Source organism: Phaeobacter sp. CECT 5382 (assembly GCF_001457775.1).
Lineage (GTDB): Bacteria > Pseudomonadota > Alphaproteobacteria > Rhodobacterales > Rhodobacteraceae > Pseudophaeobacter.
In genome coordinates this window covers 170,889-227,413 of the sequence record NZ_CYSG01000002.1, presented here as the reverse complement: position 1 = coordinate 227,413, position 56,525 = coordinate 170,889, and the positions used below count along the sequence as shown (strand labels likewise).

General features: G+C 57.9%; 54 protein-coding genes (2 of these 54 cut by a window edge). 26 read left to right on the top strand and 28 right to left on the bottom strand.

Features of this window, described 5'->3' with window-relative positions; translation table 11 throughout:
• A protein-coding gene (locus PH5382_RS03040) for a DsbA family protein (RefSeq protein WP_058332873.1) crosses the window boundary here: on the bottom strand, positions 1-503 show its 5' portion. Its footprint begins 169 nt before the window's first position; the window shows 503 of its 672 coding nt (coding positions 1-503); the start codon lies at positions 501-503; its stop codon lies off the left edge, out of view.
• Positions 500-1,027 carry a DUF721 domain-containing protein gene (locus PH5382_RS03035; protein WP_058332872.1) on the bottom strand — a complete coding sequence of 176 codons (528 nt, stop codon included), beginning with the start codon at positions 1,025-1,027 and terminating at the stop codon, positions 500-502. The genes PH5382_RS03040 and PH5382_RS03035 overlap by 4 nt, the downstream gene beginning before the upstream one ends.
• 86 nt (positions 1,028-1,113) lie before the next feature.
• Between PH5382_RS03035 and PH5382_RS03030 the strand changes: the two genes are divergently transcribed.
• Together PH5382_RS03030 and PH5382_RS03025 are read left to right on the top strand one after the other, a co-directional pair.
• Positions 1,114-2,205 carry an A/G-specific adenine glycosylase gene (locus PH5382_RS03030; RefSeq protein ID WP_058332871.1) on the top strand — a complete coding sequence of 364 codons (1,092 nt, stop codon included), beginning with the start codon at positions 1,114-1,116 and terminating at the stop codon, positions 2,203-2,205.
• A 98-nt stretch (positions 2,206-2,303) separates the two neighbouring features.
• Positions 2,304-3,437, top strand: coding sequence for an alkane 1-monooxygenase (locus PH5382_RS03025; protein ID WP_058332870.1), 1,134 nt, complete (start codon positions 2,304-2,306; stop codon positions 3,435-3,437).
• A 451-nt stretch (positions 3,438-3,888) separates the two neighbouring features.
• On the opposite strand, the gene PH5382_RS03015 is transcribed toward PH5382_RS03025, so the two are convergent.
• The 4 genes from PH5382_RS03015 to PH5382_RS03000 form a co-directional block, all read right to left on the bottom strand.
• Positions 3,889-5,289, bottom strand: a complete 1,401-nt coding sequence (locus PH5382_RS03015; protein ID WP_082645547.1) for an adenylate/guanylate cyclase domain-containing protein — start codon at positions 5,287-5,289, stop codon at positions 3,889-3,891.
• Positions 5,290-5,464: 175 nt separating this feature from the next.
• On the bottom strand, positions 5,465-6,568 hold the full coding sequence (locus PH5382_RS03010; RefSeq protein WP_058333008.1) for a site-specific DNA-methyltransferase: 1,104 nt from the start codon (positions 6,566-6,568) through the stop codon (positions 5,465-5,467).
• A 111-nt stretch (positions 6,569-6,679) separates the two neighbouring features.
• Positions 6,680-7,297 (bottom strand): ribonuclease HII, encoded by a 618-nt coding sequence (locus tag PH5382_RS03005; protein WP_058332868.1) that lies wholly within the window; start codon positions 7,295-7,297, stop codon positions 6,680-6,682.
• A 195-nt stretch (positions 7,298-7,492) separates the two neighbouring features.
• A complete protein-coding gene (locus PH5382_RS03000) occupies positions 7,493-7,999 on the bottom strand; it encodes a hypothetical protein (RefSeq protein WP_058332867.1) in 507 nt (168 codons plus the stop codon).
• A gap of 194 nt (positions 8,000-8,193) precedes the next feature.
• Here PH5382_RS03000 and PH5382_RS02995 point away from each other — a divergent pair, with 194 nt between their 5' ends.
• From PH5382_RS02995 to PH5382_RS02985, 3 genes are all read left to right on the top strand, one after another.
• A complete protein-coding gene (locus PH5382_RS02995) occupies positions 8,194-8,487 on the top strand; it encodes a hypothetical protein (RefSeq protein WP_058333007.1) in 294 nt (97 codons plus the stop codon).
• Positions 8,459-9,160 (top strand): winged helix-turn-helix domain-containing protein, encoded by a 702-nt coding sequence (locus tag PH5382_RS02990; RefSeq protein WP_058332866.1) that lies wholly within the window; start codon positions 8,459-8,461, stop codon positions 9,158-9,160. The genes PH5382_RS02995 and PH5382_RS02990 overlap by 29 nt, the downstream gene beginning before the upstream one ends.
• A 324-nt stretch (positions 9,161-9,484) precedes the next feature.
• Positions 9,485-11,140: a DUF427 domain-containing protein gene (locus PH5382_RS02985; RefSeq protein ID WP_058332865.1), complete on the top strand. Its 1,656-nt coding sequence runs from the start codon at positions 9,485-9,487 to the stop codon at positions 11,138-11,140.
• Positions 11,141-11,291: 151 nt separating this feature from the next.
• Here the strand turns inward: PH5382_RS02985 and PH5382_RS02980 are convergent, their stop codons facing one another.
• The 3 genes from PH5382_RS02980 to PH5382_RS02970 form a co-directional block, all read right to left on the bottom strand.
• The gene (locus PH5382_RS02980) at positions 11,292-12,326 is read right to left on the bottom strand and encodes an ACP S-malonyltransferase (protein ID WP_058332864.1); all 1,035 of its coding nucleotides are present in this window, start codon (positions 12,324-12,326) and stop codon (positions 11,292-11,294) included.
• Positions 12,323-14,512, bottom strand: a complete 2,190-nt coding sequence (locus PH5382_RS02975; protein ID WP_058332863.1) for a dehydrogenase E1 component subunit alpha/beta — start codon at positions 14,510-14,512, stop codon at positions 12,323-12,325. Before PH5382_RS02975 ends, PH5382_RS02980 begins: the two co-directional genes overlap by 4 nt.
• Before the next feature lie 126 nt (positions 14,513-14,638).
• Positions 14,639-15,517 (bottom strand): haloalkane dehalogenase, encoded by an 879-nt coding sequence (locus PH5382_RS02970; RefSeq protein WP_058332862.1) that lies wholly within the window; start codon positions 15,515-15,517, stop codon positions 14,639-14,641.
• Positions 15,518-15,591: 74 nt separating this feature from the next.
• Here PH5382_RS02970 and PH5382_RS02965 point away from each other — a divergent pair, with 74 nt between their 5' ends.
• Entirely contained in the window at positions 15,592-16,209 is a 618-nt protein-coding gene (locus tag PH5382_RS02965) for a TetR/AcrR family transcriptional regulator (protein WP_058332861.1), read from the top strand.
• Positions 16,210-16,213: 4 nt separating this feature from the next.
• Positions 16,214-16,825 carry a 3'-5' exonuclease gene (locus PH5382_RS02960; RefSeq protein WP_058332860.1) on the top strand — a complete coding sequence of 204 codons (612 nt, stop codon included), beginning with the start codon at positions 16,214-16,216 and terminating at the stop codon, positions 16,823-16,825.
• 208 nt (positions 16,826-17,033) lie between these two features.
• Here the strand turns inward: PH5382_RS02960 and gyrB are convergent, their stop codons facing one another.
• The 8 genes from gyrB to mutM all read right to left on the bottom strand — a co-directional run bounded on the left by gyrB (position 17,034) and on the right by mutM (position 27,034).
• The gene (gene gyrB, locus PH5382_RS02955; RefSeq protein ID WP_058332859.1) at positions 17,034-19,451 is read right to left on the bottom strand and encodes a DNA topoisomerase (ATP-hydrolyzing) subunit B; all 2,418 of its coding nucleotides are present in this window, start codon (positions 19,449-19,451) and stop codon (positions 17,034-17,036) included.
• Positions 19,452-19,595: 144 nt separating this feature from the next.
• Positions 19,596-20,216: a LysE family translocator gene (locus PH5382_RS02950; RefSeq protein WP_058332858.1), complete on the bottom strand. Its 621-nt coding sequence runs from the start codon at positions 20,214-20,216 to the stop codon at positions 19,596-19,598.
• Positions 20,213-21,310, bottom strand: a complete 1,098-nt coding sequence (gene recF / locus PH5382_RS02945) for a DNA replication/repair protein RecF (protein ID WP_058332857.1) — start codon at positions 21,308-21,310, stop codon at positions 20,213-20,215. The genes PH5382_RS02950 and recF overlap by 4 nt, the downstream gene beginning before the upstream one ends.
• A 43-nt stretch (positions 21,311-21,353) precedes the next feature.
• Positions 21,354-22,475 (bottom strand): DNA polymerase III subunit beta, encoded by a 1,122-nt coding sequence (gene dnaN, locus PH5382_RS02940; protein ID WP_058332856.1) that lies wholly within the window; start codon positions 22,473-22,475, stop codon positions 21,354-21,356.
• A 285-nt stretch (positions 22,476-22,760) separates the two neighbouring features.
• On the bottom strand, positions 22,761-24,245 hold the full coding sequence (gene dnaA, locus PH5382_RS02935; protein WP_058332855.1) for a chromosomal replication initiator protein DnaA: 1,485 nt from the start codon (positions 24,243-24,245) through the stop codon (positions 22,761-22,763).
• A gap of 576 nt (positions 24,246-24,821) precedes the next feature.
• The gene (rpsT, locus tag PH5382_RS02925; RefSeq protein WP_058332853.1) at positions 24,822-25,085 is read right to left on the bottom strand and encodes a 30S ribosomal protein S20; all 264 of its coding nucleotides are present in this window, start codon (positions 25,083-25,085) and stop codon (positions 24,822-24,824) included.
• Positions 25,086-25,341: 256 nt separating this feature from the next.
• Positions 25,342-26,118, bottom strand: coding sequence for an enoyl-CoA hydratase (locus PH5382_RS02920; protein ID WP_058332852.1), 777 nt, complete (start codon positions 26,116-26,118; stop codon positions 25,342-25,344).
• 64 nt (positions 26,119-26,182) lie between these two features.
• Positions 26,183-27,034 carry a bifunctional DNA-formamidopyrimidine glycosylase/DNA-(apurinic or apyrimidinic site) lyase gene (gene mutM, locus PH5382_RS02915; RefSeq protein ID WP_058332851.1) on the bottom strand — a complete coding sequence of 284 codons (852 nt, stop codon included), beginning with the start codon at positions 27,032-27,034 and terminating at the stop codon, positions 26,183-26,185.
• A gap of 95 nt (positions 27,035-27,129) precedes the next feature.
• Between mutM and ubiE the strand changes: the two genes are divergently transcribed.
• The gene (ubiE, locus tag PH5382_RS02910; RefSeq protein WP_058332850.1) at positions 27,130-27,882 is read left to right on the top strand and encodes a bifunctional demethylmenaquinone methyltransferase/2-methoxy-6-polyprenyl-1,4-benzoquinol methylase UbiE; all 753 of its coding nucleotides are present in this window, start codon (positions 27,130-27,132) and stop codon (positions 27,880-27,882) included.
• 3 nt (positions 27,883-27,885) lie between these two features.
• Entirely contained in the window at positions 27,886-29,412 is a 1,527-nt protein-coding gene (ubiB, locus tag PH5382_RS02905) for a 2-polyprenylphenol 6-hydroxylase (RefSeq protein WP_058332849.1), read from the top strand.
• Between the two features lie 118 nt (positions 29,413-29,530).
• On the opposite strand, the gene PH5382_RS02900 is transcribed toward ubiB, so the two are convergent.
• Entirely contained in the window at positions 29,531-30,706 is a 1,176-nt protein-coding gene (locus PH5382_RS02900) for an acetyl-CoA C-acyltransferase family protein (RefSeq protein ID WP_058332848.1), read from the bottom strand.
• 132 nt (positions 30,707-30,838) lie between these two features.
• On the opposite strand from PH5382_RS02900, the gene PH5382_RS02895 reads away from it, so the two are divergent.
• From PH5382_RS02895 to tdh, 4 genes are all read left to right on the top strand, one after another.
• Positions 30,839-31,405, top strand: coding sequence for a helix-turn-helix domain-containing protein (locus tag PH5382_RS02895; protein ID WP_058332847.1), 567 nt, complete (start codon positions 30,839-30,841; stop codon positions 31,403-31,405).
• Positions 31,406-31,494: 89 nt separating this feature from the next.
• On the top strand, positions 31,495-32,160 hold the full coding sequence (locus PH5382_RS02890) for an NYN domain-containing protein (protein ID WP_082645546.1): 666 nt from the start codon (positions 31,495-31,497) through the stop codon (positions 32,158-32,160).
• Positions 32,161-32,292: 132 nt separating this feature from the next.
• Positions 32,293-33,480: a glycine C-acetyltransferase gene (locus PH5382_RS02885; protein ID WP_058332846.1), complete on the top strand. Its 1,188-nt coding sequence runs from the start codon at positions 32,293-32,295 to the stop codon at positions 33,478-33,480.
• Entirely contained in the window at positions 33,477-34,535 is a 1,059-nt protein-coding gene (gene tdh, locus PH5382_RS02880) for an L-threonine 3-dehydrogenase (protein ID WP_058332845.1), read from the top strand. Before PH5382_RS02885 ends, tdh begins: the two co-directional genes overlap by 4 nt.
• Positions 34,536-34,755: 220 nt before the next feature.
• On the opposite strand, the gene PH5382_RS02875 is transcribed toward tdh, so the two are convergent.
• The 3 genes from PH5382_RS02875 to PH5382_RS02865 form a co-directional block, all read right to left on the bottom strand.
• Complete coding sequence (locus tag PH5382_RS02875; RefSeq protein WP_058332844.1) at positions 34,756-35,487, bottom strand: metallophosphoesterase family protein; 732 nt, start codon at positions 35,485-35,487, stop codon at positions 34,756-34,758.
• Between the two features lie 159 nt (positions 35,488-35,646).
• Positions 35,647-37,242, bottom strand: a complete 1,596-nt coding sequence (gene serA / locus PH5382_RS02870) for a phosphoglycerate dehydrogenase (RefSeq protein ID WP_058332843.1) — start codon at positions 37,240-37,242, stop codon at positions 35,647-35,649.
• A 146-nt stretch (positions 37,243-37,388) separates the two neighbouring features.
• On the bottom strand, positions 37,389-38,534 hold the full coding sequence (locus tag PH5382_RS02865) for a phosphoserine transaminase (RefSeq protein ID WP_058332842.1): 1,146 nt from the start codon (positions 38,532-38,534) through the stop codon (positions 37,389-37,391).
• Between the two features lie 254 nt (positions 38,535-38,788).
• On the opposite strand from PH5382_RS02865, the gene PH5382_RS02860 reads away from it, so the two are divergent.
• From PH5382_RS02860 to PH5382_RS02835, 6 genes are all read left to right on the top strand, one after another.
• Positions 38,789-39,832, top strand: a complete 1,044-nt coding sequence (locus PH5382_RS02860) for an AI-2E family transporter (RefSeq protein WP_058332841.1) — start codon at positions 38,789-38,791, stop codon at positions 39,830-39,832.
• A gap of 94 nt (positions 39,833-39,926) precedes the next feature.
• Positions 39,927-40,817: a phosphoserine phosphatase SerB gene (gene serB, locus PH5382_RS02855; protein ID WP_058332840.1), complete on the top strand. Its 891-nt coding sequence runs from the start codon at positions 39,927-39,929 to the stop codon at positions 40,815-40,817.
• A gap of 5 nt (positions 40,818-40,822) precedes the next feature.
• Positions 40,823-41,581, top strand: a complete 759-nt coding sequence (locus PH5382_RS02850) for a TSUP family transporter (RefSeq protein WP_058332839.1) — start codon at positions 40,823-40,825, stop codon at positions 41,579-41,581.
• Positions 41,582-41,837: 256 nt separating this feature from the next.
• Complete coding sequence (locus tag PH5382_RS02845) at positions 41,838-42,173, top strand: ArsR/SmtB family transcription factor (protein WP_058332838.1); 336 nt, start codon at positions 41,838-41,840, stop codon at positions 42,171-42,173.
• Entirely contained in the window at positions 42,170-42,610 is a 441-nt protein-coding gene (locus tag PH5382_RS02840) for an SRPBCC family protein (RefSeq protein ID WP_231751778.1), read from the top strand. The genes PH5382_RS02845 and PH5382_RS02840 overlap by 4 nt, the downstream gene beginning before the upstream one ends.
• Positions 42,611-42,638: 28 nt before the next feature.
• A complete protein-coding gene (locus PH5382_RS02835) occupies positions 42,639-42,953 on the top strand; it encodes a YciI family protein (protein WP_058332837.1) in 315 nt (104 codons plus the stop codon).
• Between the two features lie 82 nt (positions 42,954-43,035).
• Here the strand turns inward: PH5382_RS02835 and PH5382_RS02830 are convergent, their stop codons facing one another.
• Positions 43,036-44,034 (bottom strand): asparaginase, encoded by a 999-nt coding sequence (locus tag PH5382_RS02830; protein WP_058332836.1) that lies wholly within the window; start codon positions 44,032-44,034, stop codon positions 43,036-43,038.
• Positions 44,035-44,205: 171 nt separating this feature from the next.
• Between PH5382_RS02830 and PH5382_RS02825 the strand changes: the two genes are divergently transcribed.
• Both PH5382_RS02825 and rlmN read left to right on the top strand, forming a co-directional pair.
• On the top strand, positions 44,206-44,739 hold the full coding sequence (locus tag PH5382_RS02825) for an invasion associated locus B family protein (RefSeq protein ID WP_058332835.1): 534 nt from the start codon (positions 44,206-44,208) through the stop codon (positions 44,737-44,739).
• Positions 44,740-44,963: 224 nt separating this feature from the next.
• Positions 44,964-46,151, top strand: coding sequence for a dual-specificity RNA methyltransferase RlmN (gene rlmN / locus PH5382_RS02815; RefSeq protein WP_058332833.1), 1,188 nt, complete (start codon positions 44,964-44,966; stop codon positions 46,149-46,151).
• A 99-nt stretch (positions 46,152-46,250) separates the two neighbouring features.
• Here rlmN and PH5382_RS02810 read toward each other — a convergent pair whose 3' ends face one another.
• Positions 46,251-47,564: a reprolysin-like metallopeptidase gene (locus PH5382_RS02810; RefSeq protein ID WP_058332832.1), complete on the bottom strand. Its 1,314-nt coding sequence runs from the start codon at positions 47,562-47,564 to the stop codon at positions 46,251-46,253.
• A 415-nt stretch (positions 47,565-47,979) separates the two neighbouring features.
• On the opposite strand from PH5382_RS02810, the gene PH5382_RS02805 reads away from it, so the two are divergent.
• On the top strand, positions 47,980-48,201 hold the full coding sequence (locus PH5382_RS02805) for a hypothetical protein (RefSeq protein WP_058332831.1): 222 nt from the start codon (positions 47,980-47,982) through the stop codon (positions 48,199-48,201).
• Between the two features lie 57 nt (positions 48,202-48,258).
• Here PH5382_RS02805 and PH5382_RS02800 read toward each other — a convergent pair whose 3' ends face one another.
• Positions 48,259-49,107 (bottom strand): LOG family protein, encoded by an 849-nt coding sequence (locus PH5382_RS02800; protein WP_058332830.1) that lies wholly within the window; start codon positions 49,105-49,107, stop codon positions 48,259-48,261.
• 185 nt (positions 49,108-49,292) lie between these two features.
• Here PH5382_RS02800 and PH5382_RS02795 point away from each other — a divergent pair, with 185 nt between their 5' ends.
• The 3 genes from PH5382_RS02795 to dapD all read left to right on the top strand — a co-directional run bounded on the left by PH5382_RS02795 (position 49,293) and on the right by dapD (position 51,804).
• Entirely contained in the window at positions 49,293-50,213 is a 921-nt protein-coding gene (locus PH5382_RS02795; protein WP_058332829.1) for a threonine/serine dehydratase, read from the top strand.
• A 38-nt stretch (positions 50,214-50,251) separates the two neighbouring features.
• Positions 50,252-50,851 carry a GntR family transcriptional regulator gene (locus tag PH5382_RS02790; RefSeq protein WP_082645554.1) on the top strand — a complete coding sequence of 200 codons (600 nt, stop codon included), beginning with the start codon at positions 50,252-50,254 and terminating at the stop codon, positions 50,849-50,851.
• Between the two features lie 125 nt (positions 50,852-50,976).
• Positions 50,977-51,804, top strand: coding sequence for a 2,3,4,5-tetrahydropyridine-2,6-dicarboxylate N-succinyltransferase (gene dapD, locus PH5382_RS02785; RefSeq protein ID WP_058332827.1), 828 nt, complete (start codon positions 50,977-50,979; stop codon positions 51,802-51,804).
• Positions 51,805-51,865: 61 nt separating this feature from the next.
• On the opposite strand, the gene PH5382_RS02780 is transcribed toward dapD, so the two are convergent.
• Together PH5382_RS02780 and PH5382_RS02775 are read right to left on the bottom strand one after the other, a co-directional pair.
• Positions 51,866-52,444: a HutD/Ves family protein gene (locus tag PH5382_RS02780; protein ID WP_058332826.1), complete on the bottom strand. Its 579-nt coding sequence runs from the start codon at positions 52,442-52,444 to the stop codon at positions 51,866-51,868.
• Between the two features lie 120 nt (positions 52,445-52,564).
• On the bottom strand, positions 52,565-54,157 hold the full coding sequence (locus PH5382_RS02775; RefSeq protein ID WP_058332825.1) for a choice-of-anchor L domain-containing protein: 1,593 nt from the start codon (positions 54,155-54,157) through the stop codon (positions 52,565-52,567).
• A 236-nt stretch (positions 54,158-54,393) separates the two neighbouring features.
• On the opposite strand from PH5382_RS02775, the gene PH5382_RS02770 reads away from it, so the two are divergent.
• Positions 54,394-54,741, top strand: coding sequence for a hypothetical protein (locus PH5382_RS02770; protein WP_058332824.1), 348 nt, complete (start codon positions 54,394-54,396; stop codon positions 54,739-54,741).
• 113 nt (positions 54,742-54,854) lie between these two features.
• On the opposite strand, the gene PH5382_RS02765 is transcribed toward PH5382_RS02770, so the two are convergent.
• Together PH5382_RS02765 and PH5382_RS02760 are read right to left on the bottom strand one after the other, a co-directional pair.
• Positions 54,855-55,934: a transporter substrate-binding domain-containing protein gene (locus PH5382_RS02765; RefSeq protein ID WP_058332823.1), complete on the bottom strand. Its 1,080-nt coding sequence runs from the start codon at positions 55,932-55,934 to the stop codon at positions 54,855-54,857.
• A 53-nt stretch (positions 55,935-55,987) separates the two neighbouring features.
• On the bottom strand, positions 55,988-56,525 hold the end of the coding sequence (locus PH5382_RS02760) for a Hint domain-containing protein (protein ID WP_058332822.1). Its footprint extends 557 nt past the window's final position; the window shows 538 of its 1,095 coding nt (coding positions 558-1,095); its start codon lies off the right edge, out of view — the gene reads right to left on this strand; it ends in the stop codon at positions 55,988-55,990.

The following is a 56,525-nucleotide window of genomic DNA, read 5'->3' as shown; positions in this document are numbered from 1 at the left end:
GCCTCGAGCGTGTCGTTCTCCAGTCCAGCGAGACGGCCAATTTTGCGCAACTCATCGGTGATCTCGGAGGCACCACCGGCACGGGCCCATTCGGATTGCCCCTTGAAGATCAAATCATTGATTCCAAAAAATTTCTCCGGGCCTGCACAACGTGCAATCATCGAAGCCCAAAGGCCGTAGCGGTCAAAATAGACCTCACGGTAGATGAATTTCACCTTGCCGGTATCGATGTAGTCTTCTTTCAACTGCTTGAAGACACCGTTATGGAACGTGGCGCAATGCGGGCAGGTATAGGATGCGTATTCGATCATTGTGACCGGCGCATCCTCGGCGCCCATGACCATTTCGGTGATGGTCGAGGTGTCCACTTCGGCCTCTTGGGCGAAGGCAGCACCGATCAGCGGATTTTCGGGCAGACGGCTTTGGCTGTTATAGCCAGTGACGGCATAGGCCCCGGCAGCAAGCGCCACCGCAGCAAAAACACCAGACATGAGACGGGTCATTCATACCCCTTTCGTTGAGTTTTTTGTTTTGTCAGCACATTGCGCCCCAACCGCTCAAGCGCGGCGCGCAGATCTTCGTTTTCAACCCCTTCGGCGGCCTGCGCCGCCTCGGCCTGATCTTTGGGATCAGCCTGCAGTGGCTTTTGCACCTTGGGGGCGTATTTGAATTCTACCTGGCCGTCGGAAAATCCCGTCGGAGCAGTCTGGGTGATCCAAACTTTGGAAATGGCATTATAGCCATAGACCGCATTCACCTTGGCGCGCAGCTGTTCCTTTTGCATCTCCAGCATCGGGGCATGAGCGCCGGTCGTCAGCACCGTCAACGTGGCCCCAAAGGCGCTGCGCCCATAGCCGACCTTTACCGGCCGCGCGATAGCAGCAATATCAGTACCGGCGATTTCCTCCCAATGGGTCAGCAGACGCGACACCGCAAAGCCACGGCTTTCACCGGCCTTGCGAATTTGCTCATTGAGCAGACGGGAGGTTCGTGCGAACCCGCGTGTGGTGCTGCGTCTGAATGCCATGACTGTGGTTTTGCGTGACTACCCGCCCTATTGTAAAGAGCCGGAATACCTTGGCCAGCAAAACCACCACGTCAGAGGGGTAAAGAATGCGTGACCTGAACAGCGACGACGCGGATTTGAACCAGCAGCTTTTGGCCTGGTATGATCACAATGCCCGCGCCATGCCCTGGCGGGTTTCCCCCGCAGATCGCGCCGCAGGCGTGGTGCCCGATCCTTATCGGATCTGGCTGAGCGAAGTGATGCTGCAACAGACCACCGTTGCCGCCGTGACCGACTATTTCCAGCGTTTCACCCGCCGCTGGCCCACTGTGGCAGACCTTGCCGCCGCCGAAGATGCCGATGTGATGGGGGAATGGGCCGGGCTTGGCTATTACGCCCGCGCCCGTAACCTGCTGAAATGCGCCCGCGTGGTGGCCAACGATCTCGAGGGCGTGTTTCCTGGCAGCTACGAGGCGCTGCTCAAACTTCCCGGTATCGGCCCCTATACCGCGGCCGCCGTGGCCTCGATCGCCTTTGATCAGGTCGAGACCGTGCTGGATGGCAATGTCGAACGGGTGATGGCAAGGCTACATGACGTTCACGCACCGCTTCCTGGTGTCAAATCGGAACTCAAAGCCCATGCCGCCGCCCTGACCCCGACGCAGCGCCCGGGCGACTATGCCCAGGCGGTGATGGATCTGGGAGCCACGCTTTGCACCCCCAAGAACCCAGCCTGTGGCATCTGCCCCTGGCGCGCGCCCTGTCTGGCCCGTGTTGCGGGCACCGCCACGGAGCTGCCAAAGAAAACCCCGAAGCAGCCAAAACCAACCCGGCTGGGCATTGTCTATCTTGCCCGCAGCGCCAGTGGCGACTGGCTGCTGGAGCGCCGCCCCGACAAAGGGCTATTGGGTGGCATGCTCGGCTGGCCCGGATCCGACTGGAACGAAGCCCCAAGCCCCAAAGCCCCGTTTGAAGCCGACTGGCAGGACTTGGGCGCTGAGGTGCGCCACACCTTTACCCATTTCCACCTGATTCTGCGTGTCATGCTGGCAGAGCTACCCCCTGAATTCACTGCACAGGAGGGCCAGGAAATTCTGCCACGGCATGACTTTCGCCCAACGGATCTGCCCACCGTCATGCGCAAGGCCTTTGATCTGTGGAAGGGGCAGACGGATCTGCTCACTGCGTCACAGCAATAGCTGTTTGCGGCACTTGGGTTTCGCATTCAACGGGCCTATCCTAACTTGGGAATCCTATCGAGGCCCACCTCTGCTGCCTCACCTTTTGGAGGTGCATTATGATTGCTTCTGAAACTCTGTCGCGCTGGCAATCTGCGCTGCCGTTCTGGATGTCCTTTCTGCTGCTGCCACTGGTGTGGATCGCGGCCATTTGGGGCGGCTGGACGATTCTGCTGCCGCCTTCGGTGACCTGGTATCTCTTTGCCGTTCTTGATGGTGTCTTTGGTCTGAATCTGGAAAACGCGGACACGCAAACACCTGACGAAGATCTGTTCTGGTATCGCTGGCTGACCTCTGCCTGGGTGCCCTTGCAATTTCTGACCCTGTTTGGCCTGCTCGCCTATGTCAGCCCCGCAGAGCATTTGAACGGCTGGGAGAAATTCGGGGTCTTCTTTGGGGTTGGTGTTGTCACCGGAACTGTCGGCATCAATTACAGCCACGAGCTGATGCATCAAAAGAGCCGACTGGAGCGATGGCTCGCGGATATTCTGCTGGCCATGGTGCTTTATTCACATTTCCGGTCCGAGCATCTGCTGGTGCATCACCGCTATGTCGGCACCCCCCGTGATCCGGTCACGGCCCGCTACAACGAAGGCTTTCACCGGTTCTATCCCCGCGTGTTACGGCAGTGCTGGCACTCTGCCTTTCGCGCCGAACAGGAAAAACTGGCCAAAAGGAACCTGATCTGGACGGATAGGACGAACCCCTTCTTTCGCTACTGGATCCTACAAGCCACCATGCTGTTGCTCGCGCTGCTGCTGGGTGGGTTTTCCGGGGTCCTGCTGTTTTTGGTGCAGGCCGGGGTCGCTATCTGGCAGCTGGAGCTGGTGAACTATGTCGAACACTACGGGCTGACACGCAAACATCTGGGTGGGGGCAAATACGAACATGTGCGACCCCATCATTCCTGGAATGCATCGCACAAGGCATCAAACTGGTTGCTCATCAACCTGCAGCGTCACTCGGACCACCACTATCGCCCCGACCGGCGTTTTCCCTTGCTGCAGACTTATACTGCAACGGAAGCGCCGCAACTGCCCTATGGCTATCCGGTGATGACGGTGGCTGCGATGTTTCCACCGTTGTGGCGCCGGATCATGAATCCGAAGGTTCGGCGATGGCGGCAGATGTACTATCCGGAAATCTCCGATTGGAGCGCCTACAACAAGGCGCGAAACCCGCCAACTGGATAACCCTGCACACCCCAGTCAAAGACTGCGGCAAAAGGCACAACAGAGGGAAAGGCAAAAGTGAAAAGAACCCTGGATGCCCCCTCAAGAACAGAGCCAGGGTTCTTTTCGGGCCAGCCCTAAGGCGACCCAATGATGGGCTGTACGTGGTAATGTCTTGGACGGACCCTACCCCGTCTCAGCACACCATATTACGTCAGCTGACCAGAAACACGGCCTGTCATGATTTTAAAACGCCTTACCATGGCGTCGCCCCTATACGCCTGATCTTGGCCACCCGGGATGCCGAAATGGCCCGTCAGGTGGTCATGATCATCTCCCACCGGCTGGTTGGTTTGCGCCAAGATAGCCGTGCTTCGGGGGATAACCCGGCATCCCGAAAGGACGCAAGGTGATCTCAAAATGAGACCCTCTTTAGGTTGCATATCGAACAAAGCTTGGCAACCCAAGAATTTCAGTGTTTGGCCCAAACTTTCATTGGATCGTCCAGGCCACGCACTGCCTGGTCCGGATGGCACTCAAACCCTTTTGTCAGATCGCCATCTGCCTCTTCCCGCAGGGCTTGCAGGCGCAGATCATCGCTCATGACAATTGCGGCTTGAAGCTCACGCGTCATTTCCTCAAGGCGGGCAGCAACATTCACGGCTGTCCCGATCACGGCATACTCCAACCGGTTGGCCCCGATATCACCCAGCAGGGTTTCGCCATAGTGTATGCCGATGCCGACCTTGATCTCCGCCTCGCCTAGGCGCCGACGGTCCCGGTTCCAGTTGTTCAGTGATTGCTGCATTGCCCGAGCACAGTCCAATGCGTTGCTGGCATCACGCTCACCGGCTGTGGGTGTGCCAAAAGTCGCCATCAACCCGTCGCCAAGATATTTGTCCAGCGTGCCATTGTGGCGAAAGACTTCGCGCTCCATGCGGCCATGGAACTCCCGCAGCAGAGCAATCACCTCATGAGGGTCGCGTCCTGCAGCCATGCGGGTAAAGCCAACGATATCGATAAACAGGATTGCAACATTTTCGATCCGCACCTGTTTCAGAGGCTCATCATTTTGCGACAGCTGCGCCACCACATTTGGCGAAAAGTATCGTGACAGATTGGCACGCTCACGCTCCAGCCCCGCATTGTCCAACAACAACCGGCTGGTCCGGCGCACGGAAACACCAAGCGTGATGGCAACGATGAGAAAGACTATGACCTCCTGCACCCGCAGCTGAACCATAAAGTCATTGGGATCCAGAAACTTGAAAAGATCTGAGCTCGCACCAAAGGCGTCTGCTGCGGCCTCCGTCAGGCCCGGTGTCGGCGTCGTAAACCACCACAAGAGCGCCAGGGCCGTCATCCACATGACCAGTGTCCAGACCCCGATAGCAATCACCGTCCGCCACGAATAGGCCATGGTGGCAACAGAAAGAATGACAAAGAAATAGATAAAGTTTTCAAGCCGGTATTGCATCGCCAGTGGCATGGCATCAACGCTTAGCGGGTTTGGTCCCACCATGCCCACGGTCATCAAAAGAAGGTCGACAAAGATCAGCAGCAGTTCCATCCGCGACCGCCCAACACGCCCGACCCGCTGCATGAACCAGCCGTTCAGGCAAAGCAGCGCCATGATACCGATATGATAGATGACCTCGAACTGTGGATGAACCAAGGCCACGAAAACCGCAAAGATCGACATGGCGATCCAGCGGGCTCTGACCGCCAATTCCAGCCCTTCTCTTTTGTGGTTCTCCAGCGCCGCAATCACGTATTGGGTCTCCGGCGGATTTTCCCGGTCGCGGCTCAGATCGAGCTCTTGAACAAAACCACCGATCTTGGGTTTGGATGCGGGCACAGCAGTTTCGGTCATAAAGCGGTCCTTTTAGCTGACCCGTAGATAGGTCGTCACAGGGCAGCATACATCCCCAAAGCAAACACCTGTACGAAAAAAGCCCCGCCATAGGGCGGGGCAAGGTGCGTCACTTGTGACCAAGCACAAGTGACGGTGGTTTACTCTCATAGGTTTTTGGAAAGGGCAGCTAAGATCAGTTCTGCATTTCAGCCCTGATTTGCTGACGCAGCACATCGATTGGCACGGTTTTTCCATCCCGTTTAAAGCACCAATAGGTCCAGCCATTGCAAGAGGGCGCATTTTCCAAGTGGGCTCCAACCTGATGGATCGAACCTTTGATATTGTCCCCGATCAGGGTTCCATCGGCGCGGACCTTGGCCTTATGGCGCTGGTTCATCGAATAGAGCTCATCTCCGGGGCGCAACATGCCGCGCTCGACCAGCTGGCCAAAGGGCACCCGGGGTTCGGCACGTTTGCTGGCGGAAACCTGCAGGGCTTCGCGGTCGAATTTGCGCACAGATTTTATGCGCTGGGTCGCCACCTTGCGATAGCTTTCTTCCTGCTCGATGCCGATGAATTCACGGCCCAGCATCTTGGCAACTGCGCCAGTTGTGCCAGTGCCAAAGAAGGGATCAAGCACCACATCGCCAGGATTGGTCGAGCCCACGAGGATACGATGCAGCAGCGATTCCGGTTTCTGCGTCGGATGCGCCTTGTCACCGTTTTCGTCTTTCAGACGCTCATGGCCGGTGCAGATCGGCAGCACCCAGTCCGAGCGCATCTGAATGCCCTCGTTTAGCGCCTTCAGGGCTTCGTAGTTGAAGGTATATTTTCCACCTTCGGATTTAGACGCCCAGATCATCGTCTCATGGGCGTTGGTGTAGCGCTTGCCACGGAAATTCGGCATCGGGTTGGATTTGCGCCAGACCACATCATTGAGGATCCAGAACCCTTCGTCCTGCATCGCAGTGCCGACACGGAAGATGTTGTGGTAAGATCCAATTACCCAGATCGAGCCATTTGGCTTTAGGATCCGGCGGGCCTGGTGCAGCCAGCGACTGGTGAAATCATCATAGGCCGCAAAACTGGAAAACTGGTCCCAGTGATCATCAACTGCATCGACCTTGCTGTTGTCAGGGCGGTGCAGCTGGTTCTTCAATTGTAGATTATAGGGCGGATCCGCAAAAATCAGATCAACGGAATTGTCCGGTAACCCCGCCATCACGTCGATACAATCGCCGTCAAGAATCGTGTTTAAAGGGAGCGCCTCAGCGCCCTTCGTCATTGTTTTTGTCATTTGCTCTGCCTCAAAACCACTCGGCGCATTTTTGCGCTCATTTTGGTTATCCACAGGATGAGTCATCCGGGATTCGAGGTCAATTTGTTTTTTAGATCAGAGGCCTGCGGTTCACTCTTGATACAATATCTTGTGTACCGGCTTGAAGGATCGGCGATGATGTGGTGTCACCCCCAATTCGACCAGCGCCTCTCGGTGTTGCTTTGAAGGATATCCGGCGTTCTTCTCCCATCCATAACCTGGAAACTGTTGCGCCAAATCCACCATGAGGCTGTCGCGCACCTCTTTTGCCACGATTGATGCGGCTGCAATCGAGACTGATTTGCCGTCGCCTTTGACCACTGCTTCGGACGGGATTTCGAGGCCGGCTGGGATCAGATTGCCATCGATCAACAGGTAATCCGGGGGCGGATCGAGGGCGGCCACGGCGCGCTCCATCGCCAGATGCGAAGCCTTGAGTATATTAATGGAATCAATCTCTTCGACGCTGGCCTCGGCGACTGACACTTCTGCCGTTGCCCAGATCTGCTGGGCAAGACTGGCGCGCTTCTTTGCCGTGAGTTTTTTTGAATCGTTCAGCCCTTCTGGCAGGCGCGTCATATCGAGTACAACAGCGGCCGCAGTCACGGGGCCAGCCAGCGGGCCACGTCCGACCTCGTCCACTCCGGCAATTTTCAAATGACCCTTGGCTTGGGCGGCGGTCTCTAGGCTGGTATCTGGCTGTTCCATCCCCCTGTCAGAGCCAAAACCGGTGGGATTCGCAAGGGTGCGTAGGGATGGGCACGGACAAGGCAGCGAATTAGAGCAAAAAATGGGGGCCGAAGCCCCCGTGAGTCTGCTCGTATTCTGCTCGCATTGTTGCACCACAGCCACGCTTGATCCCGGCCCGGGTCAACAACAGGCTGGCAACAAACAAGTGCGGTCTTAGCGATGGACCAAGCGGTAGCCATGCTTGTTCAGGCAGCGTGGCTTGTAGCCGGTGCGGTTCTTTTGGCCATTCCAAAAGGTCACTTTACAGGCCTGTGGCAGCTTGTGCTCGAACTGGTAGTTACGCTTCAGACACCCGCGTGCCACCAGATCGCGGTTCCGGCTGTAACGGGGAAAGGTCTTGACGCATTTGGCCGGCAGATCATAGCGCCCGAAACGCGGCGGCAGCGGCTTTGGCGTCGGGTGATGCGGCCGGTGTCCGCCATGTGGACGGTGCGGACGCTGTGGATGGTGCGGTCGTGTCACCGTTTCCCGGCGGTCTCGCGTATTATGATCGTGAAGAACCGCACCAAGAATGCCCAGAACCGCCAACCCGGCGATTACCTTTCCCGCATCATTTCCGGCCTTTGCAGGCACAGCAGATGCCCCGGTCACAGCCATGGCCGCTGCGAGGACAAGAGCAATGAATTTGCGGTGCTGCTTTGGGCGAATATCCTGTGTCATGACGAAACCTTTCCAAGTTTTCGGTGTTATCCAGTTGGCGATGTGCGGTGTTTAAAAGCCGCGTCAAAATCTATGCCCTGATCTTCGCCCCGCCTCCCTCAGACAGGCAATATCATCGCCTTGTTATCGAATATCGTCCTGATCAAACCCCTGTTGTTATTGAATATCGCGCCACTTCGGCGCAGGGTATGTTGATGAAACACATGCTTGCCATACCGCTGATCTGCCTGGGGCTTCTGACGTTTGCCGCGTCGGCCCGGGCCGCCGACTGCTATGCTGATTACAAGGCCAAGCAGAACAATCCTCTGAAACTGCACTACGGTGTCATCCAGCTGCGCGGCGGCTGCTCCAAGCCTGCCGCCAAGGATGAAATACAGGCACGGATTGCACCTGCTGGCTGGACGCTGCTGAATGTCATGTCGGTTTTTGGCCCCGAAGGCTTGCAGCAAAGGAAGGCAAATGCCGGATCCTATTATCTCCGTTTCTGAGGCCCGCACCGCAGGCAGCCGCGTCATTGCCTTGGGCATTGCCCTTATCGCAGCACTGCTGGCCATTGCCGGCACCGTGCTGCTGCTGGCACTGCCGGACGCCAATGCCTTTAACGCCCGGGTCGAGCAGCTTTTTGTCGAAAACGACCTGACATCCCAAGCCGAGATCAAGCTGCTGGAAATTCTCGCCCAGTCAGGCACTGCGTTTGCCGACACATTGGCCAGCTACCGGGTTGTGATCTTTGTGCTGCTGGTCTTTGCCACTGCCATGATGATCGCCGCCCTTGTGGTACTGGCCATGCTGGTGATCCTCAACCGACGCATGGCGCAGATCGAACGGGTTGGTATTCAGGTCACCGAACTCCTGATCAGCCGCGAAGAGCATACGGTTTATCTCAACAACATGGGGTTCAAGCTGACCCCGGCTGCGATGGAAACATTGTCAGCCCTGGCCGAAGCTCGCATGGATGATGACGTGCTGTCTGGCGCCGAAATCGAATCGGTGATCTCTGGCCGACACAGCAGTGATTGCGACGAAGCCGCAGGCGCCACCCGGATCAAACGGCTGCGCGATACCCTGGGCAACCAGATGGTCAGCGAGCTATTGGTGAAAAACATTGCCAAACGCGGCTATGTGCTGGCGATCAGCAAGGATGTCATCCGCATGGTTTGACCCTCGCCTGACAAAGGCATACCACGCGCGGGCAGAAATATCTAAGGCGCAAGATCTGACGTGTCTGAGCGGCTTTGGCTGCACACATCTGTGTGACAATCTCCGATCTGAGGCGAAACGCTCGCCTAAACACATAGACTGTGCACAGATGATCCTTCCAGCCACTGGATATTTCCAGTCGCCGCCCCACATATAGGCCGAACCTGGATCCTTCGGCCGGGTGCTGCAGAAACCTTGTCACTGTCGCACCACGTCATCAGGGGCTCCGGGAGGTCAACGCCCAACAGGTAGCGCCCGCATCTGGGTGACGCGAAGGACACTCTCATGAATGTGCATGTTCCATCAGGACACTCGGGGCCAAATCGGTCCGACCCGCAAAATCGTGGCTATGGCATTCTGGTCGAACCCCTGCGCGGCGAAGTGCAGGTCCGGCGCAATGGTCTGCTGTTGGCCAAAAGCAGTCGTGCGCGGGTGATGTATGAAACCCGCCTGCCACCAACGATCTATTTCCCCAAGTCCGACCTTATGGTTGATCTGTCGAACAAGGTAGGCCTGCAGACCTTTTGCCCCTTCAAGGGGACCGCCTGCTACCATGATCTGAAGCTCAAGGATGAACGTCTGGACAATGCGGTTTGGGTCTATGAGAACACCCTGCCAGAGGCGGCGCAGATTGCCGGACACGTCGGTTTTGTCCCAGATGAAGTGACTGAATTTGACCTTGGTGACAACCGCGTCGCACCGCCGGAATATGGTAATATCTCGGGTCCACTCATCGATTGGCTGTTGCGCCAGGCAGCTTTCATCCCGACCCCGGCAGAATTCACCAAAGCGCTATCGGACAAGCTACTGGAACAGGGGGTGTATCTGTCGCGACTTTCAGTGCTGGCCTGGTCGCTGCATCCGCAGATCGCCGGCAAGAATTTCATCTGGGAACGCGCCACCGGTGAGGTGAATACCTATGCCCCCAGCTATGAAATCTACGAACACCCCGCCTATAACGCCAGCCCACTGCGCCATGTCTCCAAGGGGCTTGGCGGGGTGCGCCACCGCATAGATCAGGACCAGTCCGACGACACCTTCCCGATCCTCAGTGACCTGCGCGCAGCTGGTGCCACCGATTATGTCGCCATGCCGCTGCCCTTTTCCGACGGGCGAATCAATGTGCTCACCGTGGCCTCAGACCATCCGGACGGGTTTTCCACGGCCAACCTCGGTCTGATCTTTGAATGCTCCGCCGTCATTGCCCGCTACTACGAGGTCTTCATGCAGCGCGAAAACGCCCAGTCACTGCTGGAAACCTATGTCGGCAAACGCACCGGCGCGCGGGTTCTGGGGGGCAAGATCCGCCGCGGCGAAGGCGATGAGATCGATGCCGCCATCATGTTCTGCGATCTGCGCGGCTCCACCCTGCTCGAAGAACGTCTGGGACGGCGTGACTATATCAAGCTGCTCAATGGGTTCTTCGAGACCGCATCGACCATCGTGCATGACAATGGCGGCGAGGTGCTGAAATTCATCGGTGACGCGGTGTTGGCGGTGTTTCCAGCTGGCGCGGATGCCGATCTCGCCCGCGCTCAGGCGCTGAAATCCGCCCGCAGCATCGTACCCGCGCTGGAAGCGATTGCGACCGCGCATCAACTGGAGGATCTGCACTGCGCCAGCGGCATTTCCTACGGCACCGTCACCTATGGAAATGTCGGCTCGCGCGAGCGGCTGGATTTCACTGTCATCGGTCAGGCCGCCAATATAGCCGCCCGTCTGGGTGATTATGGCAAGACTCTGGGGCATCAGATCGTGGTCAGCAAAAACAGCCTGCCCGAAGGCAACCGGGATTCGTTATCGCTGGGGGCGCTTAAATTGCACAATGTCACAACCCCGGTCGAAAGTTTCGCCGTGCGCCCTTTTGAAACCGCGCCGCTGCCCAGGGTGCCCGAGATCGCCGATGGCCCGCCTCCTGTGCCTGTCACTATTGTCAAATAACCGCTTTGGCCTGTTGCAGACGCAGGCGCGCCGCCCGGTAGGGCGGCGCCGGGCCCAAGGGCTGTGGCTGTTTTGCAGAGCAAAACTGGTGCTGCGCGCGGGAGCTCCCCCTTGGTGCTTTCAGCGCAGCACGCCATTTGAGCACTCTATGTCAGCGCACAACAAGCTTTCTTTGGCCGTCGTCGCCCATTGAAATCAGCAGCGGATCCTTTTGCTGTCGCGTCTTAAAGGCAGCCTTGTCGCTCAAACCCTGCCAGTTCTGATGCACCAGAGACTGCGCCACGGCACCGCCCAAAGTGGTACCTGGACCCGTGACAATGAACAGATCAGGGGCAAATTCCAGTGCCGCATTCTGCACCGCCCGGGTGAAGTCATAGGGTTCAACCACTTGATGGCCGAGGGTGTAGTCCCACAGCGCAGCCAGATCCGTGGCCCCGGGTCGCCAGATCGCCCCACGCCCATCAATCAGCGCCACCTCTGGCTGCTGCAGCATCGCCGCGTTCAGGCGCGCGCGCCCCGCCGCCGCAACCGGTTCTTGCAGCCGCGTATGAAAGCCCGCGTGATTGGCCAGCCGCATCGGAAAACGGTCCTCGACCACGGGCACGGCAGCCTCAAAGGCCGAAAGCCCCGCCTCATCTCCCGCAAGTACCAGCAAGCCACCCAGATCAATCGACAGCGACAGAACATGGCCTTCGCGGGCATTGATTTCGGCTACCTTTTGCAGCAGATCAGCTTTGCGGTGCGGGTCATTCCGCCAATCGCTCCCGGTAAAGGGATAGACCAGCTGGCCGCCGATCAGATGCTCCTGCATCAGGCTGCCCATCGTGTTGACCAGATCAAACCCATGCTGTGGCGTCAGCGCGCCCGCAGCCGCCAGCGCAATATACCAGCCCATGGAATTGCCGGTCACAGCGACAACCTCGATATCCTCGGCCAGCGACTGGGCGTCGGCCACAGCACTGGCGTAGATCAGCGGCGAGGCTATATCGCCGCGAGAGTATTTCGAAACGGAAAAGCGCGTTGCCCCATCCAGCGCTGTCACTTCTTCCTGTCCCAGCGTCGCCCGGGCTGCATCAAAGCTCGCAAACAGTGCAGCTTTGTCAGCATGGTGACGGTGCAGATAGCCCAGTTCCGGCTTGTTATAGGTGCCCCGGCCGGGGCAAATCAGAACGGCTGTACGCGTCATGCCTTTGCTCCTACCAGATCAAGCGCTGCGGCCAGAATGCTGTCTTTCGAGGGCAGTGTGGCGGCATAGGCCGGGCCCGTTGCGATAAAGCAATCCCCAGCTGCTATGCGTGCTGCAGGAATGTCGCTGCGTTCGGCAAAAAGCGCCATTAGCGCCTCCGACTGGCTGCCAGTGGTGCGACATTCATCGACGATCAATACGTTTTTGCAGCCCCTTGTGGCCTCTATCAGCGCATCAGCGGGCAGTGGTGCCAGCCAGCGCAAATCAACAACCCGAGTCTTGATGCCACGTGCCTCCAGCTCTGCCTGCGCCTGAGTCGAAAGATAGCGCCCATTGCCATAGGTGACGATGGCAAGGTCTGTCCCGTCTCCATGCTGGCCGACCTCTCCCAGCGCGATACTTTGATCGGGCGCTGGATAAAGACGCATCCAGCCGCCATCCTTAGCCACATGCAGATCGCGCATCGGATAAAGCGCGATAGGTTCGACAAAGACCACGACGCGCTGTTCTTCGCGCGCCAGACGTACCGCTTCGCGCATCATCATTGCCGCCTCGGCGCCATCGGAGGGACAGGCAATCACAATCCCTGGGATATCGCGCAGCACTGCCAGCGAGTTGTCATTGTGGAAATGTCCGCCAAATCCCTTTTGATAGCCCAGGCCTGCGATGCGCAGCACCATCGGATTGGTAAATTGCCCGTTGGAGAAAAACGGCAGGGTCGCCGCCTCGCCGCGCAGCTGGTCCTCGGCGTTGTGCAGATAGGCCAGGAACTGGATTTCCGGCATTGGCACAAACCCGTTTTGCCCCATGCCAATGGCCAGCCCCAGAATGGATTGTTCATCCAACAAGGTGTCGATCATTCGATCCGACCCAAACCGCTGGTGCAGTTTCTGCGTCACACCATAGACACCGCCCTTGCGGCCAACGTCTTCGCCCATCATCACGATTTCACCGTGCTGCAGCATCAGGTCCGTCAGCGCCCAGTTAATCAGGCGCGACATCGGCTGTGGGTCTGCCATCGCGCGCATATCGCCGCCAAAGACCTTGGCGCGGGCCTCTTCACTGGGGCCATTGCTGGGTTTGCAAGTCCGTGCGGGCGGGATCAGGCTGGCGACAACATCCGCGCCTGTTTTCAGATGCGGACGCGTCACCACCTCAGCGCGGATCCGTTCCACCCGGGCGCAGGTCTCATCATAGATCTTCAACGCCGCGTCCCGCGACAGCGCACCGGCCTCTTGCAACAAGCGCACAGAATGCAGCAGCGGATCATTGGCTTCATCCGCCTCGACCTCGGCCTTGCTGAGATAGGTGGTGGGCACATCAGCGCCTGCGTGACCATACAGGCGCACCGTGCGCAGATGCAGAAAGGCGGGTTTCTTGCGGCGGCGTACATAGTCGGCGGCCTCCTGGGCCACAGCAAAGGCTTCATAAATATCGAGGCCGTCGGTCTTGAAATACTTGATCCCGGGACGCGCGCGCATCGAGGTCTCGATCCAACCCTTCGGCGTTTTGGTCGAAATCCCGATGCCGTTATCTTCGCAGACAAACAGCAGCGGCAGCGGTGTCGATTGCACCGAGGTCCAGCCCGCCGTGTTGATCGCCCCCTGCGCAGTAGAATGGTTTGCTGAGGCGTCGCCAAAGGAACACATAACAATGCCATCATCGGCCAGAATCTGGTGTTCCGGCGCATGTCGTTTGGCGGCACCTATGGAATAGGCCGCACCAACCGCCTTGGGCAGGTGACTGGCAATGGTGGAGGTCTGCGGCGGGATCATCAGCGACTTTGACCCCAGCACCTTGTGCCGCCCACCAGAGGTCGGATCCTCTGACGAGCAGGCAAAGGACAACAGCATGTCCCAGGCAATGCGCTGCCCCGGCACCTGATCGGCGCGGGCAATCTGAAAGGCCGCATCGCGGTAGTGCAAAAACGCCATATCATCCGGACGCAGGGCGCGAGCAACCGCCGCCATGCCTTCGTGCCCAGACGAGCCAATCGTGTAGAACCCCTGACCTGCCTTTTGCATCGCACGGCTGGTGATATCCAGCGCCCGACTCAACACCTGGGCGCGATAGATCGCAACGGCTGTTTCCGGAGCCAGACCGAGGCGGGGTGCCGCCCCTGTGGGCAGATCACCAGAGCCGATCCGGTCCAGGAGATTTTGATGCACGATCTGGGCGCGGTCCATTGGCTTTCCTCATCACTGTTCTGACCTTCATAATCGAGCCTTATCGGACAGAACACTCATGAGTTCCAATGAGTATGCAGGCGCAATTCATGACATTTCGATATGAATTGCGCCTGCACCAAGGCTCTACAGGGTGGAAAGCCAAGCGCTGACGGCCTGTCCGATCTCATCCGGGGAATCTTCTTGGATGAAATGCGCCCCTGCCACGGTCACCTCTGTCAGATTGGGAAAGCTGCGCACATAATCCCGCACCGGTCCCGCAATCAATGCACCCGGCTCTGCATTAACAAACAGCTTGGGCACCGGGGTTTCGCGCAGCCAAGCGGAATAGGCCGTGACGACCTCTGTCACATCTGCGGGATCTCCTGCGATCGGGATCTGGCGTGGCCAGGTCAGGGTCGGTCGCCGATCTTCGCCTGGTTCTGAGAAGGGCCGACGATATTCGGCCATTTCCTCGGCGCTTAGCTCGCGCAGGATGGATCCGGGCAGGATCGCTTCGACAAATAGGTTCTTTTGCAAAACCATTTCTTCGCCCGCCTCGGAACGCAAGCCCTGGAACATGGCACGCGGCCCTTCCGGGAAGCTTTCCCAAGTTGGCACGGGAGCGACGATCCCCTCCATAAAGGCGATGCCCTTGACCGCGTCCGAATTCATATGCGCCCAATGAAAGCCAAGGCCGGAGCCCCAGTCGTGAATGACGAAGGTCACGTTTTGGGTGACGCCTAGCTGTTCCAACAACGCAAACAAATACTTGCGGTGTTCCACATAGGTGTAGCGATCCGGGCCAGAGTTTTCGAGCTTATCTGAATCCCCCATACCGATTAGATCCGGCGCAATCACCCGCCCCTGTCCGGCCAAATGCGGCATCACGTTGCGCCACAGATAAGACGAAGTCGGATTGCCATGTAAAAACACGATAGGGTCGCCCTCTCCTTCGTCGATATAGGCCATCTGCTTGCCATGGACCGTGGCAAATTTCTTTTTGTCGCGAAAACTCGTAGACATCCTGTATCCTTCTGGGTCTTGAGACTGGCTCTCAATGATGCTAAAAGAACGATCATTCCAAAACAAGGATCAAAATGCCCCGCGCCAAATCCTCGTCTCGTACCGAACTGGTGGATAATGCCCTGAAAACGTTTTGGACTACGGGGTACCATGTTGTTTCCATGGGTGATCTGGTGCGTGAAACCGGTGTCAGCCGGGGAGGGATTTATAGCGATTTCGCGGGCAAAGAAGCTTTATTTCACGCCTGTCTGCACCGCTATCAAGACCGTGTCGTCACCCCGGTTTTTGCCCAGGTCGAGGCCGAGGGCGCCGGGCTGGAGGCCATTCGCGGCTATCTAGACCGCCTGCTCGCCCGGTTTGAGGCCAATCAGGGTTTTGGCATCGGCTGCCTTGTTCTGAACACGCTAGCGCAGATTGCCCCAGAGGATCAGCAAACCCGCGCCCTGCTGGACCAGCATATTACGCGCCTCGCCACAGGCTTTCGCAACGCCCTCACCAACGAAGCGGCGACCGCAGGTGGGTTGGACGAGAACGAATTACAGGCGCTGACAGAATTCACGCTGATCTCAATACATGGGCTTTGGAGCTTTTCCCGCACCACAGCGGATGTCACACTGTTACGCCAATATTGCGAGATCTTTCTCGATCTGTTGCAGACGCGCTTGCACAGCCCACAAGCACAGGCAAGGTAAGCCCATGCGCGCCAGGACCGCTCCCTTCACAGATTCCCCAGCTTTGCCAGTCGGCCCTTTCCGGTTCATTGCGCTGGATGTGGAAACCTCGTGTCGGGACAGTGCCAGCATCTGCCAAATCGGCCTCGCCTGTGTCCGCCCTGACAACCGGATCGTCCACTTTGCCACCTACATCAATCCGGAACAACGCTTTGATGCCTTCAACACCGATTTGCACGGCATCTCGGCCGCAGCCGTCACAGCTGCGCCGACTTTTCCCGAAGCCTGGGAATGGCTGTTTCCCTTTCTGGAATTGCATCACCTGGTGCAACACAGCAGCTTTGACAGCAAGGCTATTGCTGCGGCCTGCCGCGCCTACCGTTTGTCCAACCCGGATCTGAGTTGGAGCGACAGCGTCAAGATCGCCCGTGCTGCCTGGCCCGAATTCAAGGGCAATGGCGGCCATGGGCTGGCACATCTAAAAAAGCGCCTGGGCCTAGTGTTCCAGCACCATGATGCAGGTGAAGATGCCCGTGCAGCGGCAGAGGTCGTGCTACAGGCCGAAACCCGGCTTGATCAAAGCTTTGACCAGATTAGTCAGACGACCCGAAAAGCCCAGTTGCGCCTGCGGTTCTAAACCCGCCGCCCCGATGTCGCGCTTGAGGGGTAGCCAACGTCACGCGCGACGGTTGATGTTCTCGACAGCGCCTTTTGTCAGGGACTGGGCGGATCTCCAAACCTGATCTGCTTCCCGATCTCGGCTTTCAGGTGCGGCCAGCTCTCACACTCAAAGGTGATCGGACGTTGCGCGACAAGAGCTAGGTCACAGATGGAGGGGTACCCGATCAGAAGTCTAAGTTTTCTACGCTCAGCGCGTTCTTCTGAATGAACTCGCGCCGTGGTTCGACCACATCGCCCATCAGTTTCGTGAACAGATCATCCGCCTCGATCATGTCCTCAACCCGGACCTGCAAAAGCGTGCGGGCATCCGGATCCAGTGTGGTCTCCCACAGCTGATCCGGGTTCATCTCGCCCAGGCCTTTGTAGCGCTGCAGGGACAGACCTTTTTCGCCCTCGTCCAGAATTGCCTTCAACAGATCAAGCGGGCCATGAATGGCCTGCGAACGATCCCGACGCAACAGTTGGCCAGATGTGCTGTAGATTTCCTGCAAGCTCTTAGTAAAGCTTCCAGTTTTGCGCGCCTCTCCGGACCGCAACATGGGGCCATCCAGAGTGCGGACCTCTTCGACGCCGCGCAGAATGCGGGCCAGTCGAATGCCATGGTCCTGAGTGATCCGGCCCTGCCAGCCTTTTTCATACTCCAGCGCAATCAGGTCGAGCCGTGCTGCAACCTTATCCGCGACACCCTGTAGATCCGCATCCACCGCACCGGGCACAAAGGCACCGGCAACAGCCGCCTGTTCCAGAATGTGACGTGGGTAATGGGTCGGGAAAGCGTCCAGAACCCGCTTCAGCTGACGCGCCTCATCAACCACACGGGTGAGATCTTTGCCAACAAGTTCTTCACCACTGCCCAGTTTCAGTGTGGCACCTTCGACACCTTGATTGACCAGATAGTCATCCATTTCTGCCTGATCTTTCAGATAGACTTCGGACTTTCCGCGGGCCACTTTGTACAGTGGTGGCTGGGCAATATAGAGATACCCGCCCTCGATCAATTCCGGCATCTGGCGGAAGAAGAAGGTCAAAAGCAGGGTGCGGATATGGGCGCCATCGACATCCGCATCGGTCATGATGACGATCTTGTGGTAGCGCAGCTTTTCGATATTGAACTCTTCGCGGCCAATACCGGTTCCCAGCGCCATCACCATGTTGCCAATTTCCTGGCTCCCCAGCATACGGTCAAACCGCGCCCGCTCAACGTTCAGGATTTTACCTTTCAGTGGCAAAATCGCCTGCGTTTTCCGGTCTCGTCCTGTTTGGGCAGAGCCACCAGCGGAATCACCCTCCACGAGGAAGATTTCGGTGTTGACCGGATCCTTGTCCGAGCAGTCCTTCAGCTTGGAGCTAAGGAAGTTGAGATCCATCGGGTTTTTCCGACGGGTAAGCTCGCGCGCTTTGCGGGCGGCTTCGCGGGCCAGCGCCGCTTCGACGACTTTGCCGACAATCTGCTTGGCCTCATTGGGGTTTTCTTCAAACCATTCCGCGAGTTTTTCATTCACCAGACTTTCCACCACCGGGCGCACCTCGGAAGAGACCAGTTTGTCCTTGGTCTGGCTGGAGAACTTCGGATCCGGAACTTTGACCGACAACACGCAGGTCAGGCCTTCGCGGGCATCATCACCAGTAAAGGAGATCTTCTCTTTTTTGGCGATCCCACTGGTCTGGGCATAATTGTTGATGGTACGGGTAAGCGCGCCACGAAAGCCCGCCACATGGGTACCGCCATCGCGCTGTGGGATGTTATTGGTAAAAGGCAGAACCGACTCATGGTAGCTGTCGTTCCACCACATCGCCACTTCGACGACGATATCGTCTTTTTCGCCGATGATGTAGACTGGGCTTTCCATCACTGGGGTTTTTGAGCGGTCCAGGTATTTCACGAATTCCTTGACGCCGCCCTCGTAGAACAATTCAGTCTGGAGCCGTTCTGCCGGACGCTCATCGATCAGGATGATGCGCACGCCGGAGTTCAGGAAAGCCAATTCCCGCAGGCGCTTTTCCAAGGTCTCAAACGAGTATTCCAGATTCGAGAAAGTATCTGTCGAAGCCATGAACCGGACCTCGGTACCGGTACGGTCGCCACAGTCACCGACAACCTTCAGATGTTCGGCCGTGTCACCCCGCTCAAAGCGCGCGACGTGCTCTTTGCCCTCGCGCCAGATCCGTAGCTCCAGCCAGTCAGACAGGGCGTTCACAACCGAAACACCCACGCCGTGCAGACCGCCGGACACCTTGTAGGAATTGCTGTCGAATTTGCCGCCCGCGTGCAGCTGAGTCATGATGACCTCGGCTGCGGAAACGCCTTCTTCTTCGTGGATGCCAACCGGAATGCCGCGCCCGTTGTCGCTGACCGAAACGCTGGAATCAGCGTGAATTTTCACGGTTACCGCATCAGCATGGCCCGCCAGTGCTTCGTCGATGCCGTTGTCCACCACCTCATAAACCATGTGGTGCAGGCCAGAGCCATCATCGGTGTCACCAATGTACATGCCGGGCCGCTTTCGAACTGCTTCCAACCCTTTGAGAACCTTGATGGAATCGGCACCATATTCGGCTGGGGCTTGCTCGTTCTCGGACATTCGCAACTTCCTGTTTTTACTTTGTGATTTTATACGCAGTTTACCCCCGAATGTCACCCACAGAGCATTCATTTTATCGATTATTCAAAGGGAGTTTGCCAATATCCGCCAGCCAGTTTTATGCGCCTCGAACCGCTTGCTGATTCAGGTAAAGGGTAACAACAGACCGACCCCGATCAAAAGTGCCCCAGACGCAAGATTGAGCCGCCGCATTGCCTGCGCAGAGGAGAGCAGCGCGCGCAGCTGATGCACCAGCCCCGCCATGATCAGATTACCCAGCAGAGGCACAACAAACGACAACGACACGATCGCCAGAACGTCCCAACGCGTGACACCGGACAGATCAAAAAAGCCGGGCAAAAGCCCCATGTAGAACAGGATCGCCTTCGGGTTTCCCAAGATCACAGCCAGCCCTGCAACAAAACCCGCCCAGGTGCCGGGCCGGGTAAGAGCACTGTTTTCCTGAAGGCGGCGGTCAGCACTGCGGATGACCAGAATGCCCATGGTGATAAACATCAAACAGGCCAGCCAGCGCATAAGGATCATCACTTCGCCCAGGCTACTCGCTAGCCAAGACATGCCACCGATTGCCAGCAGCGGCCAGAAAAGATCGCCACAGGCAACCCCCAGCGCCAACGGCCAGGCGGCCTGAAACCCACCCGACATCGACCGTGCCAAAAGTGCAAGCCAGACCGGCCCAGGTGTGAGAAACAGAACAAACAGCGCCCCAGCATAGAGCAGCAGATCCCAGGGCGTCAGCGTCATGTGACTGAAATTTCCGACGCACCGCTGTGGTCTGTCACTTCAAGAATTTGCGCCCGAGCACCAAGTTCGGCAAAAAGTTCAGGACCGGTGCCGGTCATCCAAGCCTGCGCTCCCAAAGCGCAGATCTCATCATAAAGCGCCGCACGGCGTCCCGCGTCCAGATGCGCTGCCACCTCATCCAGCAGCAGGATCGGCGGCGCGCCCTCGCTGGCGGCCAGAGCGCGTGCATTGGCCAGGATCAGCGACACCAAAAGCGCCTTTTGTTCACCGGTTGAGCAATCCCTGGCGGCAATACCCTTGGCAGCATAGCTGCCAATCAGATCACTCCGATGCGGCCCTGTCAGCGACCTGCCTGCGGCCATATCCCGACCACGTCCCGCGTTCAGCGCCGTTGCAAAATCCGCTTCGCTCAGGGGCATGTCGCCATCGGATTGCACCAGCTCCAGACTGGCCGTTGGGAACTGGGTTTTGGAGGTCTCCTGTGCTGTGATCAGCCGCTGCACAGCCTGGGTTCGGGCCTGGTGAATGCGATGCCCGGCAGCAGCCATCTGCGCCTCCAAAACCCGATACCAGGCCGGATCGGTGATCTGCTCTTTCAGCAACCGGTTGCGTTCACGCATGGCTTTTTCATAGGCCAGCGTCGCCTCGGCATGGGTGGGGTCAAAACTCAGCGCGATACGATCAAGAAAACGGCGACGCCCTTCGGCGGCCTCGACCCAAAGGCGGTCCATCACCGGCACCAACCAGACCACCCGGCAAATCTGCCCCAGTGCAATCTGATTGGAGGCCTTGTTGTCGATCCGCACCTGCCGGGCCGCGCCTTCATCTGACCAGGTTTCCACCTCATAGGTCTGATCTGGCGCTTGCAACACGCCTTTCAGCTTCCAGCCCAGACTTTCGGGTCGGCGCGCCATGTCGGCAGCACTGGCACGACGCAACCCCCGCCCCGGTGAAAACAGCGAAACCGCCTCAAGGATATTGGTTTTGCCGGCGCCATTGTCGCCGCAGATGGCCACTGGGCGTCCGTCCAAATGCATTTCCGCCCGCAGATGCGAGCGGAAGTGGGACAATGTCAATTTGGTCAGGGCCAGCACGAAAGACGCGCCTTTCTATTCACGGCAACGCAGCTCTGATGCGTCAAACGCGCATCGGCATGACGACATAGACAGCGCTTTCGTCATTGCCTTCGCGCATCAGGGTCGGATCACCAGAAGAGTTGAACAGGAAAACTGCGTTCTCACGATCGACTTGATTGGCTATCTCCAGCAGATATTTGGCGTTAAAACCAATTTCCAGTCGCTCATCCCCATAGGCAACTGCCAGCTCTTCTTCGGCAGCGCCGCTGTCTGGTGCGTTGACTGACAGCGTCAGGCGGTCTTCGTCCAACTGCAGCTTCACCGCACGGGAGCGTTCAGACGATACGGTCGCCACACGGTCAACTGCGCGGGCAAATTCCGAAGCATCCACTTCAAGCCGACGAGTGTTGCCGACCGGAATAACACGGGTGTAGTCGGGAAAGGTGCCATCGATGACCTTGGAGGTCAAAGTGATATTTGGTGTTGCGAAACGCACCTTGGTTTCAGAGACCGAAACTGCGATATCCATCTCGTCATCATCAAGCAGCTTGCGCATCTCGCCCACGGTTTTACGCGGCACGATGACACCGGGCATGTCTTCGGCACCCATGGGCAGTGGCGCATCAATGCGCGCCAGACGGTGACCATCGGTGGCCACACAACGCAGCACCTTGCCGCCTTCGGCAGCATCAGAGACGTGCATGTAGACGCCGTTCAGGTAATAGCGGGTCTCTTCCGTCGAGATCGCAAATTTCGATTTGTCAAAGAGACGACGCAGCATTGCCGCATTGGCGGTAAAATTTGAGTGGTACTCTGACGAGGCCATTACCGGGAAGTCTTCGCGCGGCAGTGTGGCCAGCGAAAAGTTCGAACGCCCGGCTTCAACCGTCAGACGGCCTGTCGCCGCATCCGCCGTCAGAGTGACCAAAGCACCATCCGGCAATTTGCGCACGATCTCGTGCAGGGTCGTGGCTGCCACGGTCGTGGCCCCGGCCCGTTCGACCTGTGCAGGCGCTTTGTCGACCACTTCGATATCCAGATCGGTGGCGCGGAACTGGGCGGTGTCGCCTTCGGCCTCGATCAGAACATTGGCCAGAATCGGTATGGTATTGCGGCGCTCCACCACCGACTGGGCCTGCGCAACGGCCTTCAGGAGTGTGCCGCGTTCAATGCTGATCTTCATGTCGCTTATCCTCTTCGTCGCGCCTGTTCGCAGCCGCCAGGCCATGGCAAAGCAATGGTGGCAAAGCAATAGTCGGGACAGGCAAAGTAGCGGTTTGCCCCTCTTGCACAAGGCCTTTTATGGAGTTTTCCAAGGGAAATTCAGCAGCGTCAAGGCCCTGCAGGGTCTCGGGGTCGGAAACAGGGGCAATCGTTGCCCGACCGCACGACAAAAGCTCCGTTTAAAATGGAAACGGCCCCGGAATTACCGGAGCCGCTGGCTTATGAGAATGCCGGACTGCAGGGGCTACGATTCCAGCGCGCGGCGCAGCATTTCCACATCTTCGGCGATCTGGCCGTCTGTGGATTTCAACTCTTCGATGCGACGCACACCATGCATGACTGTGGTATGGTCGCGTCCGCCGAAACGGCGGCCGATCTCGGGCAAGCTGCGGCTGGTCAACTGCTTGCACAGATACATCGCCACCTGACGCGGACGCGCATAAGACCGCAACCGCTTAGGACCAATGATATCGGACATGCGGATGTTGTAATACTCCGAGACCTTGCGCTGGATTTCTTCAACGGTGATTTTGCGTTCCGAAGCCCGCAATACATCCGCCAGACAATCCTGTGTCAGATCCATGTCGATCTCACGCCCCACCAGCGACGCAAAAGCGAAAAGCCGGGTCAGAGCGCCCTCGAGCACCCGCACATTGGTCGAAATGCGATGCGCCAGGAATTCAAGAACCCCATCAGCGATCTGCAGGCCAGGATAGGTCAGCTGCTGATGCTGAACCTTGGTCTGCAAAATCCCGAGACGCAGCTCATAGTCGGTAGGGTGCAGATCCACCACCAGACCACATTGCAGGCGGGACTTCACCCGATCTTCGAGATCCTTGATCTCGCCGGGGGCGCGATCAGCAGAGATGATGATCTGTTTGTTCTGATCCACCAGCGCGTTGAATGTGTGGAAGAATTCTTCCTGAGTTGAATCCTTGCCCGCGATGAATTGCACATCATCCACCATCAGCACATCAACCGAGCGGAATAGATGTTTGAAATCCATCATCTTGCGCTCGCGCAGAGCCTGCACAAACCGGTACATGAACTGCTCTGCCGAAAGATACAGCACGTTCAGATCAGGGTTCTGCTCCGTCAGCTCCCAGGCGATGGCATGCATCAGGTGGGTTTTACCCAGACCGACACCGCCATAAAGCACCAGCGGATTGAAGGTCACCGGCCCACCCTCGCCCACGCGACGTGCTGCGGCATGCGCCAATTCGTTCGGTTTACCCACGACAAAGCTGTCAAAGGTAAATCGAGGATCCAGAGGCGCTGCCTGCAGAGTCTCCATAGGCTCGCGTGCAGCGGCCTTGCTCGAAAGACTATTGCCCGCTGAGTTGCCACGCGCAGACGCCGCCTCCCACCGGACCTCGTTCTGGGACTCGTCAGCAGTTGCAGCACTGCTGGCAGCCCCATTGTGGCCCTGCATTTCAGCAAAGGGTTCCGCCGGCTGTTCCGACTGGCGCACAGGGCGCGCAGGCGAATTGGCAGCAACCCGAAAGGCAAGCCGCTGAACCGGCTCACCAGAGAGATTAAATTCATGCAAAATCAGATCCGCGAAGTTCTGACTGACATAGTTGCCCATGAAATTGGTTGGCACGTGAAACACGGCCACGCCATCGTCAACTGAATTGAACTCAAGCGGTTCAATCCAAGTGGTAAAGTTGTTTTGCCCAACAGTCTTCAGAAGGCGTGTTCTGAGCTGTCCCCATTTATCTTCCGTCATGCTGCGCCTCATGCGTCCCCAAAAGCACGGCCCGTTCTTCTTTGGCCTATCGTTTCATCCTACTCCGAAACCGGAGCCGTCATCACCCACAGCACATGCATTTGCGGACAGGCAAAACCTGGCCACATCCCCTGACGGGTTAACGGGTTGTCCAATTAAAAAACCGCCCGAATTAGGGAGGTTTCAACTCGATACAAAAAACCGTTTCTGCACACAAATGGGACAAGGCCGCTGATCGGAATACCAATACAGCAGGGTGCATGAGCGGCAGAAACCAACCTGGTTTCCACTAACATCATGCGCCGTCAATAACCTTGATGCCCGTCAAGGTCACCGCGAGCAGCCTGTCCCCCCAGCGAGTGAATCGCTGTAACAGTGGTAGCAATTTGCACAGGGCAGCGGCAATGAAACTCTGATGTTGACTCCTGCTTTGCCGACAAAGAATCTCTCGCAGCTGCAGCACAGCCTGATCTAAAAGCAGGAAACGCAAAAGGCGCCGCAAAAATGCGACGCCTTCATTTTTTTGAAAATCTGACTTGCGTGAATTCCCGTTTTCAGGAAATCCCCACAGGAGAATCAACCCAGCGACTTGACCCGTGAGGCCAGACGCGAAACTTTCCGCGACGCGGTGTTCTTGTGGTAGACGCCCTTGGTCACGCCACGCATCAGTTCAGGCTGAGCAGCGCGCAGAGCGGCAGTCGCGGCTGCTTTGTCGCCGGACTCGATCGCTTCTTCAACTTTACGCAGGTAGGTGCGGATGCGCGAACGGCGGGCTTTGTTAACTTCAAAGCGCTTTTCGTTCTGACGGGCGCGTTTTTTTGCCTGAGGCGTATTTGCCATGTCTCTGTGACCTTTTATTCGGGTTCAATATGTCGATGTCGGCGCAAGCCAGCCAAACCCGGATCGGATCAACGGAGTGATTCTAGCCAAGCGGGCTGCACGCGCATGTATGGCAGCGGTCTTTATAGCGGCTCCCTGAAATATGCAAGGGAATTACCAAAGGACCGTTTGTGATCCTCACAAAAGTTGCCAAACCTCAGTGAAGACGTCAGGACCACCTATCCAAGGGCCCTGACTTAAGTACGCCCTCGTCGTCTTATTTATCGCGGAACTGTGCTTCGCGCTTTTCCAGAAAGGCAGCCATGCCCTCTTTCTGATCCTCGGTGGCAAACATCGAATGAAAGACCCGGCGCTCAAACAGCAGGCCTTCGTTCAAAGGCAGCTCATAGCTGCGGTTCACCGATTCTTTGACGGCCATAGCAGTCAGCAGGGATTTCTCGGCGATCTTCTGCGCCGCGCCCATGGCTTCTTCGATCAGCTTTTTGGCGGGAACCACGCGGGACACCAGCCCGGCGCGCTCGGCCTCTTCGGCGCCCATGAAACGACCGGTGAGGTTCATGTCCATGGATTTCGACTTACCCACAAAGCGTGTCAAACGCTGAGTGCCACCGATACCGGCAACCACGCCCAGATTGATCTCGGGCTGACCGAACTTGGCGGTCTCGGCTGCTATGACGAAATCACAAAGCATCGCCAGCTCGCAACCGCCGCCCAGCGCATAGCCTGCCACAGCGGCAACGATCGGCTTGCGGATTGCCCCGATACGGTCATTCACCTGGGCAAAAAGATCGGTTGTGTAGACGTCCGTGAAGCTCATCTCGGACATTTCTTTGATGTCGGCGCCAGCCGCAAAGGCCTTTTCCGAACCGGTCAGCACAATGCAGCGCACCTTGTCGCTGCTATCGGCTTCTTCCAGGGCCGTGCACAGTTCATTCACAAGCTCTGCATTGAGCGCGTTCAACGCCTCGGGGCGATGCAGTTTGATAAGGCAAACGTGGTCCTGCACTTCGACGTTGATCGTCTCATAGGCCATGATTTCTTGCTTTCATTGTTCCATTCAGAAACGAGTCATTACCACGAGAAATATCGCATTCAAGCTATCTTTGGCACTTGCCACAATAGAAGGAGGATCGCCCCGACTGGGTGATTCTGGCAATAGAGCCTGCACAGCCCGTGCGCCGACAGGGTTCCCCCTCGCGGCCATAAACGTCAAAGCTGTGCTGAAAATATCCAAGTTCTCCATTAGCTTGGCGGAAATCTTTTAGGGATGATCCACCCGCTGAAATGGCATCGCGGAGCACCTGTCGAATGATCGGAACCAGGGCAGAAACCCGCGCGGCAGAGAGTTGCCCTGCTTTTCGTTTTGGTGAAATTCCCGCCCGAAACAGAGCTTCGCAAACGTAGATATTGCCAAGACCAGCAATGATTCCCTGATCCAGCAGCGCCGATTTCACCGGAGAGTTCTTGCCCTTGAAGGCGGCGATCAGGTGATCTTCGTGAAAATCATTGCCCAAAGGTTCCGGCCCCAGCACCTTGAGCAATTTGTGCTCCGCCAGCCCAGAAGTGTCGATCAGATCCATCGCCCCAAAGCGGCGCGGATCATTGAAGGTGACCCGCGCGCCGTTCTTCATATCAAAGACCACGTGGTCGTGTTTTTCCGCCTGCGGGTGATCATGCACGAATTGTCCAAGGGGGTCGCCCGAAACCGTCATTCGCCCGGACATGCCCAGATGGATCAGCAGGGTCTCGCCCCGGTCCAGCTCTGCCAGGATGTATTTTGACCGCCGCCGCAGTGCTACCACCTGCGCGCCGGTCAACCGCTCGGCCATGCGCTCTGGGAAAGGCCAGCGCAGATCGGGACGATTGACGTTGGCCCTGGCGATCACCGCACCCTCCATCGACGGGCGCAATCCCTGCATCACGGTCTCGACCTCAGGCAATTCAGGCATTACATCGCTCCTAACGGTTTATGACATAAGGGCCACATTGTACCTGCCCTCCAACGTCCTATAAGTGGGGCGATCCTTAGAAAACGGCAAGCCACATGAGCGATAGATCAGACAGCACCACCCATTTTGGCTTTGAAACCGTCCCCGAACACGAAAAGGCGGGTCGGGTACAGGGTGTCTTCAATTCGGTGGCCTCAAAATATGACGTCATGAATGATGTCATGAGCATGGGTATCCACCGGGTCTGGAAAGACGCGATGATGGATTGGCTCGCACCCCGCCCCGGCCAGCGCCTTCTGGATGTGGCAGGCGGCACCGGCGATATTTCCTTCCGCTTTCTGAAACGCGCCGGACATGGCCATTCCACAGTATTGGATCTAACTGCGCCGATGTTGATCGAAGGGCGCAAACGCGCTGAGGCCGAACAGATGGCAGACAGCCTCGACTGGGTCACCGGTGACGCTATGGCCCTGCCCTTCAAGGATAATACCTTTGACGTCTATACCATCTCCTTTGGCATCCGGAACGTCACCCGCCCACAAGAAGCCCTGAACGAGGCCTATCGCGTGCTGAAACCCGGCGGCCGCCTAATGGTACTGGAGTTCTCGCAACTTCCCAATGATGGCATGCAGAAGCTCTATGATCTCTATAGCTTCAACGTGATCCCCCGTATGGGCAAGCTCATTGCCAATGACTACGACAGCTATCAGTATCTGGTGGAATCGATCCGCAACTTCCCCGATCAGGAAACCTTTTTGCAGATGGTCAAAACCGCGGGCTTTGCCAATGCCAAGTACCGCAACCTGTCACTTGGCATCGCAGCACTGCACTCTGGCTGGAAAATCTAGAGAATGCGCGGCCCACATAACATCATCCGTTTGATCCGCACTGGCGCCACGTTTGAGCGCACTGGCGCGATGAACCTGGTTCTGGATGCCTTTGAGGCCCCCAAACCGCTGCGTATCCTCGCTCATACAATGGGCTGGCCCTTCAAATGGCTAGGCTACAAGGGCGACCCCGCCATGCCGCCCGCCACCCGTGCGCTGACGGCGCTGGGGCCTGCCTATATCAAATTCGGCCAGGTACTATCGACCCGCCCCGATGTGGTTGGCGAAGAACTAGCGCAGCAGCTACGCGTGTTGCAGGATCAGCTGCCGCCCTTTTCACGCGCCGAGGCGATGCTTCAGGTCGAAAAAGAACTGGGTCGCCCGCTAAACGTTGTTTTTTCTGAGTTCAGCGAACCCATCGCCGCCGCCTCGATTGCGCAGGTGCATCGCGCTCGTTTGACGGAATCCGGTGACGATGTGGCCGTCAAGGTTCTGCGTCCCGGCATTGAACGCGCCTTTAACAAGGACGTGGACGCGTTCTATTTTGCCGCCCGCATCGTTGATCTCTTTGCCCCCGGTGCGCGCCGCCTGCGCCCCATGGAGGTGATCGAACATTTTGACGGTGTGGTGCAGGGCGAACTCGACCTACGGCTTGAAAGCTCTGCTGCTTCGGAATTTGCCGCCAACACCGTCGATGACGAAGGCTTTCAGCTGCCAAGGATCCGCTGGGAGGCCTCCGCCCGCCGGGTGATGACGCTGGATTGGGCAGATGGCGTGGCACTGGGCGATAATGCGGCACTGGATGCTGCGGGCCATGACCGGCGGGCCTTGGGCGAACAGGTCCTGTCGCTGTTCTTGCGCCATGCGCTGCGCGACGGCTATTTCCACGCCGACATGCACCAGGGCAATCTGAAGGTGGCCGCCAATGGCGATATCATCGCCTATGATTTTGGCATCATGGGGCACATTGATGAATACACCCGCCGGGTCTACGCCGAGATACTGTTTGGTTTTATCAAACGCGATTACAAACGCGTCGCCGAGGTGCATTTCGAAGCTGGCTATGTACCTGCCGACCGGGACGTCGATGAGTTTGCCCGCGCCATTCGCGCCGTCGGAGAACCAATCTTTGGCATGGATGCCAGCCATATCTCCATGGGCAGCCTGCTGAACTATCTCTTTGAGGTGACAGAGCGCTTTGGCATGGAAACCCGGACCGAGCTGATCCTACTGCAACGCACCATGGTGGTTGTCGAAGGTGTCGCCCGCTCTCTGGATCCGCATATCAATATCTGGGAAGTGGCCCACCCGGTGGTCGAGGACTACATCAAGAAAAGCATTGGCCCGCGCGCCATAGCTTCGGATCTGATGAAAACCGCCAAGGTCATGGCACGGTTCGGCCCACGCCTGCCAGCCCTTATGGAACAGGCTCTCGTCGCCCAGTCCCAGGAACCCACGTCTGATCCCGGCGCGCGCGCCTGGACAGGGGCCGCCGCCCTTGGGGCCGCAGCAGGCGCGCTCGTCACGGTGCTTCTTACCTATCTGTTCTAAACCGGATCTGAACATGCAAAAGGGCGCAGCATCCCGCTACGCCCTTTCATCTTGTTGCCAATACCTTGGGGTGAGTGACCCATAGGGTCAGAGGGGCAAAGCCCCTCCTGTCACAAGCTCAGAGACGCTCGATCGCCAGCGCAATACCCTGACCGCCGCCAATGCACATTGTGATCAGTGCTTTTGATCCGCCTGTGCGCTCCAGTTCATACAGCGCCTTCAGGGTGATGATGGCGCCCGTGGCCCCAACGGGATGGCCCAGCGCGATGGCACCGCCATTGGGGTTTACCTTGGCCGGATCCAGCCCCAGTTCCTTGTTCACCGCCAGAGCCTGCGAAGCAAAGGCCTCGTTGCTTTCGATCACATCAAAGTCGCTGGCTTTGAGGCCGGTTTTTGCCAGCAGGTTCTGCACCGCAGGCACCGGGCCGATACCCATGACTTCGGGGCGCACGCCGGCATGAGCATAGCCCAGAACCCGCGCCTTTGGTTTCAGCCCAGCCTTCTCGGCAGCGTCAGCCCGCGCCATGACCAGAGCGGCAGCCCCATCGTTAATGCCAGACGCATTGCCAGCCGTGACACGCCCGTCTTTCTGGAACACCGCCCGCAGACCGCCCAGCGCCTCCATCGAGGTGCCCTTGGGGTGCTCATCCACTTCAAAGGCCACCATGTCGCGTTTTACTTTGACCTCAACCGGGGTGATCTGGCTTTGGAAATAGCCTGCCTCGATCGCCGCGGCCGCACGGGTCTGGCTGGCGAGGGAAAATTCATCCATCTGTTCGCGGGTGATCTCGTGCTCGTCCGCTACGTTTTCCGCCGTCACCCCCATATGGCCAGTGCCGAATGGGCAGTTCAGCGCGCCCAGCATCATATCGAGCGATTTGACATCGCCCATCTTGGCGCCCCAGCGCTGCTGCTGCATGATAAAGGGGCTGCGCGACATGTTCTCGGCGCCACCGGTCAGGGCAAAATCCGCGTCATTCAGCATCAGCGACTGAATGCCCGAGACCAGCGCCTGCGCGCCAGAACCACACAGCCGGTTCACATTCATCGCCGGGGTGCCATGGGGCACACCCGCCTGCATCGCTGCCACGCGGGACAGATACATATCGCGCGGCTCAGTGTTGATCACATGACCAAAGACCACATGACCGATCTGTTCAGGTGCCACGCCAGACCGTTCCATCGCGGCCTTCGAGACCGTGGTGGCCAGATCAATGGGGGCTGTGTTGGCAAGTGCGCCGCCAAAGGTGCCAATTGCAGTGCGGGCGCCGTCCAGAATGACGATATCGGTCATGATCTCTCTCCTCATGGGTCAGTTGCGCGCATTATGCAGTCGCAGCATGGCCCTGTCTGCCCCTGTCTGGCCCCTGGGCCTGTGGACGTCCCGTCATTGACAATTTGTCTCAAGCCGCGCAGGACTTCTGCTATGACGGAAAACCCAGATGATATCCTGACACTCCTCCCCGCCCGCCTGAAAGAGGCCCGCCGCGCCCAAGGACTGTCCCTTGAAGCGGTCGCCAATCTCTCGGGTGTTTCCCGCTCAATGGTGAGCCAGATCGAGCGCGGCGAGAGCTCTCCGACCATTGCGACACTCTGGAACCTCACCCGCGCGCTGCAGGTGGATTTTGCTGGGCTGCTGGAAGCAGGAGACATGCAGGACCGGATCGAAGTGCTGCGCGCCGTGGACGTGCCCAAGATCGAAAACATCGGCGAAGGCTGTCGCATCCGCATCCTGTCGCCACCAGAAGAGGCCGGCGGCCACGAGGTGTATGACATCCGCTTTGACAAGGGGGGTGCGCTGACCAGCCAGCCCCACACCCGGGGTGCCATGGAACAGCTGACGGTGCTGGAAGGCGAGATCGAGGTCACATCCGGCAGTGCAAAAGATGTCCTGCAAGCCGGTGACACCGCCCGCTATGCCGCCGATGTCAGCCACGCGATCACCGCGCCCTCCGGCGTGGCGCGGGTGTTTCTAATTGTTAAAAATGCCTGAATAAATCAACCCAAGGCTGATCATCGCCATTTTCAGTCCGCATTCCTTCTGCACCATCGACGGATTGCAAAATCCACCAAGGTGTATTCATGACCGAAAAAATGGCTATCCTCATCGACGGAGAAAACATCAGCTTCGACACCCTGCCTGAAATTCTGGACCATTCGCGGCGCATTGGCCCCTCCTGCGTGCAGCGTGTCTATGGAAACGCAACCCGGCTGCCTGCCTGGGCGCAGGCTGCTGGCTTCAAGCTTGTGCATTCTGGGACCGGGAAGAACTCCGCCGACATGTGTCTGACCATCGAAGCGCTAGAGCTGTCTTACCAGCACGGTTTTGGAAGTTTCGTACTTGTAAGTTCAGACAGCGATTTCACTCATCTTGCACTCAAACTACGGGAACAAGGCAAATTTGTCCTTGGGTTAGGCGATCATAGGGCACCAGAAATGTTTCGCGAAGCCTGCAGCATGTTCCGGGAGCTCGGCGACAATTCGGCTAGCTCATGTGACGGGGCAACAGCACCTGTCCCCAAAACACTCGATCTCAAGATCCGTGCTGCTGTCCAGAGCCACAGCAAGAACAGCAGCGGTATAGAAATCACGACACTGGGCCAGATCATGTTTAAACAACATGGCTTTAAAATCAGCTCACTGGAGAGCAAGAACTGGCGGGGTTACTTGAGCCAAAACCCACGAAAGTATGAGCTCGACCCCAAAGGTCCCCATGCAAAAGTAAGGTTCCTTTCGACCGGGGTCTGAAAAACGCGCCTTGGTGGGCATCGACATCTAAAATCCATCTTCACGGATTTTTTTCCGAGATAGTGAAATCCCCTATTTGGGAATTACATCCGTTATGATAGATGCGATCCCACGGATAAGGAGTTTCCCGCCATGAGCACTGCATTTCTGAACGACATCTCTGAGACGCTGGCCCAGATTGAGGCCGATGGCCTGTACAAGCGGGAACGAATGATCACCTCCCCTCAAGGGGGCGAGATCACTGTTGGCGACCGCGAGGTCATCAACCTCTGTGCCAATAACTACCTTGGTCTGGCAGATCACCCCGATCTGATCAAAGCGGCGCGCAGCGTCATGGACGACAAGGGCTTTGGCATGGCTTCGGTCCGCTTCATCTGTGGCACCCAGGATATCCACCGCGAGCTGGAGCAACGTCTGGCCAAGTTTCTGGGCAAGGACGACGCCATTCTATTTGCGGCCTGTTTTGACGCCAATGGTGGGCTGTTTGAGCCGCTTTTGGGGCCACAGGATGCGATCATATCCGACAGCCTGAACCATGCGTCGATTATCGACGGGGTCCGCCTGTGCAAGGCGAAGCGCTATCGCTACCTCAACAGCGATATGAACGACCTCGAGGCCTGGTTGAAACAGGCGCGCGAAGATGGCGCCCGCCATATCATGATCGCCACCGACGGGGTGTTCTCGATGGACGGCTATCTGGCGAAACTGCCGGAGATCCGCGCTCTGGCCGATAAATACGACGCCGTGGTGATGGTGGATGACTGCCACGCCACCGGATTTATGGGGCCAAACGGGGCGGGGACGCCGGATCACTTTGGGGTGGATGTTGATATCCTCACCGGAACATTGGGCAAAGCACTGGGGGGGGCCATCGGCGGTTATATCGCCGGGCCGCAGCCAGTGATCGACCTGCTGCGGCAGCGGGCGCGGCCCTATTTGTTCTCCAATTCGCTGCCGCCTTCAATCGTTGCTGCCGGGATCGAGGCCATTCGTCTGGTCGAAGAAGGCGCAGACCTGCGCGCCCAACTGTTTGAGAACACCCGTTTCTGGCGCGCGGGGCTCGAAGCGCTCGGGTTTGATCTGTTGCCCGGTGAACATCCGATCGTGCCCGTGATGCTGGGAGAGGCGCAACTCGCACAAGACATGGCCACACGGCTGTTTGACGAAGGCGTCTATGTCTCGGGCTTTTTCTTTCCCGTGGTGCCACGCGGACAGGCGCGCATCCGCACCCAGATGAATGCCGCCCTGACACGGGCCGAACTGGAGCGCGCCCTGCAGGCCTTTGGCAAGGTTGGGCGTGATCTGGGGGTCATCTCATGACCGCCACCTCCTTTGCCAAACCAAACACCATGACCGCGCTGGAAAAAAGCCACGCCCGCGAAGGCCTTTGGAAAGTGCAGGCTCCGGTACCAGAGATCGGACCAGATGATGTTCTGATCAAAGTGAACAAGACCGGCATCTGCGGTACCGACGTGCATATCTGGAACTGGGATGCCTGGGCCCAGAAAACAGTGCCAGTGCCACTGATCACCGGGCATGAGTTTGCCGGTGAGATTGTCGAGCTGGGCCGGAATGTGACAGACCTTGCAATCGGCCAGCGGTGTTCGGGAGAGGGGCATCTGATTGGCCATCATTCGCGCCAAAGCCGCGCCGGAAAGTTCCATCTGGACCCTGAAACTCGTGGCATTGGCGTCAACGAACAGGGGGCTTTTGCACAGTACCTGCGCCTTCCCGCTTTCAACGTGGTGCCACTGCCGGATGATATTTCCGACGATATCGGTGCAATACTCGATCCGCTTGGCAATGCTGTGCATACCGCACTCAGCTTTGATCTGGTGGGCGAAGACGTATTGATTACCGGCGCCGGTCCCATTGGCATCATGGCGGCGGCAGTGGCCCGGCATGTGGGCGCGCGCCATGTGGCGATCACCGATGTAAACCCTGGACGTCTGGCGTTGGCCGCACAGGTTGCCGATGTGCGCCCCGTCAATGTCACCCAAGAAGATCTGAAAGATGTGATCGCCGAACTCGGCATGACCCAGGGCTTTGATGTCGGGCTCGAGATGTCCGGCAATCAGGCCGCAATGGACCAGATGATCGAGGCGCTTGTGATGGGGGGGCGTATCGCCCTGCTGGGCATTCCCCCCGGAAAATCGCCGGTAGACTGGAGCCGCATCGTGTTCAAGGCGCTCACCATCAAGGGGGTCTACGGGCGTGAAATCTTTGAAACCTGGTACAAGATGATTGCCATGCTGCAAAACGGTCTGAACGTCGCGCCTGTGATCACGCACCGCTTTGACATCGAAAATTTTGCTGAGGGTTTCGCCGCAATGAAATCTGGAAACAGCGGCAAGGTGGTGCTGGACTGGACTTAGCCCAGCACCAAGTACTCTGCTAAACGCCCTGCTGCCAACGAAGAAAGCAAGGCCCACTCGTTACACAGACCAACAGTACGACAGAGGGAAAAACAGCTCTCTGCTACCAAGGCAACTCGTCACCAAACTGCTCGCCTAAAGTGTAGTTTAGGCGAAATTCGTAAAACGAACACATTCAAATATTGGCAATGAGTTGTTTTTATGATCTTTTCACAGTGTGCTAGCTCGAAATGAGCGCCTTGCGACCCTCTGGGTGCAGGGTCCAGCAGCTGCGTTCTTCGAACACTGCCGCAGTTAGCTCTCGTCCAAAACCTGCCCCCGAATCAAGGTTGACGCGATTGCCATGATGTTCCGGCGTCGGAATCTGGGTGTGGCCATGCACCACCAGCCAGGGGTGCTCTGTCTGATCCCGAAGGAACTCCTGTCGGATCCACAGCTTGTCGTTTTGGCTCTGCTCTGCCAGCGACAGCCCTGGGCGAATACCTGCGTGGACAAATAGCAGGCCGGACTCTTCGTAATGATCCACGAGACCGTCCAGAAAAGTGCTGTGATTCTGCGGGACCGCCAACCGGGCCTCTGCGTGCACGTCATGAATGCGGGCGCCCTCAGGGACCGCCACACCATAGGATTCGAGCGTCTCGATCCCCCCGATACGGTCGTGCAGCCAGTGATAGCCTACCAGCAGGCGATCGTCATTGCGTGGGTAGTCTTCGATGAACATTGAAAACATCCGGTCGTGGTTACCGCGCAAGCAGACCCAATTACGCCCCCCAGCCAGCCCCTCTGCAAGCAAATCGATCACCCCGCACGAATTCGGGCCGCGATCGGTATAATCCCCCAAGAAAACCACGCGGGCATCCGGGCCGCCATCCGCCTCAATCAGCTCCAGCGCGGCTTGCAGCTTTTCCAACTGGCCGTGAATGTCGCCAATGGCATAAATCGGTTGGGTCATGAGAAATCTCCTGCGTTCTACCCAAACCTTGTGCCTGATCGCCGTAGGTCTGGGAAGCACCATCACGCCCGCATCATCATGACGCACACGAAGGGATGCAAACAAAAAGGGAGCCGCCAATGGCAACTCCCCTCAGCTTTATTTAGTTCAGCAACCGGATCAGACGACGTCGAATTCCAGTGGCTTGATCTGATTGAACAGATCGGTCTCGGCCAGCTTGGCGCGGGCATCCGCAGGCACTGGCTCATCCACATACAAGAGCGCGATGGCTTCACCACCGGCAGCGGCCCGGCCCAGAGTAAAGTTGGCGATGTTGACGCCGTGCTCACCCATGGTCTGACCCAGCGAACCAATAATGCCCGGAACGTCATTGTTGGTGGTGTAAAGCATATGCGCGCCCACTTCGGCGTCGATATTAATGCCCTTGATCTGGATGAACCGCGGCTTGCCATCCGAGAACACAGTGCCCGCAACCGAACGCTCGCGCTTTTCAGTCACGGCGGTCACCTTGATGTAGCCATCAAATGTGCCGGTCTTGTCCTGATTGGTCGTCGAGATCTGAATGCCGCGTTCCTTGGCGACCACCGGTGCGGACACCATGTTCACATCCGGGTTCACCTTTTTCATGATGCCGGCAACCACGGCGCAGTTCAGCGCGTCCAGGTTCATGTCCGCTGCGACACCATCATAGAGGATGTTGATCGCCTTGATCGGCTCATCCGTCATCTGGCCGACAAAAGCACCCAGGTGCTCGGCCAGTTTGATCCAGGGGCCCATGACCTTGGCTTCTTCGGCAGTGACGCTTGGCATGTTCAACGCGTTTTCAACGGCGCCGGTCAGCAGATAGTTCGACATCTGCTCGGCCACCTGCAGGGCAACGTTTTCCTGTGCTTCAGTGGTGGCAGCGCCCAGGTGAGGCGTACAGACCACGTTGGGCAGGTTGAACAGGGCGTTTTCCTTGGCGGGCTCTTCGCTGAACACGTCAAAGGCCGCACCGGCAACATGGCCAGATTTCAGGGCTTCGGCCAGGGCTACTTCATCCACCAGACCACCACGGGCACAGTTGATGATGCGCACGCCCTTTTTGGTCTTAGCGAGGTTTTCGCGCGACAGGATGTTGCGGGTCTGGTCGGTCAGCGGCACGTGCAGGGTGATGAAATCAGCGCGAGCCAGAAGCTCGTCCAGCTCAACCTTTTCCACGCCCATTTTGGCAGCCCGCTCTTCGCTAAGGAAGGGGTCATAGGCCACAACCTTCATCTTAAGGCCACGGGCACGGTCGCAAACGATGCCACCGATATTGCCGGCACCAATGACACCCAGCGTTTTGTTGGTCAGCTCGGTGCCCATGAATTTGGACTTTTCCCATTTGCCCGCATGGGTCGAAGCCGAGGCCTCAGGAACCTGCCGCGCCACAGCGAACATCATCGCAATTGCGTGTTCAGCGGTGGTGATCATGTTGCCAAAGGGTGTGTTCATCACGATCACACCTTTTTTCGACGCGGCTTCCTTGTCGATGTTGTCAGTGCCGATGCCGGCGCGGGCGATAACTTTGAGATTGGTCGCATTGGCGAGGATCTTGTCTGTCACCTTGGTCGCCGAGCGGATCGCCAGACCATCATACTGGCCGATCACTTCGGCCAGCTTGTCTTTGTCTTTGCCCAGGTCAGGCTGGAAATCGACATCAATGCCGCGATCGCGAAAGATCTGCACGGCGGCTTCGGAGAGTTTGTCGGAGATGAGTACCTTGGGAGCCATGTTTGTGGTCCTTTTAATCGGGGGCCTCTTGGGGCCGAAATCGAAGTAGGGGAGCGCTCGACCCTGGGTGGGTGCGAAGCGCCCTCCCGTGGGGAGGGTCGGGCGCTGCCCGGCCTGTCAGCCGGGCAATTGGATCAGCTCTTAGATCAGGCCTGTGCGGCGATCTCGGCCTCAAAGGCCCAGGCGAGCCAGGGCAGCATTGCTGTGATGTCAGCGGTTTCCACTGTGCCACCACACCAGATCCGCAGACCGGCAGGCGCGTCACGATAGGCGCCGATGTCCAACGCGATGTTCTCGGCTTCCAGTCGTTTGGCCACGGCCTTGGCAAAGGCTGCGCCATCCTGAATGCGCGCATCTGTGAACTTCAGGCAGACCGAAGTGTTGGAGCGCGTCGCGTCATCTTCCGCCAGGTTCGCGATCCACTCGTTAGCCTCGCAGAAATCAAACACGGCCTGCGCATTGGCATCAGCTCGGGCGATCAGACCTTTCAGGCCGCCAACCGAGCGGGCCCAGTCCAGCGCAAACAGATAGTCTTCAACCGCCAGCATCGAAGGCGTGTTGATGGTGGCACCGGTAAAGATACCCTCAATCAGCTTGCCGCCTTTGGTCATGCGGAAGATTTTTGGCAGGGGCCAGGCGGGGGTGTAGCTTTCCAGACGCTCAACCGCACGGGGTGACAACACGATCACACCATGGGCCGCTTCGCCACCCAGAACCTTTTGCCAAGAGAATGTTGTCACATCCAACTTGTCCCAGGGCAGGTCCATCGCAAATGCAGCGCTGGTGGCATCACAAATGGTCAGACCCTCGCGGTCATCGGCGATCCAGTCGGCATTGGGAACACGAACGCCCGCGGTGGTGCCGTTCCAGGTAAAGACCACATCGTTGTTGCAGTCGACCGAGGCCAGATCGACGATCTTACCGTAATCCTCGGTTTTCACTTCGGCGTCGATTTTCAGCTGTTTGACAACATCGGTAACCCAGCCGGCGCCAAAGCTTTCCCAGGCCAGCATCTCGACCTTGCGCTGACCCAGCAGCGACCACAGGGCCATCTCAACCGCGCCAGTGTCGGACGCGGGAACAATGCCAATACGATAGTCAGCGGGGATGCCCAAAATCTCGCGGGTGCCTTCGATGGCATCCTTCAGCTTGGCTTTGCCAACAGCTGCGCGGTGGCTGCGACCCAGGGGGGCGTCGGCCAGTTTGGACAATTCGAATGTAGGGGGTTTGGCACAGGGGCCAGAGGAAAAACGCGGGTTGGCCGGCCGCGTAGCCGGTTGCTGAGTAGCCATAGATGCTATCCTTACAGATATCTGCCCTTCGTTGGGGAAGGGTGTCCCGCCGCTAGAGCTAGGGTGACCAGCCTGGGTATACAAGCTGCAAAATTGCCATCCAGCGCCGCTTTGGGCGAATTTTGCGACACGCACCGTCGCCTAAAGGAAACTTCCTTACCATTGCCTGAAGGACTTCCAGATCCGGCCGAACCATTGCCGCGTCACCGCTCCTGTGGTTTCTGGTCCGCAGCAGGTTTGATTCGGAGCGTATTATGACTGGCAGACTGGCCCTGGTGACCTATTCCTTCGCCCTGATGCTGATGTTGGGCTGGCTTCTGGTGGCCGGACAGTCAATTCTTCTGCCAGTGTTGGTTGGGGTTATCGCCGTCTATATCCTTACCACCGCCGCCGAAGCCCTAGTGCCCGTGCCGGTCGTTGGCCGTCTGCCACGGCACTGGCGTCGGCTGTTGGTGCTTGTGCTCTGCACCTTTGGGTTTCTGATCCTTGGATCCTTTATTACCAGCAGCGCCACAACCCTTTCGGCAGCCTTGCCAACATATGCGGAAAACTTCGACGCCTTGCAAAGCAAGTTTCTGACCGGGATTGGTATCAAAGAAGAACCCAACTGGGGCAACCTTGGCGAACGCTTGCTGGATATGATAGACGCCACGACGCTTATGCCGACAGCGCTGGCCACCATCAGCAATGGGGGGTCGGTGATCCTGGCCGCTGCGCTTTATGCGGTCTTCATTCTGGCCGAGCTCGACAGCCTGCCAGACAAGACACGCCGTGCCTTTCAGGACAACGCACAGGCTGAACACACCCTGGAACTGGCCCGCGAGATCAACGAAAAGATCGGCAGCTATCTCGCCGCCAAAACGCTGGTCAATGTGATCCTGGCGCTGGTCTCCTTTGCCATTCTGAAGATCCTCGGCATTGCTCACCCAGCGTTCTGGGCCATCATCATCGGGCTGCTGAACTACATTCCCTATATCGGCTCAATCATTGCGGTGATCTTTCCCGTCACCATGAGCCTCATTCAGTTCACCTCCTTTCTGCAGGCCGGATTGGCACTGGTATTGCTAATGATCCCGCAACTGGCGGTCGGCTACTATATCGAACCAAAATTCCTTGGCCGCTCCGTCAACCTCAGCCCCTTTACCGTCCTTCTTGCTCTTGCAGTCTGGAGCACGCTTTGGGGCATGACCGGTGCCATCCTGGCGGTTCCGCTGACTGCGATGGTGATGATCATCTTGGCGGAAATTCCCAACACCCGCTGGATCGCGGTGCTTATGTCGGAAAAAGGCGACCTCTAGTCGCAATCCGGGACCAACCTGCCCATCGGGGCTGGCTCCTGCGCCGTCAGAACGCTAAGAGGGCGCAACTCAAGCACCAGATGGACCTGCCCCGATGTATATTGCCACGCTGCTTTGCAACCCTGCCAAACCCTGTGTCGAACCTGCTCTGGTCGAATCCCTGCGCAATGCCTGGGGTGGCAGCGAGGCCCTTTGGTTGGCCCCGGATGTGGCGGCAGAATTTTCGGTGACAGCCATGCCAGAAAACCAGTGGCAGGTCTGGGAGGATCTGCAGGGGCTGGGCGTGGATCTGGTCCTGCAGCCCGCTGCCAACCGGCGCAAAAAGATGCTTCTGGCTGATATGGACAGCACCATGATCCAGCAGGAATGTATCGACGAGCTGGCCGAAGAAGCTGGAGTCGGCGCCCGGGTCAAGGATATTACTGCGCGCGCCATGAATGGTGAGCTGGACTTCAACGGCGCCCTGACCGAACGCGTGAGCCTGTTGAAGGGCCTGCCGGAAACTGTCATCGGCGATGTGTTGGACAACCGTATCACCCTGATGCCTGGTGGCCCTGCACTGCTTTCCACAATGAAGGCAGATGGCGCCTATGCGGCGCTGGTTTCTGGTGGCTTCACCGCCTTTACCGCCCGCGTTGCCGCAACGCTTGGCTTTGACGAAAACCGGGCCAACACGCTTCTGGTGGCAGATGGCAAGCTGACGGGCGAAGCCGCCCGCCCAATTCTGGGCCGCGAGGCCAAGGTCGAAGCACTGGAACAGATCAGCGCCCGTCTCGGCATCTCTGAGGCGGACGTGATTGCCGTGGGTGATGGTGCAAATGATCTTGGCATGCTGCTGCGGGCGGGGGCAGGCGTGGCGCTACATGCAAAACCTGCGGTCGCAGCACAATGCGAGATCCGTATCAATCACGGCGACCTGACTGCGCTGCTCTATATTCAGGGCTATGCCCAGGACGATTTCTCTCAAAACAATTCCAAGGATTAATCCGCATGCTCGAAGTGGGTATCGAGACTCTGCTGCTGTTGATGGCAGCAGGGTTTGCCGCCGGGTTCATCGATGCCCTGGCCGGTGGCGGTGGCTTGATCACCGTGCCGGTTCTATTACTGGCTGGGGCCAATCCGGTCACAGCACTGGCCACTAACAAGATCCAGGGCCTGTTTGGTGCTGCCACTGCGGCCCATGCCTATGCCAAAGGCGGCCATGTCGATCTGCGTGCGCAGGCGGGGTCTGCTTTGATCGCCTTTGCTGCCTCGATTGTTGGTGCGCTGCTGATCACCGTGTTGCCGACCGATTGGATCCGGGTATTCCTCCCGGTGCTGCTGATCGGCATCGCGATCTTTTTTGCCACCAAAAAAGGGTTGGGGGATCTGGATCGGGCACGCAGGCTGTCACCAGCACTGTTTGCCGCCACCATGGTGCCACTTTGCGGCGTCTATGATGGCCTACTGGGGCCGGGAGCGGGCAGCTTTTACATGCTCGCCTTCGTTTCGCTTGCCGGATACGGCGTGCTCAGGGCCACCGCCCATACCAAACTGCTAAACTTTGCCTCCAATGCCGGAGCCCTCTGTGCCTTTGCCCTGGTCGCCACCCCCTGGTGGTTCACTGGGCTCGCGATGGGTGTAGCGCAGATTGCCGGCGCACGTGTTGGGGCAACGCTCGCCCTGAACAAAGGCGCACGCCTGATCAAGCCTCTGCTGGTGCTGACCTCGCTCATTCTGGCGCTAAAGCTGATCTGGGATCTGGTCTAGGCTATTTGGCCAGACCCTTTTTAGCCCCCCCCCACTTCCGAATCGCCGGTCCAGTGCTGGACCTTGTGCGGGGACATCAGCGCAGTGTCGGCTCAGCTCGGGAAGATCAACGCGGGAAGAGAGGTACCTCTGATTGCTTTGACACGTACGTGAAATCCATAACAATTTGCTGCCAATCCAATGCCTTAACTAGATAATTTGCACATTTCCCAATTTAACACTTTCATTAATTAACCCATGAGTTAATTATTAGCCCATGAAACCCCTGTTAAAAACGCTTTCCGCACTCGCTGACGGCACCCGAATGGCCATCGTTGAACAACTGATAGACCACGGCGAACTTGCCGCTGGGGATCTGGTGCCTGGGGCCAGCATCACCGCCCCGGCGATTTCACGTCACCTCAAAGTCCTGCGCGAGGCCGGGCTCATTACTCAGCGGGCCGAGGGCACCAAACGCCTTTATTCTGCCCGCCCCGAGAGCCTGCAACTGATTGCCGACTGGACCCAGTCGCGGCGCGCCTTCTGGGACAGCAGCTTGGATCGGCTTGAGGTCGCGCTACGTGAAGATATGAACCCGGAGGATTTTAAATGAGCGATGTTTTGACTGCTGTGCAATTGGACCGCGTCTTTCCAGTCAGCCCCGAACGTCTGTTCGCCTGGATCACCCAGGCTGACAAGCTGCTGCAATGGTGGGGCCCCGAAGGCATCGATGTCTATGACCATGCGCTCGATCTTACCCGCACCGGCGCCTATTTCGCCAAGATGCGCGGCGCAGAAGGGCAACAATACCATGTGTCTGGTCATGTCACCCATGTGACCCCGCCGCGCTCGGTCGGCTTCACCTGGGCCTGGCACGACGAAAGCGGCGCTCGCGGCCCAGAAAGCCATGTCAACTTTACCATCGAACCCGACGGGACCGGGGCCAGGCTGCGGATCAATCACCAGGATCTGCCGACGCCAGAACTGGCCGAAAGCCACGCTAAAGGCTGGACCTCCACGCTCAACAAACTAGCCAGCAAGATCGACTGAAAACCCAACCACCAGCAAGGAGATCGAGATGCCACAGTTCATTTTTGCCTATCATGGCGGCAAGACCCCCGAGAACGCCGAAGACGGCGCGGCCGTCATGGAAGCCTGGAAATCCTGGCTGGGCTCCATGGGAGACGCGCTAGTAGTGCCAGGCAACCCCGTTGGCCTGTCCAAAACGGTCAGCACAGGCGGCATCACGGATGATGGCGGCGCCAACCCGCTGTCGGGATATTCGGTGGTAGAGGCCAGCGATCAGGCCGCAGCCTGCAAGATGGCCACGGGCTGCCCCATGGTGGTCAGCGGCCATGGCACCGTCGAGGTCGCAGAACTGGTCGCAATGTAGCAGCGCGACGCAATCCAGAACGAAAAAACGCCTGCCTCTGTTCAGAGCGCGGGCGTTTTGATCCTACATTGATCGGAACCGATCAGAACAGCATCTCGGCGCTTGGACGCAGGGATCCGCAATCAATGCCCCGGCGATTGATCAGAGGCGCGTTAAAATACTTACGTGTCTCAGGGTGGTCCGCATCCAAAACGCCCAAGCCCACCAGAATTGCCGCGATGGCACATTCGCTGGCGCGGGTGGCCCCATCGGTGATTTTCAGCGCCACACCCAGCTTTTTCTCTGGGATAATGGCGATAAAGACTGCTTCGGCCCCGGTTTTCACCGCGACCTTGCCGCCCATGGCACGCATCAGATTTGTACAGGCACGGGTTTCGCCCGCCACCAGTTCAGGATGTGTCGCCATCGCTGAGACCAGCTGTGCAGCCGCATCCGATGCCCGATCCGCGCGATCCCCGGCCGAGGCAAACCAGGCCATCGCCCGCGCCAACCCGTGCACTGTGGTGGAAAAATTCGGCGCCGAACAACCATCAATACCGTAGCCCGGGCTATCCATGCCCGTGACCTCCTCAAAAGCCGTAAGGCAGGCCTGCTGCACCGGATGGTCCATCTCGACATATTCCGGCCCGGCACCCAGATGCTGCGCCAGAGTTAGAAACCCTGCGTGTTTACCAGAGCAATTGTTATGCACCTGACAGGGGCTCGCATCGGTCTTGATCAGCTCATTGCGCGCCGGAATATCCGCAGGCTCCTGCGGGCCACAGCGGAAATCATCGTCCGCCAGCCCCAGTTGCCCCAGCCAGTCGTTGACGCGATCCGTGTGGATATGCGCACCGTTATGCGATGCACAGGCCAGTGCCAGCTGTTCGGATGTGAGACCGTATTTGGCCGCCGCACCAGAGGTCAAAAGCGGCAAGGCCTGGATCATTTTGGCAGAGCTGCGCGGATAGATCAGGGCCTCCGGATCACCCCAGCTTCGGATGATCTGACCTGTGTCATCACAGATGACAGCATGCCCCAGATGCAGGCTTTCCAGCAGGGCGCCACGCCAGATCTCAGCCATTGGAACCGGTTTCGTCATAGTTTCAGCCTCTTTTAGTGGCGAAATCCTGCCAAAACGCACTTTCGCCCGTAGCGCTTGATACGTTAGTGTGCTTGTGTAAGGCAAGCGAGAGCATCAGGCACAGACGGCGGTCTAAACGCCGCCCGCTCTCTGGAAATTGAGGTAAAGACAGTCTTGGAGTCGGGACAAATGGCATCGAAACTTGTCCGCATGGTCGCGGGCCTGTGTCTGGCCGCTATGGCCACATCTGCAACCGCGCAACAAACCACAACCGACAACCGCGTCGGTGCCAATGTGGATTGGAGCGTCTTTCAGGGTGAAAGCCCGAAAGAATGTTGGGGCGTTTCTGCACCCAAGGAAAGCGTCAACACGCGGGATGGCCGCGTCGTCGCCGTGCGCCGCAGCGAGATTCAGCTCTTTGTATTTTATCGCCCGGACAATGGCGCCAAAGGTCAGGTGACCTTTACCGGGGGCTATCCCTTTGCACCCGGATCCACCGTCAATATGACCATCGGTGAGGCAGAATTCGAACTCTTCACCGAGGGCGAATGGGCCTGGCCTGCCACGGCTGCTGACGATGCCAAGATCATCACCGCGATGAAGCGTGGATCAAGTGCTGTGCTGACAGCACGCTCAGCACGGGGCACCCAGACCAAAGATGCCTTTTCACTGCTTGGCTTCACTGCCGCCATCGAAGACGCCGAAAAACGCTGCGGCGGTTGATCACCCAACAGTTTGCAGCACCTGAGAGCGATTATTTACCCCGGCCAATCGGTCGGGGTTTTGCTTTTTGCTATGCCTCTTCGCAACATCAGCCGCTACCTCCCACTGCTGCACCCCTTCCTGTGGCCGCCCTTGGCGGAAAACCTGACGAGGAATTCTTTTGATCTTTGTGCAATCTCCTATATAGAGCTGCATCCACCCTCCAAAATTCGAGTCGAGCTGCCATGACCGCCAACGCGCCGATCACCCAAGACGTTCTGACCCTGCCCCGCAAGCTGCCAGAGGGCGGTAAGACAAACCTTGTGGGTATGACCCGCGAGAAGATGCGCCAGGCGCTGATCGATATTGGCACGCCGGAGAAGCAAGCCAAAATGCGGGTCGGCCAGATCTGGCAGTGGATCTACCAATGGGGCAAACGCGACTTTGCTGAGATGACCAACCTCTCCAAAGCGCTGCGCACCCAATTGGAAGAGAGCTTTGAGATCACCATTCCCGAGGTGATCACCCGGCAGATCTCCGAGGATGGCACCCGCAAGTATCTGGTGCGCATCGCCGGCGGTCACGAGGTCGAGGTGGTCTATATCCCCGAAGAAAACCGCGGCACGCTTTGCATTTCCAGTCAGGTCGGCTGCACGTTGACCTGTTCTTTCTGCCACACAGGCACCCAGAAACTGGTACGCAACCTGACGGCGGCTGAAATCATCGGTCAGGTGATGATGGCCCGCGATGATCTCGACGAATGGCCCGTTCCCGGCACACGCAATACGGATGAGGCGCGCCTGCTGTCCAACATCGTGCTGATGGGCATGGGCGAGCCGCTGTATAATTTCGACAATGTCCGCGACGCGATGAAAATCGCAATGGATCCCGAGGGCATCCAGCTGAGCCGTCGCCGCATCACCCTGTCGACATCCGGCGTGGTGCCGGAAATTGCCCGCACCGCCGAGGAGATCGGCTGCCTGCTGGCGGTGTCGTTCCACGCCACCACTGACGAGGTACGTGACAAGCTGGTGCCGATCAACAAGCGTTGGAACATCGAAGCCCTGCTGGAGGCCCTACGTGCCTATCCACGCTTGGCCAATTCTGAACGAATCACCTTTGAATATGTGATGCTGGATCATGTGAACGACAGCAAGGAAGACGCTCATCGTCTGGTCAAGCTGATCGAGGGCATCCCGGCCAAGATCAACCTGATCCCTTTCAATGAATGGCCCGGCGCACCGTACAAACGGTCTTCTGGCAACCGGATCCATGCTTTCTCAGATATCATCCATGATGCTGGCTATGCCTCGCCCATCCGCAAGCCGCGCGGCGAAGACATCATGGCCGCCTGTGGTCAGCTCAAATCCGCAACCGAGCGGGCGCGCAAAAGCCGCAAACAGATCGAAGCCGAGGCTGGCGTTAAATCCTGATTGTCAAACCTCGCCCTGTGAAAACAAAAAACCTCCGCCTCATATGAGTCGGAGGTTTTTTCACTGCACGTACCCAATCTGCCCAACTCGCACCAGGTCTTAGCTGAACAGAATGTCATCCGTCGTCAACGTGCCGGTAAAACCTGTCAGTTCAATCTCGAACCAGCTGTAGTAGTTTACGGTAGTGCCACTATCGGTCGTGGTGATCTGCAAATCGCCAATATTGTTCAGGCCGATTTCTGAAACATCGATATGATCAACACCAGATTTGAAATCGGTAATGGTGTTGCTGTCGTAGTAGTCCTCTGTGGTAAAGACAAAAACGTCCGCGCCGCCACCGCCGGTCATCACGTCGTCTCCGTCACCGCCAGTCAAAACATCACGGCCCCGGTTGCCGATCAGACGGTCGTCACCATCGCCTCCAAACAACTGATCTGCGCCCTTGCCGCCCTTGATCTTGTCGTCACCGCCGCCACCTTTCAGAACATCCTTACCGCCGCCGCCAATAACCTTGTCGTTGCCGTCGCCGCCATCCAGAATGTCCCTACCACGGTCACCAAAGATTCGGTCGTTGCCAGCTTCTCCAAACAGCTGATCAGCACCTCTGCCACCCTTGATCAAATCGTTGCCGCCGCCGCCACTCAGCACGTCCTTGCCGCCGCCGCCAAAGATCCGATCATCGCCGTTCCGCCCCTGAGCCGTGTCTGCGCCACCCCGGCTGAGAATGATTGTGTCGACATCAGCAGCCAAGATTGTATCCGCACTGCTGGTGGCCCTAATGCGCACGGCATTTTCACCGCCACCAGAGATGTTCCAGCCATCAAAAGCATCTGCACTGCCGTAAATATGCTCTAGCGCCTGCAGGTCAAACACACCCAGTTCGGTGCCCAGACCCGGCGAATAGGTCATCACCGTATTGTCGCGGGTATCGACACTATCGGCCAGGACGTGCTCACCTTCATGGGGGTGTTCCAACCCAAGCGCATGACCGATTTCATGCAGGATGGTGTCGTATTGGTATCCACCGACACTGAAATTACCAGCTGCGATCGCCAGGTCACTGGAGGAGGTATAAGTATCAGTTACATAGGGATAATAAGCATATCCCACAGTTGAATTGTACATGTCATAGCCATAGGCATTGATCATTGCTGGGCCTTCGACCTCTACAAAAACCAGACCTGCGGCCTCTTCGAACTCCTCCAGTGCTGTACGAAAGCTTTCGCGCTGCGCCTGATCGAAGGACCAGTAACTTGTCCGACCAGCATCACTGCCCGAGACCATCGGCAGAGTGTCTGGTTCATAGAAAGAATAGGTCACAACCGTTTGCGTGCCGAGATCTGCAATCGCATTCCAACGATAGGCATCTGATTCCAAATAGCCCAGCAAGGCCGTATAATCTGCAACTTCCATGTTTCACCACTCCAATCACCACTCGGTAACTTTCCTAAAGGATTGTGGCTTGATGACGGAAAATCGCCCCCGTTTTGGAAACGGATTGGTTCGAGAGCGCCAACAATTAAAAAGAACAAAGCTCCAGTAGAATCTTTCAATTTATATGTTTATACACAAGGCGTTAGAACAATATTTTCCTTCCATTTCGAGCTCATTAATACCCGAAAAGGCGGTCCAAAGGACTATGGCCAAAAAGTGACCTCTCGATAAATTTGTTAACATTCGCCCCCAGCTGCGGTGAGCAGCCCCCGTCCCAAATCATCGCATCACGTCCCGGCTGCCACATTCTTTCCTCAAAGCAGATATAATCCCGCCACAGGGCGCCAACAGTTTCGATCTCATGGACAATAAAGCGAATCTGAAAGGAAAGACCATGACAACGCAAACCCACGACCTCCCCGAAGCAATCAACCAGGTAGAGCCCAGCGTTCTGGATCTGATCCGCGATGAGCGTGAAAAAGCCCTGAGCCCACGTGAATGGCAGTTCCGCCTGCGTGGCTATGGCTATGCGATCAAAAACGTCGAAGGCGCGCAGATCCTGACCCGCCTGCCTAAGGGCACCGAAATTGGTATCCTACCCCCGGAATTTGTGTGATCTGACGCCCCCTTTATTCAGGGGACGTCGTCATCATCACCTTATGCCTCTTGCGGTCTATCGCTCGCGGCCCGGCAGGGTATCGCGGGCCGGTGCAGGAGACCAGTTATTGATGATTTCTGCCGCTTCTTCAGCGGTCTCGACAAATCTGAACAGATCCAGATCCTGATCTGAAATGGTGCCGGCATCGGCCAGCGCCTCCCAGTTGATGATCTTTTCCCAAAAGGCACGCCCGAACAGGATAAAGGGCACCCGCTGCATGCGGCCCGTCTGGATCAGAGTAAGACTCTCGAACATCTCATCCAACGTGCCAAAGCCACCAGGAAAGACGCAGATCGCCGCCGCGCGCATCAGGAAATGCATCTTGCGGATGGCAAAGTAGTGGAAGTTGAAGCTCAGCTCGGGTGTGACATAGCCATTGGGCGCCTGCTCATGCGGCAACACAATGCTGAGCCCGACAGAATGTCCGCCTGCATCCGCAGCACCGCGATTGCCCGCCTCCATCACGCCCGGCCCGCCGCCGGTGACAATCACATTGTCTCGTCCACCTTTGGCTTTGGATTGTTCCGTCATCACACGGGCAAAACTGCGCGCTTCTTCATAGAAATGGGACAGATCGGCTAGGGTCTGGGTCCGCGCATTGTCCTTGTCGGCCGGGCTCGGAATGCGGGCACCGCCAAACATCACAATGGTGCTGTCGATCCCGTTTTCGTTCAGCATCAGTTCTGCCTTCAGCAGCTCCAGCTGCAGCCGGACCGGGCGGAGTTCGTCACGGATAAGGAACTCATCATCCGCAAAAGCCAGCCGATAAGCCGGAGACGCAGATTGCGGGGTCTGCGGCACATGTTCGGCGCGGCTCTTGTCGGCATGAGCATCCGTAAAGCGGCTGTGGCGATCATCAATCATGGCGTCTCTGACAGTCCTATCTGTATTTCAGGAGGCTCAGCTTAGACCGCTTAGGCCAGAACACACCAGCCCCGCTGACCATGCTTTGAACAGTTTTGAAGCACCTCGAAGGCACTTGTGCCATCCGCGCCAATCGACCATGTTTGGCCGCTACAACCCGCTACAACACCAGGGGCGCGCGACACATGGATTGGACCACTGAAATCAAAGCTGCTACTGCGCGCACATCAGACCATGTGCAACGCACTCCGGTGATGCAAAGTCGGGGTTTTGGCCTCAGCTATCCTATCGAGATGAAGCTGGAACAGCTGCAACACACCGGCAGCTTCAAGGCCCGCGGGGCTTTCAACACCTTGCTGAGCCAGGATGTTCCCACCGCCGGTCTGGTTGCAGCCTCAGGCGGCAATCATGGCGCAGCGGTGGCCTATGCCGCACATTGCCTAGGCCACAAGGCGCGAATCTATGTGCCTGAAATGGCAGGCCCTGCCAAAATCGCCTTGATCCGTGATGCAGGGGCCGATCTTCAGGTAGTGCCCGGTGCCTATGCCAATGCCCTGGAACAGGCCCAGACCTATGAGCGTGAGACCGGCGCGATGCAGGTGCATGCCTATGATGCCCCGGGCACCGTTGCCGGGCAGGGCAGCTGCTTCGCCGAATGGCAAGATCAGGGGCTCGCGGCCGACACAGTGATCATTGCCGTCGGAGGCGGCGGTCTCGTCGCGGGGGCATTGGCCTGGTTCGGCGGCAGTCGCAAGGTCGTCGCGGTAGAGCCGGAAACCTCCTGTGCGCTACATGCCGCCCTGAAAGCAGACGCCCCAGTGGATGTCGAGGTTTCCGGCGTTGCCGCCAATGCGCTGGGTGCACGGCGTATCGGCTCGATATGTTTTGATTTGGCCCGCCAGCAGGATGTGGCATCGGTCACCGTCACAGATGCTGCCATCACCGCCGCCCAGACAGCGCTCTGGCGCGAACGCCGCCTGCTGGTTGAACCCGCCGGCGCTACTGCCCTTGCGGCCCTGATGTCGGGCGCATATCGCCCGGCACCGGGCGAAAAAGTGGCCGTTCTGCTATGCGGCGGCAATATCGCCCCCGACCCGCTGGCCTGACACTTGCGCCAATGGCAGCCGCCCCCTATCGACCTGATATGAGCGTAACCATTGCAGATAGCATCTACCGAGCCCTGAGCGAGCAGATCGTTGCCGGCACCTTGCAGGCCGGTGAAAAGCTGCGCCAGGATCATATTGCCCGCGAATTCGACACCAGCCATGTGCCCGTACGCGAAGCCTTGCTGCGGCTAGAGGCGCATGGGCTGGCGATTTCCGAACCCAGGCGCGGCACTCGCGTCAGCGCGCTGGACCCGGCCGAAATCCGCGAAGTGATCGAAATGCGGGTCTCGCTTGAGGTTCTGGCGCTCACCCATGCTTTTGCCCGGTATGAACCTGCGCATCTGAAAGCAGCCGAAGAGGCTCGGATTGCCTGCGACGAGGCGCAAGATATGGTCCAGTGGGAACAGCTCAACCGCGCGTTTCATCGGGTTATCCTGACGCCTTGCGACATGCCGCGCCTGCTGGCTGCCATTGACGACCTCCACATTGCCTCGGCACGGCATCTGTTTGCCAATTGGCAGCACCAGTGGCGCCCCCGGATCGACCAGGATCACGCCGCAATTGTGCAGGCCATGACCCGCCGCGATGCCGCGGCAGCCTGCGAAATTCTGCGCCGCCACCTGCGCCGGGTTCGCTAGGATCGGCATAACGACATGCAAAACGACGGGTGGGGCGTCATTTTGGCCGCAATCCGGGCATGACCTGCGCGCAGATTGCCGTTAGAAAGCTGCGAATCCTAATTTATCACGCCGGAGTACACCCCATGTCCAACGCACAGCTGGAAACCGCGATCGAAGCCGCCTGGGAGGCCCGTGACAGCATCACCCCCGCCACCAAAGGTGAACAGCGCGATGCCATCGAAGCCACCCTGCAGGCGCTCGATTCTGGCAGCCTGCGCGTTGCAGAAAAAATGAACAGCGGCGATTGGCACGTGAACCAGTGGGCCAAAAAGGCCGTTCTGCTGGGGTTCCGTATCAAGGATATGGAAATGCAGTCCGGTGGCCCGCAAGGCTCCAGCTGGTGGGACAAGGTCGACAGCAAATTCATGGGCTGGGGCGAAGCAGACTGGAAAGAGGCCGGTTTCCGCGCCGTGCCAAACTGCATCGTACGCAAAAGCGCCTATGTCGCCCCTGGCGTTGTGCTGATGCCCTCTTTTGTGAACCTCGGCGCCTATGTCGACGAAGGCACCATGGTTGATACCTGGGCCACCGTCGGTTCCTGTGCGCAGATCGGCAAAAACGTGCACCTTTCAGGCGGCGTTGGCATCGGCGGCGTGCTGGAGCCCATGCAGGCCGGCCCGACCATCATCGAAGACAACTGCTTTATCGGCGCGCGCTCCGAGGTGGTCGAAGGCTGCATCGTACGTGAAGGTTCGGTTCTGGGCATGGGCGTCTATATCGGCAAGTCCACCAAGATCGTCGACCGTGAAACCGGCGAAGTCATGTATGGCGAAGTACCGCCCTATTCGGTTGTTGTTTCGGGCTCCATGCCCTCAAAGAACAACGTCAGCCTGTATTGTGCGGTGATCGTCAAACGCGTTGATGCGCAGACCCGCTCCAAGACCGGCATCAACGAGCTGCTGCGCGACTAAGCGCACCCCGCATTGCTGAAAGCTATCGCGCGCGCTTCTCTGCTTGAGGGGCGCGCGTTTATCATTCAGCCCCGTCGATGTCTGCTAGCAAAGGGTCCAGCGTCAAAAGAACCATTTGTCCCCCATCTGATAGGGTGACCCTGGCCTCCGCTTCGCCGTGAAAACCTTGCCCCGCCTCTAGTTGCTCTGTTCGGCCCTCAGTTTGCAGAATCGCTGAGCCAGAGAGCACGAAAAGCAAAATGCAGCCCTGTGGAACGACATGAGATCCTGCAGTCCAGATCTGCATTTCGGCACTGACAGCGGTTGGATCATAAATCAGATTGAAGGCTGTACTGGCCCCGCCATTCAGCCGAGCAAAGAGCTCCAGCCCGCCGTCAAAGTGAAGCGGCTGCAAAGGTTTGCCTTCCAGCCGTTTCGCACCCGACAGGGTCAGCCCAGCGCCGGAAACGATACAGTGAATGCACGCAAACCCAGGAAACGTGGAAAAAGCCCCATCGCTGGAAATTTCAGCCAGACTGACCCGCCAGAGCATCGCACCCTGTGCGTCTGTCTTCATGGCCAACTCCTGCGTGGAGCCGCCGCCATTTTTCCAGGCCTGCTGCGGGATATCCGCCAAAGAAAACCGCATCCGAAACTCCATATCTGTTTTGTGCAGACATGAATGAATGGGTTTCAGCCGGATCTCAAGGCTGGCGAAGCCCCCGTCAAAAAGGGGCTATCACTGTAAAGGCAACCGGATCGTTTTATCCGCAGTCGGGGATTACAGCGCAGCACCTTGCAAAGTCACCCCAGTAAGCAACGCACGTGCCTCAAAAGGTTTCAACGACCGGCGGACGCTGGCACCATACTGGGATGGATCCCCCCCCATCAACTCGAGCAGTTCTGCACGGGTTTCGGCATCAAAACTATCCAGCGTTTCCGCCCCGGGATGGTAGCTTTCACTTTCCAGGCCATTGCCACGGATGATTTCGTGCTGATCAAACAGCAGATGGAAATAACGCACCTCGGCACCATCTTCGCGGCGGCGAATGCTGTGCCCGTTGACCAGATCCCGGGCCTTGACCAGCACCTCGTTGGCGCCAAACAGCACCTCGGCCCACTCATTGGTCAGCAAGACACGGTGACACGGCGACAGTTCCAGATCGGCATGGGTGCCAAGTGCGTCAGCTGCAAAATGCACCGGCGCCTCTGCTCCTTCGGCCCGGCGCAGGCTGGAGCCGATCCAGCGCAGTGGTTGCGCGCCGTGATCACGGGTCTGCACCATCGCGCCGACCTCTAGGTCCTCAACCGCGACTGGGCCTTCCCCTGTGTCGATCAATGTCCCGGCCACAAAGCAGGGAACTGTGGTGACCTCGACAAAAGCAGTGTCGGTATTTCCGGCATCATCTTCCACGGTATAGGAGAAGGTCGATTCCTCATCGGTGTCGACATCATCCTGACCTGCGATGGTCATGGTGCCATCCGCGTTCAGAGTGATTTCTTCGCCGCTGGCCAATATCACGGTTGATCCCGCAACAACCGGTTGGTTGTTGATATGGGTAATTGTCAGGGTAGTGCCGGCACCGTGGCTGTCATTGGCAAGCACATCAAGGGTGTCGCTAGTACCTTCGGTGACCGTCAATTCGTCATCTTCGGCCACCAGAGCGGTCTGAATGGAATCACCCGCAATCAACAGGTTGGAATCGAGGGAGCTGTCACCGGAATCCGCGATGCCGATCTTGATCGAGTTCACCACCCCTGGATTGACCGGCGCGGTCAGGGTCAGAGTGACGGTAAAACCGTCCATTTCGGTATTATAGGTGTCGTCGCTACGCGCATTGTCTACGTAGAGATTTTCGTTTGATCCGGTGTTGATGTTGTCGATGGAGATATCACCATCACCAACGGTTAGCTCTGCCTTGACGCCATTGACCCAAACCCCAACCGCATCATTGAAGCCCTGATTGACATATTCCAGGTATTCTTCGGAGGAGAAGGTAAACTGCATCGTCAGGGTCGAGCCGTCCGGAATGAACTCGGCCTCAAAAACGGCGGCGTCAAAGGTCTGCCCGCCCGAGATCGCACTGAGATCGACATCTCCACTGGTGCCCAGATTGGTGCTGGTACTGTTCGAGACATTCACATCACCGCTGCTATTGGTGATGCTCTGCGCCTGACCGGTCGACAGGATGACGCCAGTGTCGGATGGGGTCACACCAGGCGCAACCGTATCACCATTGGTATAGATCCCCGAGGCAACCTGCGCCCCGGTATAGCTGGCGCTCTGGATCTGGATGCCATTGCCGAACATGGCCTCAGCCATTTGATCTGCGGTTGCAGAGGTATCAATTGGGAGTTCAGAGGCGGTAGGCATCGGGGTTTCCTCGCAAAGGATCATTCAAAACATTTGGGCGGCCACACCCTATGGTGCCACCGGAAATTGCAAGATCATGTTAACGAATCTCGCTGGCGCGCGCTGAGACTTCAACAGGCCGAGCGTAGTATTGAAAGATAATGACGTCAAAATGATGTCTGCAACTGGGTTAATCCAGCCCAAATCGACCTCAAATTCGATTGACCCCATAGCGGCCACAGCGCTATGGGCACGATATGGAAAAAAAGAAGATATCCCGCCAGCAGGTCTACACCCTTTTGGTCCAGATCGGACGCAAGGATGGCGATGGCCTGCCCGAGGGCGCCACAGGTGCGGCGCTGATGATCTATGCCTCCGGTGTGGATGAGGCCGAAGCGGTGCGCGAGACCGTTGCGATCCTCAAGCAGGCTGACACCGCCCCGCTGGATGTCACCGGCTATGGCACCCTGCAGGAACGCGAAGAAGAAGGTCATGAAATTGGTGACGAAGAGCGTGGTCTGATGCAGCGTGCACTGGAGGAGAACTCCGTGATCGTCGCGCAGATGACCCCGTTCTTTGACGGCGAAGAACCAACTATTCACTAAAGGCCGAGATTCATCTGGCCATTCTTTGATGGCAGAGGGAGCGGGCGCTTTGAGGGATCCGCTCCCGGTTAAGCGCCTTGCGTCACCTCACAGGTCGGCGCGCACGTCAGTGCTCAGTTCAGGCGACCAAACCAGGTGCGGTATATTTCCTCGTAGGTTCCGTCTTCCTGCAGCTCCAGCAGGGTCCGGTTGAGCATTTCAACCCGGGGTGAATCCTCGGGAAAGACAAAGCCGTAGTATTCACGCAAAAAGATCGACCCGATGGTGCGCCCGTATGTCTGACCACCATGTTGCACATAATAGTTCAACACCGGTGCGTCAAAAACAACGGCCCGTATGCTCCCAGCTTCAAATGCGGCAAGCATTTCGTCCAGGTCATGATATCCGTAGTAGTCGATATCCCGGCGCTGCAAAAAACCGGCCGCGGTTGAGCCTTCGATGGTGCCAGTGCGCCTGCCATAGAGATCATTCACCGAACTGACCGATCCGCTGATGGCTTCGACCGTCATTACGGCGGTAATCTTGGCCACGAAAATCGAAACAATAAAGAGCGACGAGAGCACCAGAACCACGCCAAACATCCGACCGATCGGTGTGCGCGGCACCCGTTCCTCAAAGCCGCCATTGACCACCAGATTCAGCGCCCACCAGAAGGAGGGAAACCAGGCCTCTTTCAACGGGCGATCAAAATACGGCTGTGCGCGCCGTTCAAGTGTCCACATGAACATGCCACCGACCAGCAAAAGCAAAAAAGCCAAGCCAATGGCTGCTGCCAAATCCCAGGACATGATGGCGCGCAGCAGCGAGGGTTCACGGATATCATCTGCCTGCACCATGATCTGCAGACCGCTCTCGAAAACCGGTTGGCTGAAATCCATCGCAGCCTCGCGCGATGCGGTGATCGAGATATTGGCAGCCGCCAGATCGGCCTCGCCCAGACGCACCCCATCCAGCATCGCTGCAAAGCTATCGGTGCGGTTGATTTCAAGCGACCAATCCAGACGTCGGGCAATCTCGCCCAGCAGGTCGAGGGAAAAACCGCTCTCCTTGCCGTTTTCAATCATTGAAAATGGTGGGCGTGTCACCGTGTTGACCGTCAGCGTCTCAGCCGCAAGCGCAGCCCCCCAAAAGAGGTAGAGAATCGAGAGTGAGAGCTGAAGAATTCGCACCGGTATGCTCAGGCCCAAATACATGATTTCAGCATCCGTCTTAGGAGGTTCAAGATGCGCACGCAAGTGTGATCACCTCAGGCGACCCGGCGTTCCGCAAGAACTGCGGCGTCAAAAGCACCCAGGGCCGGATAACGCGGTGCGCCATGCTCTGGCAGCAGGCCGCGCTCGGCTGTCGCCAACTGGCTGGCACGCAGCCGTATAGGGTCACGGCGCAGGCTGCCCAGATAGAGGCTTTCCAGGGCCGCACCGGCCACCATAAGCGGCGCATGTTCCGGCAAGACGACCTGCGTGTAGCTGGCACGGCGGTCCACCTCCTTGCCCGGCAGCGCCACCGAAGTCCCCAGCAGGTGGCGGGCCGGGACCAGAACTGCGGGTTTGCCAAACATGTATTCCACCTCGCTGCCGCGCAGAACCAGACGCTGCGAAGCAGCCACTTGGATATCCTGCTGCAAATCAAAGAAAGGCGCGCGTAGCCGCACCGGGCGAAACAGCCCCCGGGCCGGGACCTCTCGATGCAGCACATGCAGGACCGGCAGCAGATTGCCCTCCTCGCTGATCACCAGATCGCCCCGCTGCAAGTCTTTGATGTGACGATAGCCCTGTGGCGTTGCA

Coding starts and splice junctions, on each gene's coding strand:
- rpsT (WP_058332853.1), bottom strand. CDS start 25,085: ATGGCAAATACGCCTCAGGCAAAAAAACGCGCCCGTCAGAACGAAAAG.
- PH5382_RS02835 (WP_058332837.1), top strand. CDS start 42,639: ATGCCACAGTTCATTTTTGCCTATCATGGCGGCAAGACCCCCGAGAAC.
- PH5382_RS02860 (WP_058332841.1), top strand. CDS start 38,789: ATGACTGGCAGACTGGCCCTGGTGACCTATTCCTTCGCCCTGATGCTG.
- PH5382_RS02805 (WP_058332831.1), top strand. CDS start 47,980: ATGACAACGCAAACCCACGACCTCCCCGAAGCAATCAACCAGGTAGAG.
- dnaA (WP_058332855.1), bottom strand. CDS start 24,245: ATGACGGAAGATAAATGGGGACAGCTCAGAACACGCCTTCTGAAGACT.
- PH5382_RS02900 (WP_058332848.1), bottom strand. CDS start 30,706: ATGACCGATATCGTCATTCTGGACGGCGCCCGCACTGCAATTGGCACC.
- ubiE (WP_058332850.1), top strand. CDS start 27,130: ATGAGCGATAGATCAGACAGCACCACCCATTTTGGCTTTGAAACCGTC.
- ubiB (WP_058332849.1), top strand. CDS start 27,886: ATGCGCGGCCCACATAACATCATCCGTTTGATCCGCACTGGCGCCACG.
- PH5382_RS02840 (WP_231751778.1), top strand. CDS start 42,170: ATGAGCGATGTTTTGACTGCTGTGCAATTGGACCGCGTCTTTCCAGTC.
- serA (WP_058332843.1), bottom strand. CDS start 37,242: ATGGCTCCCAAGGTACTCATCTCCGACAAACTCTCCGAAGCCGCCGTG.
- PH5382_RS02895 (WP_058332847.1), top strand. CDS start 30,839: ATGACGGAAAACCCAGATGATATCCTGACACTCCTCCCCGCCCGCCTG.
- PH5382_RS02845 (WP_058332838.1), top strand. CDS start 41,838: ATGAAACCCCTGTTAAAAACGCTTTCCGCACTCGCTGACGGCACCCGA.
- PH5382_RS02890 (WP_082645546.1), top strand. CDS start 31,495: ATGACCGAAAAAATGGCTATCCTCATCGACGGAGAAAACATCAGCTTC.
- PH5382_RS02920 (WP_058332852.1), bottom strand. CDS start 26,118: ATGGCCTATGAGACGATCAACGTCGAAGTGCAGGACCACGTTTGCCTT.
- PH5382_RS02985 (WP_058332865.1), top strand. CDS start 9,485: ATGAATGTGCATGTTCCATCAGGACACTCGGGGCCAAATCGGTCCGAC.
- PH5382_RS02775 (WP_058332825.1), bottom strand. CDS start 54,157: ATGCCTACCGCCTCTGAACTCCCAATTGATACCTCTGCAACCGCAGAT.
- PH5382_RS02795 (WP_058332829.1), top strand. CDS start 49,293: ATGGATTGGACCACTGAAATCAAAGCTGCTACTGCGCGCACATCAGAC.
- rlmN (WP_058332833.1), top strand. CDS start 44,964: ATGACCGCCAACGCGCCGATCACCCAAGACGTTCTGACCCTGCCCCGC.
- PH5382_RS02830 (WP_058332836.1), bottom strand. CDS start 44,034: ATGACGAAACCGGTTCCAATGGCTGAGATCTGGCGTGGCGCCCTGCTG.
- PH5382_RS02850 (WP_058332839.1), top strand. CDS start 40,823: ATGCTCGAAGTGGGTATCGAGACTCTGCTGCTGTTGATGGCAGCAGGG.
- PH5382_RS03035 (WP_058332872.1), bottom strand. CDS start 1,027: ATGGCATTCAGACGCAGCACCACACGCGGGTTCGCACGAACCTCCCGT.
- PH5382_RS02770 (WP_058332824.1), top strand. CDS start 54,394: ATGGAAAAAAAGAAGATATCCCGCCAGCAGGTCTACACCCTTTTGGTC.
- PH5382_RS03000 (WP_058332867.1), bottom strand. CDS start 7,999: ATGACACAGGATATTCGCCCAAAGCAGCACCGCAAATTCATTGCTCTT.
- PH5382_RS02950 (WP_058332858.1), bottom strand. CDS start 20,216: ATGACGCTGACGCCCTGGGATCTGCTGCTCTATGCTGGGGCGCTGTTT.
- PH5382_RS02970 (WP_058332862.1), bottom strand. CDS start 15,517: ATGTCTACGAGTTTTCGCGACAAAAAGAAATTTGCCACGGTCCATGGC.
- PH5382_RS03025 (WP_058332870.1), top strand. CDS start 2,304: ATGATTGCTTCTGAAACTCTGTCGCGCTGGCAATCTGCGCTGCCGTTC.
- dapD (WP_058332827.1), top strand. CDS start 50,977: ATGTCCAACGCACAGCTGGAAACCGCGATCGAAGCCGCCTGGGAGGCC.
- PH5382_RS03010 (WP_058333008.1), bottom strand. CDS start 6,568: ATGACAAAAACAATGACGAAGGGCGCTGAGGCGCTCCCTTTAAACACG.
- PH5382_RS03030 (WP_058332871.1), top strand. CDS start 1,114: ATGCGTGACCTGAACAGCGACGACGCGGATTTGAACCAGCAGCTTTTG.
- PH5382_RS02960 (WP_058332860.1), top strand. CDS start 16,214: ATGCGCGCCAGGACCGCTCCCTTCACAGATTCCCCAGCTTTGCCAGTC.
- PH5382_RS02995 (WP_058333007.1), top strand. CDS start 8,194: ATGAAACACATGCTTGCCATACCGCTGATCTGCCTGGGGCTTCTGACG.
- PH5382_RS02790 (WP_082645554.1), top strand. CDS start 50,252: ATGAGCGTAACCATTGCAGATAGCATCTACCGAGCCCTGAGCGAGCAG.
- PH5382_RS03005 (WP_058332868.1), bottom strand. CDS start 7,297: ATGGAACAGCCAGATACCAGCCTAGAGACCGCCGCCCAAGCCAAGGGT.
- PH5382_RS02865 (WP_058332842.1), bottom strand. CDS start 38,534: ATGGCTACTCAGCAACCGGCTACGCGGCCGGCCAACCCGCGTTTTTCC.
- PH5382_RS02885 (WP_058332846.1), top strand. CDS start 32,293: ATGAGCACTGCATTTCTGAACGACATCTCTGAGACGCTGGCCCAGATT.
- PH5382_RS02975 (WP_058332863.1), bottom strand. CDS start 14,512: ATGGACCGCGCCCAGATCGTGCATCAAAATCTCCTGGACCGGATCGGC.
- mutM (WP_058332851.1), bottom strand. CDS start 27,034: ATGCCTGAATTGCCTGAGGTCGAGACCGTGATGCAGGGATTGCGCCCG.
- PH5382_RS02990 (WP_058332866.1), top strand. CDS start 8,459: ATGCCGGATCCTATTATCTCCGTTTCTGAGGCCCGCACCGCAGGCAGC.
- gyrB (WP_058332859.1), bottom strand. CDS start 19,451: ATGTCCGAGAACGAGCAAGCCCCAGCCGAATATGGTGCCGATTCCATC.
- PH5382_RS02875 (WP_058332844.1), bottom strand. CDS start 35,487: ATGACCCAACCGATTTATGCCATTGGCGACATTCACGGCCAGTTGGAA.
- serB (WP_058332840.1), top strand. CDS start 39,927: ATGTATATTGCCACGCTGCTTTGCAACCCTGCCAAACCCTGTGTCGAA.
- PH5382_RS02980 (WP_058332864.1), bottom strand. CDS start 12,326: ATGACGCGTACAGCCGTTCTGATTTGCCCCGGCCGGGGCACCTATAAC.
- dnaN (WP_058332856.1), bottom strand. CDS start 22,475: ATGAAGATCAGCATTGAACGCGGCACACTCCTGAAGGCCGTTGCGCAG.
- PH5382_RS03015 (WP_082645547.1), bottom strand. CDS start 5,289: ATGACCGAAACTGCTGTGCCCGCATCCAAACCCAAGATCGGTGGTTTT.
- PH5382_RS02780 (WP_058332826.1), bottom strand. CDS start 52,444: ATGGAGTTTCGGATGCGGTTTTCTTTGGCGGATATCCCGCAGCAGGCC.
- PH5382_RS02800 (WP_058332830.1), bottom strand. CDS start 49,107: ATGATTGATGATCGCCACAGCCGCTTTACGGATGCTCATGCCGACAAG.
- PH5382_RS02765 (WP_058332823.1), bottom strand. CDS start 55,934: ATGTATTTGGGCCTGAGCATACCGGTGCGAATTCTTCAGCTCTCACTC.
- PH5382_RS02810 (WP_058332832.1), bottom strand. CDS start 47,564: ATGGAAGTTGCAGATTATACGGCCTTGCTGGGCTATTTGGAATCAGAT.
- tdh (WP_058332845.1), top strand. CDS start 33,477: ATGACCGCCACCTCCTTTGCCAAACCAAACACCATGACCGCGCTGGAA.
- PH5382_RS02965 (WP_058332861.1), top strand. CDS start 15,592: ATGCCCCGCGCCAAATCCTCGTCTCGTACCGAACTGGTGGATAATGCC.
- PH5382_RS02825 (WP_058332835.1), top strand. CDS start 44,206: ATGGCATCGAAACTTGTCCGCATGGTCGCGGGCCTGTGTCTGGCCGCT.